Source organism: Bacillus sp. OV322, assembly GCF_900112495.1.
GTDB lineage: Bacteria > Bacillota > Bacilli > Bacillales > DSM-1321 > Peribacillus.
The window spans coordinates 230,687-288,357 of the sequence record NZ_FOMA01000003.1; the positions used below are offsets into that span (position 1 = coordinate 230,687).

At 41.8% G+C, this 57,671-nt stretch carries 60 protein-coding genes, 3 pseudogenes, 1 riboswitch and 1 other annotated feature (2 of these 65 running past the window's edge); of the genes and pseudogenes, 54 read left to right on the plus strand and 9 right to left on the minus strand.

What is annotated here, in order from left to right; genetic code table 11:
* Positions 1-335: the 3' portion of an NUDIX hydrolase gene (locus tag BM126_RS08900; protein ID WP_090989175.1), read on the plus strand. It extends 133 nt beyond the left edge of the window; only the last 335 of its 468 coding nucleotides appear in the window; its start codon lies beyond the left edge, outside the window; the stop codon is at positions 333-335.
* A gap of 18 nt (positions 336-353) precedes the next feature.
* On the opposite strand, the gene BM126_RS08905 is transcribed toward BM126_RS08900, so the two are convergent.
* Positions 354-926: a GNAT family N-acetyltransferase gene (locus BM126_RS08905; protein ID WP_090989176.1), complete on the minus strand. Its 573-nt coding sequence runs from the start codon at positions 924-926 to the stop codon at positions 354-356.
* A 265-nt stretch (positions 927-1,191) separates the two neighbouring features.
* On the opposite strand from BM126_RS08905, the gene BM126_RS08910 reads away from it, so the two are divergent.
* Positions 1,192-2,091: an SDR family oxidoreductase gene (locus BM126_RS08910; RefSeq protein WP_371261433.1), complete on the plus strand. Its 900-nt coding sequence runs from the start codon at positions 1,192-1,194 to the stop codon at positions 2,089-2,091.
* Here the strand turns inward: BM126_RS08910 and BM126_RS08915 are convergent.
* Positions 2,074-2,637 (minus strand): GNAT family N-acetyltransferase, encoded by a 564-nt coding sequence (locus tag BM126_RS08915; protein ID WP_090989178.1) that lies wholly within the window; start codon positions 2,635-2,637, stop codon positions 2,074-2,076. The genes BM126_RS08910 and BM126_RS08915 overlap by 18 nt on opposite strands.
* A 380-nt stretch (positions 2,638-3,017) precedes the next feature.
* Between BM126_RS08915 and BM126_RS08920 the strand changes: the two genes are divergently transcribed.
* The 14 genes and pseudogenes from BM126_RS08920 to BM126_RS08985 all read left to right on the plus strand — a co-directional run bounded on the left by BM126_RS08920 (position 3,018) and on the right by BM126_RS08985 (position 11,653).
* Positions 3,018-3,335: a hypothetical protein gene (locus BM126_RS08920; protein WP_090989179.1), complete on the plus strand. Its 318-nt coding sequence runs from the start codon at positions 3,018-3,020 to the stop codon at positions 3,333-3,335.
* A 172-nt stretch (positions 3,336-3,507) separates the two neighbouring features.
* Positions 3,508-4,326 (plus strand): hypothetical protein, encoded by an 819-nt coding sequence (locus BM126_RS08925; protein WP_090989180.1) that lies wholly within the window; start codon positions 3,508-3,510, stop codon positions 4,324-4,326.
* A 225-nt stretch (positions 4,327-4,551) separates the two neighbouring features.
* Complete coding sequence (locus BM126_RS08930) at positions 4,552-5,040, plus strand: GNAT family N-acetyltransferase (protein WP_090989181.1); 489 nt, start codon at positions 4,552-4,554, stop codon at positions 5,038-5,040.
* 400 nt (positions 5,041-5,440) lie between these two features.
* A pseudogene (locus BM126_RS08935) lies at positions 5,441-5,909 on the plus strand (transposase); the annotation flags it as partial.
* Between the two features lie 265 nt (positions 5,910-6,174).
* On the plus strand, positions 6,175-6,795 hold the full coding sequence (locus BM126_RS08940) for a hypothetical protein (RefSeq protein ID WP_090989182.1): 621 nt from the start codon (positions 6,175-6,177) through the stop codon (positions 6,793-6,795).
* 232 nt (positions 6,796-7,027) lie between these two features.
* Positions 7,028-7,192: a hypothetical protein gene (locus tag BM126_RS22800; RefSeq protein WP_256213034.1), complete on the plus strand. Its 165-nt coding sequence runs from the start codon at positions 7,028-7,030 to the stop codon at positions 7,190-7,192.
* Positions 7,193-7,452: 260 nt separating this feature from the next.
* Positions 7,453-8,523, plus strand: coding sequence for a competence type IV pilus ATPase ComGA (gene comGA, locus BM126_RS08950; protein WP_090989183.1), 1,071 nt, complete (start codon positions 7,453-7,455; stop codon positions 8,521-8,523).
* Positions 8,504-9,541 carry a competence type IV pilus assembly protein ComGB gene (comGB, locus tag BM126_RS08955; protein WP_090989184.1) on the plus strand — a complete coding sequence of 346 codons (1,038 nt, stop codon included), beginning with the start codon at positions 8,504-8,506 and terminating at the stop codon, positions 9,539-9,541. Before comGA ends, comGB begins: the two co-directional genes overlap by 20 nt.
* Before the next feature lie 12 nt (positions 9,542-9,553).
* Positions 9,554-9,862 carry a competence type IV pilus major pilin ComGC gene (comGC, locus tag BM126_RS08960; protein ID WP_090989185.1) on the plus strand — a complete coding sequence of 103 codons (309 nt, stop codon included), beginning with the start codon at positions 9,554-9,556 and terminating at the stop codon, positions 9,860-9,862.
* Positions 9,863-9,878: 16 nt separating this feature from the next.
* Positions 9,879-10,313: a competence type IV pilus minor pilin ComGD gene (gene comGD / locus BM126_RS08965; protein WP_141770050.1), complete on the plus strand. Its 435-nt coding sequence runs from the start codon at positions 9,879-9,881 to the stop codon at positions 10,311-10,313.
* Positions 10,300-10,635 (plus strand): hypothetical protein, encoded by a 336-nt coding sequence (locus BM126_RS08970; RefSeq protein ID WP_090989187.1) that lies wholly within the window; start codon positions 10,300-10,302, stop codon positions 10,633-10,635. Before comGD ends, BM126_RS08970 begins: the two co-directional genes overlap by 14 nt.
* A complete protein-coding gene (gene comGF / locus BM126_RS08975; protein ID WP_090989188.1) occupies positions 10,619-11,053 on the plus strand; it encodes a competence type IV pilus minor pilin ComGF in 435 nt (144 codons plus the stop codon). The genes BM126_RS08970 and comGF overlap by 17 nt, the downstream gene beginning before the upstream one ends.
* Complete coding sequence (comGG, locus tag BM126_RS08980) at positions 11,046-11,426, plus strand: competence type IV pilus minor pilin ComGG (protein WP_090989189.1); 381 nt, start codon at positions 11,046-11,048, stop codon at positions 11,424-11,426. The genes comGF and comGG overlap by 8 nt, the downstream gene beginning before the upstream one ends.
* 50 nt (positions 11,427-11,476) lie before the next feature.
* Entirely contained in the window at positions 11,477-11,653 is a 177-nt protein-coding gene (locus tag BM126_RS08985; protein ID WP_090989190.1) for a YqzE family protein, read from the plus strand.
* A gap of 80 nt (positions 11,654-11,733) precedes the next feature.
* Here BM126_RS08985 and BM126_RS08990 read toward each other — a convergent pair whose 3' ends face one another.
* Entirely contained in the window at positions 11,734-12,549 is an 816-nt protein-coding gene (locus BM126_RS08990) for a YqhG family protein (RefSeq protein ID WP_090989191.1), read from the minus strand.
* Positions 12,527-14,215 (minus strand): DEAD/DEAH box helicase, encoded by a 1,689-nt coding sequence (locus BM126_RS08995; RefSeq protein WP_090989192.1) that lies wholly within the window; start codon positions 14,213-14,215, stop codon positions 12,527-12,529. The genes BM126_RS08990 and BM126_RS08995 overlap by 23 nt, the downstream gene beginning before the upstream one ends.
* 274 nt (positions 14,216-14,489) lie before the next feature.
* Positions 14,490-14,578, plus strand: a riboswitch (glycine riboswitch).
* A 198-nt stretch (positions 14,579-14,776) separates the two neighbouring features.
* Between BM126_RS08995 and gcvT the strand changes: the two genes are divergently transcribed.
* The 6 genes and pseudogenes from gcvT to BM126_RS09020 all read left to right on the plus strand — a co-directional run bounded on the left by gcvT (position 14,777) and on the right by BM126_RS09020 (position 20,593).
* On the plus strand, positions 14,777-15,883 hold the full coding sequence (gcvT, locus tag BM126_RS09000) for a glycine cleavage system aminomethyltransferase GcvT (RefSeq protein ID WP_090989193.1): 1,107 nt from the start codon (positions 14,777-14,779) through the stop codon (positions 15,881-15,883).
* Positions 15,884-15,900: 17 nt separating this feature from the next.
* Entirely contained in the window at positions 15,901-17,247 is a 1,347-nt protein-coding gene (gene gcvPA / locus BM126_RS09005; protein ID WP_090989194.1) for an aminomethyl-transferring glycine dehydrogenase subunit GcvPA, read from the plus strand.
* Positions 17,240-18,700: an aminomethyl-transferring glycine dehydrogenase subunit GcvPB gene (gene gcvPB, locus BM126_RS09010; protein ID WP_090989195.1), complete on the plus strand. Its 1,461-nt coding sequence runs from the start codon at positions 17,240-17,242 to the stop codon at positions 18,698-18,700. The genes gcvPA and gcvPB overlap by 8 nt, the downstream gene beginning before the upstream one ends.
* 424 nt (positions 18,701-19,124) lie before the next feature.
* Positions 19,125-19,301 (plus strand): hypothetical protein, encoded by a 177-nt coding sequence (locus BM126_RS22285; RefSeq protein WP_177201370.1) that lies wholly within the window; start codon positions 19,125-19,127, stop codon positions 19,299-19,301.
* Between the two features lie 288 nt (positions 19,302-19,589).
* Positions 19,590-19,899: pseudogene (locus BM126_RS22805) on the plus strand (ADP-ribose pyrophosphatase).
* 139 nt (positions 19,900-20,038) lie between these two features.
* A pseudogene (locus BM126_RS09020) lies at positions 20,039-20,593 on the plus strand (GNAT family N-acetyltransferase).
* 313 nt (positions 20,594-20,906) lie between these two features.
* Here the strand turns inward: BM126_RS09020 and BM126_RS09025 are convergent.
* Complete coding sequence (locus BM126_RS09025) at positions 20,907-21,287, minus strand: rhodanese-like domain-containing protein (protein WP_071350306.1); 381 nt, start codon at positions 21,285-21,287, stop codon at positions 20,907-20,909.
* Positions 21,288-21,475: 188 nt separating this feature from the next.
* On the opposite strand from BM126_RS09025, the gene BM126_RS09030 reads away from it, so the two are divergent.
* The 3 genes from BM126_RS09030 (at position 21,476) to BM126_RS09040 (ending at position 25,935) form a co-directional block, all read left to right on the plus strand.
* Entirely contained in the window at positions 21,476-22,312 is an 837-nt protein-coding gene (locus BM126_RS09030) for a lipoate--protein ligase family protein (protein ID WP_090989196.1), read from the plus strand.
* Positions 22,313-22,732: 420 nt separating this feature from the next.
* The gene (locus BM126_RS09035) at positions 22,733-25,297 is read left to right on the plus strand and encodes a vitamin B12-dependent ribonucleotide reductase (protein ID WP_090989197.1); all 2,565 of its coding nucleotides are present in this window, start codon (positions 22,733-22,735) and stop codon (positions 25,295-25,297) included.
* A 212-nt stretch (positions 25,298-25,509) separates the two neighbouring features.
* Entirely contained in the window at positions 25,510-25,935 is a 426-nt protein-coding gene (locus BM126_RS09040) for a DUF2500 domain-containing protein (RefSeq protein WP_090989198.1), read from the plus strand.
* Positions 25,936-25,949: 14 nt separating this feature from the next.
* On the opposite strand, the gene BM126_RS09045 is transcribed toward BM126_RS09040, so the two are convergent.
* Positions 25,950-26,882, minus strand: a complete 933-nt coding sequence (locus tag BM126_RS09045) for a substrate-binding domain-containing protein (RefSeq protein ID WP_090989199.1) — start codon at positions 26,880-26,882, stop codon at positions 25,950-25,952.
* A gap of 141 nt (positions 26,883-27,023) precedes the next feature.
* On the opposite strand from BM126_RS09045, the gene modA reads away from it, so the two are divergent.
* On the plus strand, positions 27,024-27,833 hold the full coding sequence (gene modA / locus BM126_RS09050; RefSeq protein ID WP_090989200.1) for a molybdate ABC transporter substrate-binding protein: 810 nt from the start codon (positions 27,024-27,026) through the stop codon (positions 27,831-27,833).
* 382 nt (positions 27,834-28,215) lie between these two features.
* On the opposite strand, the gene ileS is transcribed toward modA, so the two are convergent.
* Entirely contained in the window at positions 28,216-31,311 is a 3,096-nt protein-coding gene (ileS, locus tag BM126_RS09055) for an isoleucine--tRNA ligase (protein WP_090989201.1), read from the minus strand.
* 56 nt (positions 31,312-31,367) lie between these two features.
* Positions 31,368-31,607: a binding site (T-box leader), on the minus strand.
* A gap of 533 nt (positions 31,608-32,140) precedes the next feature.
* Here ileS and BM126_RS09060 point away from each other — a divergent pair.
* The 3 genes from BM126_RS09060 (at position 32,141) to BM126_RS09070 (ending at position 35,619) form a co-directional block, all read left to right on the plus strand.
* The gene (locus BM126_RS09060) at positions 32,141-33,376 is read left to right on the plus strand and encodes an MFS transporter (RefSeq protein ID WP_090989202.1); all 1,236 of its coding nucleotides are present in this window, start codon (positions 32,141-32,143) and stop codon (positions 33,374-33,376) included.
* Positions 33,377-33,613: 237 nt separating this feature from the next.
* On the plus strand, positions 33,614-34,639 hold the full coding sequence (splB, locus tag BM126_RS09065) for a spore photoproduct lyase (protein WP_090989203.1): 1,026 nt from the start codon (positions 33,614-33,616) through the stop codon (positions 34,637-34,639).
* Positions 34,640-34,731: 92 nt separating this feature from the next.
* Positions 34,732-35,619: a patatin-like phospholipase family protein gene (locus BM126_RS09070; RefSeq protein ID WP_090989204.1), complete on the plus strand. Its 888-nt coding sequence runs from the start codon at positions 34,732-34,734 to the stop codon at positions 35,617-35,619.
* A 33-nt stretch (positions 35,620-35,652) separates the two neighbouring features.
* Here the strand turns inward: BM126_RS09070 and BM126_RS09075 are convergent, their stop codons facing one another.
* Positions 35,653-36,039, minus strand: coding sequence for an SA1362 family protein (locus tag BM126_RS09075; RefSeq protein WP_090989205.1), 387 nt, complete (start codon positions 36,037-36,039; stop codon positions 35,653-35,655).
* Positions 36,040-36,197: 158 nt separating this feature from the next.
* Entirely contained in the window at positions 36,198-37,157 is a 960-nt protein-coding gene (locus BM126_RS09080) for a DUF1385 domain-containing protein (protein ID WP_090989206.1), read from the minus strand.
* Positions 37,158-37,324: 167 nt separating this feature from the next.
* Between BM126_RS09080 and BM126_RS09085 the strand changes: the two genes are divergently transcribed.
* The 25 genes from BM126_RS09085 to recN all read left to right on the plus strand — a co-directional run.
* Positions 37,325-37,825 carry a YqhR family membrane protein gene (locus BM126_RS09085; protein WP_090989207.1) on the plus strand — a complete coding sequence of 167 codons (501 nt, stop codon included), beginning with the start codon at positions 37,325-37,327 and terminating at the stop codon, positions 37,823-37,825.
* Positions 37,826-38,015: 190 nt separating this feature from the next.
* Positions 38,016-38,462 carry a type II 3-dehydroquinate dehydratase gene (gene aroQ, locus BM126_RS09090; RefSeq protein WP_090989208.1) on the plus strand — a complete coding sequence of 149 codons (447 nt, stop codon included), beginning with the start codon at positions 38,016-38,018 and terminating at the stop codon, positions 38,460-38,462.
* A gap of 1 nt (position 38,463) precedes the next feature.
* Entirely contained in the window at positions 38,464-39,525 is a 1,062-nt protein-coding gene (locus BM126_RS09095) for a M24 family metallopeptidase (protein WP_090989209.1), read from the plus strand.
* Between the two features lie 19 nt (positions 39,526-39,544).
* Positions 39,545-40,102 carry an elongation factor P gene (gene efp, locus BM126_RS09100; protein WP_090989210.1) on the plus strand — a complete coding sequence of 186 codons (558 nt, stop codon included), beginning with the start codon at positions 39,545-39,547 and terminating at the stop codon, positions 40,100-40,102.
* Positions 40,103-40,455: 353 nt separating this feature from the next.
* On the plus strand, positions 40,456-40,626 hold the full coding sequence (locus BM126_RS22290) for a hypothetical protein (protein ID WP_177201371.1): 171 nt from the start codon (positions 40,456-40,458) through the stop codon (positions 40,624-40,626).
* 60 nt (positions 40,627-40,686) lie between these two features.
* A complete protein-coding gene (spoIIIAA, locus tag BM126_RS09105) occupies positions 40,687-41,631 on the plus strand; it encodes a stage III sporulation protein AA (protein WP_090989211.1) in 945 nt (314 codons plus the stop codon).
* Positions 41,607-42,122 carry a stage III sporulation protein SpoIIIAB gene (gene spoIIIAB / locus BM126_RS09110; protein ID WP_071352274.1) on the plus strand — a complete coding sequence of 172 codons (516 nt, stop codon included), beginning with the start codon at positions 41,607-41,609 and terminating at the stop codon, positions 42,120-42,122. The genes spoIIIAA and spoIIIAB overlap by 25 nt, the downstream gene beginning before the upstream one ends.
* 20 nt (positions 42,123-42,142) lie before the next feature.
* Entirely contained in the window at positions 42,143-42,346 is a 204-nt protein-coding gene (gene spoIIIAC / locus BM126_RS09115) for a stage III sporulation protein AC (protein ID WP_071352273.1), read from the plus strand.
* An 18-nt stretch (positions 42,347-42,364) separates the two neighbouring features.
* Complete coding sequence (gene spoIIIAD, locus BM126_RS09120) at positions 42,365-42,748, plus strand: stage III sporulation protein AD (protein WP_090989212.1); 384 nt, start codon at positions 42,365-42,367, stop codon at positions 42,746-42,748.
* A 26-nt stretch (positions 42,749-42,774) separates the two neighbouring features.
* Positions 42,775-43,968, plus strand: coding sequence for a stage III sporulation protein AE (spoIIIAE, locus tag BM126_RS09125; protein WP_090989213.1), 1,194 nt, complete (start codon positions 42,775-42,777; stop codon positions 43,966-43,968).
* 15 nt (positions 43,969-43,983) lie between these two features.
* Positions 43,984-44,604, plus strand: coding sequence for a stage III sporulation protein AF (spoIIIAF, locus tag BM126_RS09130; RefSeq protein WP_090989214.1), 621 nt, complete (start codon positions 43,984-43,986; stop codon positions 44,602-44,604).
* 1 nt (position 44,605) lies between these two features.
* Entirely contained in the window at positions 44,606-45,259 is a 654-nt protein-coding gene (gene spoIIIAG / locus BM126_RS09135; RefSeq protein WP_090989215.1) for a stage III sporulation protein AG, read from the plus strand.
* Between the two features lie 14 nt (positions 45,260-45,273).
* Positions 45,274-45,846: a SpoIIIAH-like family protein gene (locus tag BM126_RS09140; protein WP_071352268.1), complete on the plus strand. Its 573-nt coding sequence runs from the start codon at positions 45,274-45,276 to the stop codon at positions 45,844-45,846.
* A gap of 852 nt (positions 45,847-46,698) precedes the next feature.
* Positions 46,699-47,190 carry an acetyl-CoA carboxylase biotin carboxyl carrier protein gene (gene accB / locus BM126_RS09145; RefSeq protein ID WP_090989216.1) on the plus strand — a complete coding sequence of 164 codons (492 nt, stop codon included), beginning with the start codon at positions 46,699-46,701 and terminating at the stop codon, positions 47,188-47,190.
* Between the two features lie 16 nt (positions 47,191-47,206).
* Entirely contained in the window at positions 47,207-48,559 is a 1,353-nt protein-coding gene (gene accC / locus BM126_RS09150; RefSeq protein ID WP_090989217.1) for an acetyl-CoA carboxylase biotin carboxylase subunit, read from the plus strand.
* Between the two features lie 26 nt (positions 48,560-48,585).
* Complete coding sequence (locus BM126_RS09155; protein ID WP_090989218.1) at positions 48,586-48,996, plus strand: Asp23/Gls24 family envelope stress response protein; 411 nt, start codon at positions 48,586-48,588, stop codon at positions 48,994-48,996.
* A 357-nt stretch (positions 48,997-49,353) separates the two neighbouring features.
* The gene (nusB, locus tag BM126_RS09160; RefSeq protein ID WP_090989219.1) at positions 49,354-49,743 is read left to right on the plus strand and encodes a transcription antitermination factor NusB; all 390 of its coding nucleotides are present in this window, start codon (positions 49,354-49,356) and stop codon (positions 49,741-49,743) included.
* Positions 49,744-49,899: 156 nt separating this feature from the next.
* The gene (folD, locus tag BM126_RS09165; RefSeq protein ID WP_090989220.1) at positions 49,900-50,760 is read left to right on the plus strand and encodes a bifunctional methylenetetrahydrofolate dehydrogenase/methenyltetrahydrofolate cyclohydrolase FolD; all 861 of its coding nucleotides are present in this window, start codon (positions 49,900-49,902) and stop codon (positions 50,758-50,760) included.
* Between the two features lie 358 nt (positions 50,761-51,118).
* Positions 51,119-52,474 carry an exodeoxyribonuclease VII large subunit gene (gene xseA / locus BM126_RS09170; protein ID WP_090989221.1) on the plus strand — a complete coding sequence of 452 codons (1,356 nt, stop codon included), beginning with the start codon at positions 51,119-51,121 and terminating at the stop codon, positions 52,472-52,474.
* On the plus strand, positions 52,467-52,700 hold the full coding sequence (locus BM126_RS09175) for an exodeoxyribonuclease VII small subunit (RefSeq protein ID WP_071352260.1): 234 nt from the start codon (positions 52,467-52,469) through the stop codon (positions 52,698-52,700). Before xseA ends, BM126_RS09175 begins: the two co-directional genes overlap by 8 nt.
* Positions 52,701-53,591 carry a polyprenyl synthetase family protein gene (locus BM126_RS09180; protein ID WP_256213051.1) on the plus strand — a complete coding sequence of 297 codons (891 nt, stop codon included), beginning with the start codon at positions 52,701-52,703 and terminating at the stop codon, positions 53,589-53,591.
* A 544-nt stretch (positions 53,592-54,135) separates the two neighbouring features.
* Positions 54,136-56,025, plus strand: a complete 1,890-nt coding sequence (dxs, locus tag BM126_RS09185; protein ID WP_090989222.1) for a 1-deoxy-D-xylulose-5-phosphate synthase — start codon at positions 54,136-54,138, stop codon at positions 56,023-56,025.
* A 4-nt stretch (positions 56,026-56,029) separates the two neighbouring features.
* Positions 56,030-56,866, plus strand: a complete 837-nt coding sequence (locus BM126_RS09190; RefSeq protein ID WP_090989223.1) for a TlyA family RNA methyltransferase — start codon at positions 56,030-56,032, stop codon at positions 56,864-56,866.
* Between the two features lie 258 nt (positions 56,867-57,124).
* Positions 57,125-57,574, plus strand: a complete 450-nt coding sequence (gene ahrC, locus BM126_RS09195; protein WP_090989224.1) for a transcriptional regulator AhrC/ArgR — start codon at positions 57,125-57,127, stop codon at positions 57,572-57,574.
* Positions 57,575-57,598: 24 nt separating this feature from the next.
* Positions 57,599-57,671, plus strand: partial view of a DNA repair protein RecN gene (gene recN, locus BM126_RS09200; protein WP_090989225.1) — the beginning only. The gene runs 1,643 nt beyond the window's last position; only the first 73 of its 1,716 coding nucleotides appear in the window; it begins with the start codon at positions 57,599-57,601; its stop codon lies beyond the right edge, outside the window.

A 57,671-nucleotide genomic window follows, 5' to 3' on the forward strand; every position in this document is an offset into this window, starting at 1 on the left:
GAGAAGATATACTTCTTGCTGCATGCAGGGAAGCAAAAGAAGAAACCGGCTATGATATCAGGCTGACACACACGACAGGGGTATACAATTTTATCAGCCGTACAAATCATCAGGTGATACTACTTCATTTTGTCGGTGCCATTACCGGAGGTTCACTGAAGCTTGAAGAAGACGAAATTACAGACAGTAAATGGATTCCGCAAGCGGAGATTTTAGAAATGGAAAACGGCGAACTCCGTAATCCTGGTGTTATGAAACAAATTGCACGATCTTTAATAGATAAGGATTTATATCCTATAACTCTCTTCAAAGACCAATTAGTATCACTTTATTGAAGGCTGCCGTGCACCCCATTAGCTTAACAAACCTATTTCTATGAAGGAGTCTTTTATTGATTGATATTCCCTATCTAAAATACTCATAAATATATCTGTTTCATATTTACCCTCAATTAGGGCTCCTTCTCTTTCTACTCCTTCTTGTATAAAACCACACTTTTCATAACATTTGATTGCTCTCTTGTTATACTGGAGAACTCTCAAATCAACACGATGTAGTTGGAGTTCCTCAAATGCGTAACGGAGTACCAATTGTGTAATTTTTGTTCCTAATCCTTTGTTCCAAACAGTTGGGTCAAATAATCCAACAGCGTAACGTGCTCTATTATCTAATTTATTTACAGTTAACCGAGCCTGTCCTACAAAACGCCCTTCAAATTCTACACACCATTCTAGTTTATTGATTTTAATAGCATTAACAAATTTCTGAGCATCTTCCTTTGTTTTCGGTGATAAATTCCTTGTATCTCCACCATACATTCTTTCAAGTTCTTTATTTACTTCAATTTTTAAGTAATCAATTACATCACGCTCAATAGGTTGCCGTAACAACACTTTATCGCCTTTTATCATTGGTGCTTCATTCATTTACCGACACCCCTTCAACTTTCTTCTTCAACATTACTGCTCCGTTACTTGAAGAACACGCACTTCCATTATATGTTATTTTTGAGATGTATCAATCATCCATTGAAAAACAACGTTTTTTTTAAGCACAACTCCGAGCGTACTGCTAGGTTTATTGATATTTGAAAAAGGGAATCGTTGTACATACACATCTTCATTTAACGTTGTCTGCACTTATGCAGAACATATGAATGATGGAAATTCACTTAACTAAGGAGAGATACCTGTGTCAAATCCTGAAAATCCATTAAACCAGTATTATAACGAAGATTACCCAAAACAATATCAACAGCCGCCAGCCGTTCAGGGCGAGATGAACCCGCTTCCGGACTGCGGTGAAACAAGCTATAAAGGATCCGGCAAGCTATTGAACAGAAAGGCCCTCGTGACAGGCGGAGACTCTGGCATCGGACGCGCTGCAGCCATTGCATATGCACGTGAGGGAGCAGATGTTGCCATCAATTATCTTCCTGAAGAACAGGCAGATGCAGAAGAAGTGAAAAAGCTTATTGAAGCAGAAGGAAAAAAAGCCGTGCTGATTCCCGGCGATCTAAGTGATGAATCTTTTTGCAGAGAGCTTGTCGAAAAGGCGTATAAAGAATTAGACGGGCTTGATGTCCTGGCGCTTGTTGCCGGTAAGCAGCAAGCTGTTGAAGATATCGCGGAGCTGTCTACAGAGCAGCTGCGAAAAACATTTGAAGTCAATGTCTTTTCATTATTTTGGACGGTACAGGCAGCATTGCCGTATTTGCCAAAAGGTGCTTCCATAATCACCACAACCTCAGTACAGGGCTATAACCCTAGTCCTAACCTGCTGGACTATGCATCAACAAAATTCGCGATTACCGGATTTACCCGCGGATTGGCGAAACAGCTTGGATCAAAGGGCATTCGTGTTAACTCTGTTGCCCCGGGCCCAATCTGGACACCATTGCAAATTTCAGGAGGGCAGCCAAGCGACAAAATCCCTGCTTTCGGACAAAACACACCGCTCAAGCGTGCTGGCCAGCCAGTGGAATTAGCGGGTGTATATGTATTCCTTGCTTCAGAGGATTCAAGCTATGTGACAGCCCAAGTGTATGGTGTTACAGGCGGAATCGAACTGGCCTCAAAGCTGTTTTTTTAAGTTTTCATGGAATCTTCCCATTACAACAGTATGATAATACCTGCCGTCAGAAAGAATTTTATCATTTTTTAAGATGCCTTCCATTTCAAATCCAAGCTTGCGATAAAGGGAAATGGCCTTTTCATTAGTTTCCAGCACATTTAACGTCATTTTTTTAATCCCGTTCACGTCTGCCCAGCAAATCGATTCTTTCAATAAATTTTTCCCTATAGCATAGCCCCAATACTCTCTTAAAACACATACTCCGAATTCAACCTTATGAGAAAATCTCTTTAATTGATTTCCCTCGCATCTTGAAAAGCCGACTATCTTATCCTGCACCAGAGCAACAAGAAATAGATTTGTTTTACTTTCAGAATCTCTTTTAATAATTTGTTCAAAGCCTGGCGGATCAATGAATGCCTCACCTTTTTCTCTATCTAAGTTTTCTGTTTCACCATCAATCTGCAGCCTCAATTGAGACAAATCCACGGCATCTTTTTCACTTGCAGACCGGATTGTATAATTCATTCCATTCACGCAGAATTCTTGTTTGTTTATAATCATGATTATCTCCTTTTTCAACCTTGTTTCTAACAGGCTGTTTTCGAAAGCATTGCTGCTAGGGAATTAGGGGCTGATTTCCAGTTCAGGATGCTCGCTTTCCACTGAGCGGGCGGTGCTTCCACAGGAGTCTCGCACGTTACGCTCCAATCAGCCTCATTTAATAATGAGATCTCTCCCAGAACTCATTAAAAACAGCAATCTTTAAGAAAAGAGCCTTCTAATAAAAGAAGTTCCATAACGCTGTATCCATTTGGCTTCTGCCTTTTCCGATCCTCAACAAAGATATTCTCCATCTGCATCGTACTTTCCTGTTTGTGCTCATTGAATGAGTGCTGTATGGAAATACTATCCTTACACATAAAAAAATAAGGAGGGCTATCATGCCAAAAAAGAACGAAGCAGCTGACGGAACTGCGGAGGAAAAAGAAGCTTCCGGGTCAGGAAAAGAAAATACAAAGAATGCAGATAATACGAGCCGCCTATTGGGAGAGGTACTAACCTACCTTTCAGACGATGAAGTGGAGGAAATAGATATTGAATATCTCCTGGACCACACAGAGGGCCTCAGGGATTGGTGGGATCAGTACCGTGAAAACAACAGAAAGCAAATTGAAGAAGAAATTAAGAATTCTCTGAACAAGCTTCCTCTTAACGAACTGGAAAGCATCCGCGAAAAAATTAAAGGGAAAACAAACTGATGCCAAGTAAATAACATTTCTTAATGAATGCATTCTCTATGAGGGAATGCATTTTTTCGCTGTAAATAAATGGATAATCATGATAAAGTAGTACCATGGGAATATGAAAATAAGGTAATTTTTATACAGCGATTAAAGGGTGTTTCGAGTTATCAGAAATGGGGCCGGGGATTTGAAAAAAATAAAACTGTCTTCTATTATTTTGTTTCTGTTCACATTTTTTTTAACCATTCAAGGAGCCAGTGCTGCTGAATTCTATTTTCCGAAGGGAAAAGGTGAAGTGCCGGCAAAGGCTAAGGAATTTGCGGAGAATCATTTTAAAAAAATAGTTGTGGACACTATACAACAAGATAATCCATCTTACTATTACCTCACAGATAATACCGAAGATATCAGATTTGGTGATTTGCTCCCCACCTATTCGATGACGAGGGAGTTCAAAAAAAGTACAGATGATATAAAGGAAGCCCACAAGGGATTAATACAGGCCAATGAATGGATTTCCGTTGTTTATCAGGAAGGCAAACCTGTTAATGTGATTGGGACGTATAGAAATGAAGAAAATAAATATGAATTTTCTACTTTCGGATATGGAAAGAGTCTTGCGGAAAATCTTGTCGGATTAAAGCCAAGTCCTGACACGAAAATTTTTGATGAAATGCCGAGAAATGCCTGGTATCTGTATCAAAACGGCAAGGTAAGCGGGTTAAATGATTCAGCAAAAAAAATACTCCCTGCAGCTGTGAATGTCATACAATTCAGGAAAGATATCATCGAAAGATATAAAGATGCGAAGCCTATTTTAGATGCTAACGGAAATGACAGTTCTGTCGGAGGAGGCGGCGGGGGAGACACATCCAAAGACCTTGATAATGATAAGGCACTCAGCCCTGTTGTCTTGTACGGAAGCATAATCCTGCTCGCTGCACTGGCTGCCACCGCCTTTGTCATCATTCGAAAAAGACGTAACAAATCTTCAGATATAATATAGATACAGAAACTGATCATATTCACAAAGCTAACAGATTTACAAGTAACTAACCCGCACAACTTTTTAGTTATTGGCTCTGTTAATGTTAATGTTGATTTTTGATATAAAGGAAGGAAACCCCTTAGTAAAAGGTTTCCTTCATTTAATCTAACGTTATTTTTTATTGAATATTCGGTACTTCCCATTTTCTTCGACAAGCTATTGAAATTGAAAAGAGGTTTAACAATGACAGTTACACTAAGCTCAATTTCCAAAGATGAAAAGCATATTCTTCAGAATTTATACTCTCTTTATTTACACGACCTTTCAGAGTATACCGAGGATATAGATATATCAACAAATGGTTCATTTGAATTTGATTCATTAGAATTAATTTGGGAGAGAGAAGGGTTAACACCATATTTTCTTAAAATAGAAAAGTCGATTGTAGGGTTTTTATTGCTATTAGAAAGACCTTTTTTAAGAAAGGAATATGATTACAGTATTAATGATATTTTTATGTTGAGAAAATATAGAAGAAAAGGAATCGCAATTTCATTATTAAAGGACCTATTTAAACACAAAAAAGGTAGATACTTTGTGATTGAATTAGAGAAGAATGCTCCTGCTATTTTATTTTGGAGAAAAGTTTTTAGTGAGCTAAATATTAAATTCGAAGAAGAAAAGAAAATGGTAGATGGAGAGGATTGTTTAGTCCAATCTTTTCAAATTTAAACAAGATTCTTAAACTGAAGGGTGAATTTCTGTACGTGAAACAATGTACTTAAACTATAGGGTGCTTCGAATTATAGAGTTAACCAGTTTTTACTGGTTGCTCTTTTTTTATAGGATCTATTATTTCAGTAGCCAGGGTAGAACGTAAGGTGCGTGGGAATAAGATCTCGTGAACTAAACTGTTCGCCCCCTACTAGTAGAAAGATGTTTTGAGGCTGGTTGGGACAAGATCTCGCATAACAAGCGAAGCTATGGAACTACAGGGAGGCCATACACCAATTATTCAATGTCTGGAGGACAATCAATATCTTTATATCTTGGTCAATCCGATTATTCCAAATCAACCCATGAAACAAGCCTTAGGAAGGTAAAGACGGATGCCGTTGATGCTTATCATTTTATGTATATCTCTATGCTTCTTCAGTACCAAGAACACCTAGCCAGTATAGAGGCGGAGATAGATGTCTTGGCAGAAGAAATTAAAGAATGTAAGATAATCCAATCCATTCCCGGTATAGGAGGAAAGATCGCGCCAACGATCATTTCAGAAATCGGAGAAATTGACCGGTTTAATCACCCTAAGAAACATGTGGCTTACGCAGGAATAGATCCAAGTGTACATTCATCAGTTCACAGCTACTATAATTCATATTACTAAACGAGGTTCAAGCCGATTACGGCACGCTTTGTATATGGCCGTTTTATGCGGGATTAAAAGCTCCAGAAACAAGAAGCTAAAAGAGTATTATAATCGGAAACGAAATGAATGGAAGCCTTCAAAAGTAGCAATGATCGCTTGTGTAAACAAACTCTTACACTGGATTTATGCAATCCTAAAAAGGAATGAGGAGTTCCTAGACTTGGATTAATCCACAATTAAAAGCATCTTATGAAAAACCTTCCAATTAATGTTTGGAGGGTTTTTTGGCGTGTCTTCAAAAAGTATAACAGGGAAGAAAATATATTTTAATAAGAAGTTTTTGACTCATATTAGCTGGTTTAGTTGAAGAAGAAACATCAAAGGAATCAAAGAGAAAATATAAAGAATCCTAAACTAAATTAATTCATATAATCTATTTTCACTTTGTTTTACAGTATTTTTATGGTATTTTTGGTAAAAGGAGGGAAAACATTGTGAATGTTAAGAAATTTACTGTACTGGTTATTGCGATACTGTTTTTTACTACAACCATTTTTTTTCAGGAAATATCTGCCAATAGTTTAACTCAAAATGCTACTGAGGTAGTTCCGAACGGCTATAAGAATCGACTGGAAAGCTTACATATAGGTGGGTCTAATAAAATATCTAACAAAATATTCACAGAAATTAAAAAAAGAGAACTTCAAAATGAAATAACCAACCGTTCAGATGAATATAAAATTGTAAATGCAGGATTAACCTCTAATCCCACACATACTCTATATTTCAGTTTAAACGGAAATAATAACCATTTTTATATTCAAATTTTCAAAGGTCATCTTGACCTTCATAACAATCATAAGATAATTGAGAAACAGGAAAAATGGAGTTTAGTACCAGAGTCTCAATTGTCAAATAAACCACAACAGAAAAAATATATTATAGCTGTTTCGGAAATAACTTACAAAAATAACCCATACACAATCATTATCCAAAGTTATGATATTCAAACAGACTCCTATGCAACACCTTATACAAAAGCAGAGATTTTAAACTTTGCAAACGCCATACAATTAGATGCAATTATTAAAGTTATAACATCTCAGACATTGTGAAATATTGACTTAAACTATAGAGTACTTCGTATTATAGAGTTAACCAGTTTTTACTGGTTACTCTTTTTTTTATAGGACCCAGTAGGGTAGAACGTACGGGTGCGTGGGAGTTAGATCTCGTCAACTAAACTGTTCGCCCCCTAATTGTAGATGATGTTTGAGGCTGGTTGGGACAAATGATCTCGTATAACAAGCGAAGCTATGGAACTACAGGAAGGGATAGGGGTTACTGGTGAGTAAAAATAAGGGAGAGATATTAATGAATCCACTCATTGGCCTAGATGTAGCTAAAGGAGAAAGTGAGGTTCAAGCTTTTTTTGATAAAGACAAGCTGTTCGGGGAAAGTTTCAGTGTAAAACATACCAAGGAGGATTTAGATCGCTTATTTCTTTTTTGAGAGAATTTTGAGGAATATACTGGGGTTAGGCCAGCAGTCATTTTTGAATCTACAGGACATTACCATACACCAATTATTCAATGTCTTGTGGGAAGTCAGTATCTATACATCTTGGTCAATCCGATTATTTCCTATCAAGCTAAGAAAACAAGCCTTAGGAAGGTAGATTCAATACCATTTAAAATAAATTGAGAATAAAGAAGGAATACCAGGAATAATGCCGAAATATATAGTTATTCAAATAAGGAGGTGTAAAATGGTTGGAATCCATTGAAAAAACAGCAGATCATATATTATCAAGCGCTATCCGCTTGTCTGCTTCTGATATCCACATTCTTCCCCGCAAGGAAGGGCCGCTCGTCCAGTTCCGCATAGATAACAAGCTGTATCCCCAGGAAGTACTCACCCAGGATGAATCTGACAGGCTCATATCCCATTTTAAGTTTCTTGCATCGATGGATATCGGCGAAAAAAGAAGGCCGCAGAGCGGTGCCATCACCATGACTTTGGACAAAAAAACGGTCGGTCTCAGGCTGTCGACACTTCCCGCATCTTATTCAGAAAGCCTTGTGATCCGTTTGATCCCGCAGCATGCAATCCTTCCTCTTGAACGTTTATCGCTCTTTGGCAGCACTGCCAATAAACTCATCGCTCTCCTTAAACACTCCCATGGCATGATCATCTTTACCGGCCCAACTGGAAGCGGCAAAACGACCACCCTTTACTCCCTGCTCCACCACGCAAAAGAAATCATCAACCGAAATGTCATCACACTTGAAGATCCCATAGAAAATGAATCTGAAAAAGTGCTGCAGGTGCAGATTAATGAAAAAGCCGGCATTACGTATTCAGTCGGGCTTAAGGCTGCATTGAGGCATGACCCGGACATCATTATGGTCGGGGAAATCCGGGATGCGGAAACAGCCAAAATCGCTGTAAGAGCAGCGCTGACAGGACATCTTATATTAACCACCATGCATACACGTGATGCAGAAGGAGCGGTATACCGCCTGATGGAATTTGGCGTAAACTGGCTTGAAATACAGCAGACACTGATTGCTGTAACTGCACAGCGGCTATTAGAGCTAAAATGCCCTTTTTGCAAAGAGGTGTGTACAGAAGAATGCGAGGACAAAAAAAGAAGCAAGCGGGCAAGCGTGTATGAATTGCTGTACGGAAAAGAGCTTACCCGTGTGCTGCAGACAGCGAAGGGCGAAAAAGGAAAAATAAAGTATCGTACACTGAAGGACGAAATCAGCAAGGCAGTGGCCATGGGCTATGTAAAGCGAGAGGAATTTGACCGGCTGGTGCATGAAGATGAAGCGAAGTAAATGGAATATGAAGGAACAGGCACTGTTATTATCCAGGCTCGGCGATCTGCTGGAAAATGGATATCCGCTCTCGCAGGCGCTCCACTTCCTGAAACTCCAGGAAACGAAGAAAAAGACGGCAGACTTAGAAAACGCCCTTTTAAGTCTGCGGGACGGAAACCCGCTTCATTCTGTGTTAAGCGAGCTTCGCTTTCATCCCCAATTAATCAGCTACATATTTTATGCGGAACACTATGGACAGCTGGCAAAGGCGCTTAAAGATGCAGGATCCTACTGGCAGAAACGGGCTCAGGATATGGAGAAAATCAAGAATTTGCTTTTTTATCCGATTTTCCTGCTCGTGTTTGCAGGCAATGTTTTTTATGTGCTTCAGAAGGTCCTGATCCCCAAATTCCAAGTTCTCTTTCAATCGATGGACGCCAAAGAAAATGTATTTATGAATCTGGTTCTCAGCTTTACAAAAATCCTCAAGGAAGTTCCATGGATACTTGGCATCCTTTTATTTTGCATCCTGCTTTTAAGGCAGTTCTGGTTCAGGAAGCTTTGCCCCTTGAAACAGAGGAGCCTCCTGCTTCGCATCCCCATTGCCGGTTCTTTCATCCGGTTATTCGAAACCCACTTTTTTGCCAGCCAATTCAGCGGTTTGCTGTCTGGCGGGCTCTCCATTAATGAAAGCATCACATTATTTTCAAGAAATCAGCAGCAGCCGTTCTACAATAAGCTATGCACCAGGATACGCGAAGAATTGACGGAAGGAAAATCCCTCGAGAAAATCATAGGGGAGATGCCTTACTTTGAGAAGCATCTTGGCATTATTACAGCGAACGGGCAAAAGCATGGACGGCTGGATCAGGAGCTGTTTCATTACAGTTCCTATCTGCTGAAGAAAATAGAAGAAAGGATGGCCATGATTGTAAGGATCATACAGCCTTTGCTGTTTTCTATTATCGGATTACTGGTTGTTTCCATTTATCTGGCAGTACTCATGCCGATGTTTTCATTGCTTGACGGAATTTAAGGAGGAAAAACGATGAATGAAAAAGGTTTTACCCTTATTGAAATGCTCATTGTATTATTAGTGATTTCCATTTTGCTGATTATAACGGTCCCGAATATCACCAAGCATCAATCAACCATTCAGACAAAGGGATGCGAAGCCTTTTCGAAAATGGTGCAGGCTCAGGTTGAGGCCTATCAGATTGACCATAATAAGCTTCCGGCTGGAGTTGCGGAGTTAAAAACAGAAGGCTACCTGAAGGAAACCTCCTGCCCGAATGGATCGGCCGTCACTATTGATACGAGCGGACAGGTAAGTGTTTCGGATAATGGCGGAAAATGATATTTGCCTAAAGAAAATGAAATATGAAGGGGGCTACACGCTCGCTGAAATGCTGATCGTTTTAAGCATCTTCATCTTAATCTACTCTGTCTCCTGGGGGCTTTATCCAAGGTTTATGGACCATCAGGAAACAAGGCAATTTCTTACTGATTTAAATGATGATATATTGTATGCCCAGCAATACGCCATCAGCCACCAGGCATATACCAGTTTTGCGATAGATTCGGCTCTTTCAAAATATCAGATATATACCATGGAAGACGGAATTGTAAAAAGCAGGGAGATTCCGCATGACATTGATTTTGTGAAGGGGACCATGAACTTAATTATTTATTTCACCTCAAACGGCAACGTATCCATAGCAGGTGCCTGGTTTATTTTTACCCCTGATGACACATACAAATTGACCCTTAACATTGGCAAAGGGAGGTTCCGAATTGAAAAACTCTAGCGGCTACATTTATCTGGAAATGCTCGCTTCTTTTTTTCTATGCGTCTTCCTGGCAGTGTCTATCTTCCCGATAATAAGCAAAATCCGGCATGACCGGAGTGATCTTTTCATGAAGACAGAAGCTTATCATCTGCTTTATGAGCAGCTTGATGCGTATATGGATGGAGAGGGACAGGCATCAGGCAGTCTTAAAAGCAGAGGGCACAGCTATATATTAACCTGGAGGGAATCTGCGGTGTCCCAGGGGATGATGGAAGGGTGCATAACATATAAAAAAGCAAACGGGCGGGAAGAAACATTTTGTGATGCTGCGAAAAGATGACGGATTTACCATGGCAGAGATGCTGGCATCTCTTGTTGTGCTGCTGTCCATTTCGTCTCTTGTTCTGCAGATGGCTGCCTTTCTTCATACCAGCCTTGGATCTAGGAGCAGCATCAACCCCAGAGAATGGGAAATTTGCATCCACCAGATAAAAAGGGAAGTCAGACAGTCAACAAGCCAGGAGGCATCCGGTGACACGGTGTATTTAGTCGTCGGCAGCGATGTGGTAACCATCGAGAAATACCAGGATAAGTTAAGGAGGAAACTGAACGGGGCAGGCTATGAGGTTCTTTTGCAGAACATAAAAAGTTTTTATGCAAAAAAAGAGGGGAAGTCGATTGTTTTGACAGTGACAGACAAGGAAGGGGCTTCCTTTTCAAGAATTCTGAGGCCCTATATAACGAGCCGGAATGAATAATCAAAAAGGCATGGTTTTTCCAATCATGATGGTGGTTGCTGCAGCGTTCATTTCAGCAGCACTATTTGCCATCGACCGGTATGTGCCTGATAAGAAGTTTCACAAAGAGACAGAAGAAAAGCTTGTGAATGACCATTTACTGAAGCTTGCAGCCAAGGATCTTTCTATCATGCTGCCCAAGGATATTACAGGGAAAATCAGCACAGGAATTTTCTTTTATCAAAATGGGGACGTGTATTATCAGGTGAAAAAACAGAGTCCGCAAATCGTTCAGGCTACGCTTTTTGCCACTACAAAGTCCGGCCGCAAAAGTGAATCCGTTTTTATTTTTAATCTATCTTCGGCCAAAATCACTGAATGGAGGGAGCGGTAGTTGTAATAAAAAGCTTGCGATCTGTGCATACTTGCTAATGGGTGATAAAGATGTCAGCGAATGATTATATTAAATTTTTAACTCAGCAGTTTGTGATGTATACAAATGTGCCAAAAAATCAGCGCAAAGAGCAAAGGCAGATGAAAAAGGAAAATAAGCAGCCCTTTATGAGCACCTGGTTTGGCATTGTGCCTTTTGCTTTAAAAATGCTGATTAAAAGGAAGTAAACATGCCCTTTCCTGCCGAAAGGGTATTTTTTATTGAAAAAACCGGATAACAGGCGACGATCCCTGCTAACCGGTATTTTTTATGCATGATTTTTTTGCCTGTAAAAGGAATCCGTTAAATAAAATAATCCGCCATTTACAATGGAGATGTCGATTTTCGGTTCATATTGAGCCCGAAGCGCTTCTTTTTCTGTATAATAGCTTTCATTTTTTTCTTCCATATCCTCATAGAAATGCTCTAGAAGCTGAAGATCTGCGTTCCAGCGGTTTATCGCTTCTTCTGCCCAGGAATGGTCATCACCTTCTACATAGTTTTTCCGGATGAAGGTATCCAGGCGCGACAGCCCGCTTTTATGCTTGATAAGCGGCGAAAGTGTAAAAGAAAAATCCGGAATTTTGGGTGTCATTTTTAAGGAGAGGATTTTATCATGAAATTCATCCAGCACTTCTCCTGAGATTAAATTGAGGGCAACCGATAAGAAGACATCCTTCTTCCTGTCGCACTGATAAGAAACCTTCACATTCAAATTCAGCCATGGAAACAGGGAGTGTTTGGCAGTTCCCTGCTGCTGGATGTCTTCATAAAGCCTGATGAATCCTGCAAGCTCCTTTGTAGAAGCAAAAATCTGGTGAAGACGCGGTGAACCGAAGTGTATCACTTCGCCTTTAAGATCTTCTGGTGCTTGAGCTGAATCCGTGATTAATGTCAGCTTCTGAGGGTTGGGCTCGCCGCCGGTTTTTTCAAGATAGTGCCAATAGAAAGGACGGTTCATCAGCGCTTTATCCATTTCCACCGTAAGCTGGACAACCAGATGGGAGCTGTGGTCCTCAAGAATTTCACACTGGTTCGACTGGAAGTACTTTTTTAGAAACTCATGGATTTCCTGCTGCTGCAAAGTGATCACCATCCTTCATTTCCTGCGCAAATTTAATAAGCGACGAAAGATTTTCCATTTTAATTTTCATTTCGCCTTCTGTCCGGGATTCCCCGACAACGTCTACCAGATATTCCTCTATGTTTCCGATATCTAATTTTGTCAGGATATCATCGAGCTCGCCGATTACCTTTTCAAATAAATTGATTTTTTCATACAAAAGCTTCAGGATATGTTCTTCGACTGTATCCTGGGTGGCAAAGTTATAAATTCTTACATCTTCTTTTTGTCCGAGCCTATGAATACGGCCGATTCTTTGTTCAAGCCGCATCGGGTTCCACGGGAGGTCAAAATTGATCAGATGATGGCAAAATTGAAGGTTGATACCTTCGCCGCCTGCTTCTGTTGCAATCAAAACCTGTGTCCGGTTTTGGAAGAGCTCTCGCATCCAATCCTTTTTACCTCTTTTGAAGCCCCCCCTGAAGGGAACGGAATTGATGCCATGCTGCTGCAGATACCACTGAAGATAAAGCTGTGTTGCACGGTATTCAGTGAAAATGATCACTTTATCATTAATTTTCTGTATCAGCTCCAGGGCCTTCTCAGCCTTGGAGTTCCGTTCTGTTTCATTCACCAGTGTGAATAAATGATCAAGCCTTGCTGAAAATTCCTCCGGAGGATTTTCATATTTGCCTTTCATTTTCTTTAATGTATAAAAAACAGCTTCCCGGCTGCTGCACGCTTCTCTTTGCAGTGTGAGCGACGAAAAGGCACTTCCAGTTTTTTCTCCTGAGTCCGGCTTGAAATTCGTCACTCCATCATATAGGGCACGCTCTGTAGGCGACAGCTCGATGATGATGGTTTCCACAATCCTTTTTGTCCACTCGATGCCGGTATCGGCCCGGCGGTTTCGAATCATGACGGTATTTACCAGTTCTTTCAGATGTTCATCATCATTCAGACTTCTGCCTTTGCCTTTATATTTCTCGGCGAACAGTGCGGCATTGCCCAGGTGGCCCGGCTTCAGCAGGGAAACAAGATGAAAGATTTCCTCGGGTTTATTCTGAATCGGTGTTGCCGTCAGAAGCAGGCAAAACTTCTTCTTTAAATTCTGTGCAAACTCATAGTTTTTAGTTTTATTGTTCTTGAGTTTATGTGCTTCATCAATAATGATCATATCGTATTCCTGCTGAAAGATGATGTCGCGGTGCGGATCACGCTTTGCCGTATCGATCGAAGACACCACACAATCACAGGCTTCCCACACATAGCTTTTTTTCTGGGCGACTGCAGGAATGTGGAACTTGGTATTCAATTCAAAGGCCCATTGGCTGACAAGGGAAGCGGGTACAAGAATCAGGACTTTTTTGACCAGGCCGCGAATCATATATTCCTTTAATATAAGCCCTGCTTCAATCGTCTTTCCAAGACCTACCTCATCGGCAAGGATCGCTTTTCCATTCATTTCTTCCACTACCTGTTTTGCTGCCTCAAGCTGATGGGGAAGAGGGACTAATTGCGGCAGATGCTTTGGCGCCTGTAGACCTTCAAAATCCGGGACAACCAGCCGCCTTTCGATATCTGCGGCCAGTTTATATAACTCCCAGTTAGCCCATGGCCCGTCTTTCTCAATCTTTTCTAAGAACTCTTCTCCCCAGTCTTGATCGAAGCTTATTTCAATCTTCATGGTCTTGCCCCCTAAACAGAATGAATAATATTATATCTATAAAATCGAGCTAAACACGAACATTAGAAGGTTGAAAAATAAAAATAGTAAGTTGTTTGCGTTTTCAAGATAAAAGTTATTGCGGAAAAAACATTCTTAGTGGTAGGATGGGAATAGAATTTGAGTTTTACAAATTTTCATACTGGCAGAAAACGTGTAAAATGCAGCCGCTGATATAATATTGGCTGATTGGTTTTCTAATAGTATGTACAATGGGTCTTTAAAATATAAGCGGATGAAGGCATGGGGAGAGACTGCATGGTGCAGCGCCGAAGGAGCAAGCTTAACAGCGAATCTCTCAGGCAAAAGAACTCTTGCTGGACGCAGCTCTGGAGAGAGTCCGCGTTACGGGACCACCAAAGGGGAAAGCCTACTAAAGGTAAACTTTCAGGTTTCAGGACAGAGAATTATGCCCAAAGAGGGCAGCTCTGTCCTTTTTTATGCCCTTTTTCTATGAAAGCTGAAACGTTGTATGAGCCGCAAAAGAAAGATTTTTAATCTTATTTTTAAGGAGGCAGCATTTTGACAGAATTAAAAAGAACACCATTATTCGAAGTGTACCGTGAGAGCGGGGGCAAAACGATTGATTTTGGCGGATGGGAATTGCCTGTCCAGTTTTCCGGAATAAAGGAAGAGCATGAAACTGTCCGGACAAGGGCGGGGCTATTCGATGTTTCACATATGGGTGAATTTGAAGTGAAGGGACCCGGAAGCATCGAATTTCTTCAGAAGATGCTGACAAATGATATCCTGAAACTGCAGCCCGGCGGAGCCCAATATACGGCCATGTGCTATGAAAATGGCGGAACTGTTGATGATTTGATCGTATATAAAAAATCGGATGAAGAATATCTTTTGGTAGTCAATGCTGCTAATATCGATAAAGATTTTGATTGGCTTCAGGCCAGCTTAATAGAGAATGTTGAATTGACAAATGTTTCTTCCCAGTATGCCCAGCTTGCACTTCAGGGCCCGGCAGCGGAAGCCGTGCTTCAAAAATTATCTAAAAATACTGATTTGAGTGAAATAGGGTTTTTTAAATTCAAGGAAGATGTTGATTTGAACGGAGTCACAGCGCTCGTTTCAAGAACGGGCTATACAGGCGAGGACGGATTTGAAATTTACTGTGAAAGTGCATCCGGTCCAGCACTTTGGCGGGAAATCCTTGCTGCAGGCAAGGAGGAAGGCATCCTTCCTATTGGCCTTGGAGCCCGGGATACGCTTCGGTTTGAAGCCAATCTTGCTCTTTATGGACAGGAGCTTACGGCTGATATCACTCCAATTGAAGCGGGAATCGGCTTTGCTGTCAAAACCGATAAAGAGGCAGATTTCTACGGGAAATCTGTTTTAAAGAAGCAAAAAGAAGAAGGAGCCCCAAGAAGAAGCGCTGGAATTGAAATGATAGACAGAGGGATTCCGCGCCATGGCTACCCTGTATTTTCCGGGGGAGAGCAAATTGGTGAGATCACTACAGGCACCCAGTCTCCGACACTGAAGAAAAATGTGGGACTTGCCCTATTAAAAAGGGAGTTCACTGAAATTGGCACAGAAGTGGAAGTTGAAATCAGGTCAAAAAGATTAAAAGCTAAAGTCATAGCGACACCTTTTTATAAAAAACCGAGAAAATAGAGGGGAATGAATATTACATGACGCATCGCTATCTGCCGATGACAGAGCAAGACAAAAAAGAAATGCTGGCTGAAATCGGTGTTTCAGCCGTTGATGAGCTTTTCAGCGACATACCGGAAAAAGTCCGTTTCCAGGGTGAATATAACATCAAACCGGCAAAAGCCGAATCATCTCTCATTAAAGAGCTTACAAGAATGGCTTCGAAAAATGCCGACACAAAAAGCTATGCTTCATTTCTAGGTGCAGGTGTTTATGATCATTATGCTCCTATTATCGTTGATCATGTTATTTCACGTTCAGAGTTTTATACAGCATATACACCATACCAGCCGGAAATCTCTCAGGGAGAGCTGCAGGCCATTTTTGAGTTCCAGACTATGATTTGTGAACTGACTGGAATGGATGTTGCTAATTCCTCCATGTACGATGGCGGTACGGCTCTTGCCGAAGCGGCGATGTTAAGCACGGGGCATACGAAAAGAAAGAAAATCCTTCTTTCCAGTGCTGTGCACCCTGAATCAAGGGAAGTCGTCAAATCATATGCAAAAGGCCAGAATGTGGAGGTCATTGAAATTCCTTTCAGTGACGGAATTACCGACCTTGAGGCATTAAAAGAGCAGATGGCGGATGATATTGCAGGAGTTATCGTCCAGTATCCGAATTTCTTCGGCCGTATTGAACCGCTGAAAGAAATAGAAGAAATTGTTCATTCTGTGAAATCCATGTTTATTGTTTCATCGAATCCGCTTGCACTCGGGGCATTGACGCCTCCAGGCAAATTCGGGGCCGATATCGTAGCCGGCGATGCCCAGCCATTCGGAATCCCTCAGGCTTTTGGCGGTCCACACTGCGGCTATTTTGCCGTAACGAATAAATTAATGCGGAAGGTTCCAGGGCGTCTTGTCGGCCAGACAGTGGACGAAGACGGAAAACGCGGATTTGTGCTTACCCTGCAAGCGAGAGAACAGCATATCAGGAGGGACAAGGCAACATCCAACATTTGCTCGAACCAGGCCTTGAATGCCCTTGCTGCCTCAGTAGCCATGACAGCACTTGGCAAAAAAGGCGCGAAGGAAATTGCCGTGCAAAATATCCAAAAAGCCTTTTATGCGAAGAAAGCACTAAAGGAGAAAGGCCTGGAAGTTATCTTTGATGGCCCGTCCTTCAATGAATTTGTCGTTAAACTTCCTGCATCTTTTGAAGATATCAATCAAAAATTATTTAAAAAAGGCATTATCGGCGGTTTCGACTTGGGCCGGATCTATCCTGATCTAAAAGATCACATGCTTGTTGCGGTCACAGAATTAAGGACGAAAGAGGAAATTGACGCTTTTGCCAAAGAACTGGGGGATAGCCATGAATAACCAAGATCAGCCGTTAATTTTTGAATTAAGTAAACCAGGAAGAATTGGCTATAGCCTGCCTGAAATGGATATTGAAGAAGCAAAGCTTGAAGACTTGCTTCCTGAAGGATATCTAAGGGAAGAAGAAGCAGAGCTTCCTGAAGTTTCAGAGCTGGACATCATGCGCCATTATACAGCTCTGTCCCACCGGAACCATGGTGTTGATTCAGGTTTTTATCCGCTCGGTTCATGTACAATGAAGTATAATCCGAAAATCAATGAACAGGCAGCCCGCATCTCAGGCTTTGCCCATATCCATCCGCTTCAGGATGAAGGAACCGTCCAGGGAGCGCTTGAATTGATGTATGACCTGCAGGAACATCTTATTGAAATCACTGGCATGGATCAGGTAACCCTGCAGCCTGCTGCTGGTGCTCACGGGGAATGGACAGGATTAATGATGATCCGCGCTTTCCATGAGGCAAATGGAGACCATGGGCGCACTAAGGTAATCGTCCCGGATTCTGCGCATGGTACAAACCCTGCTTCAGCAACAGTAGCCGGCTTTGAGACGGTTACTGTAAAATCCGATGAAAATGGACTGGTTGATCTTGAGGATTTAAGAAGGGTCACTGGTCCTGATACAGCAGCATTGATGCTCACCAATCCAAATACACTGGGCTTGTTTGAAGAAAATATTCTTGAAATGGCTGCAGTCATCCATGAAGCAGGAGGAAAGCTGTATTATGACGGAGCCAACTTGAATGCGGTACTGTCTAAGGCACGCCCTGGCGACATGGGATTTGATGTGGTGCATTTAAATTTGCACAAAACATTTACAGGCCCGCATGGAGGCGGCGGACCAGGCTCAGGCCCGGTCGGTGTGAAAAGCGACCTCATCCCATTCCTGCCAAAACCGCTTGTGGTAAAGAAAGACGGAGCGTACGGCTTTGATCATGACCGCCCGCAGTCGATTGGCCGTGTTAAGCCTTATTACGGAAACTTTGGAATCAATGTCAGGGCATATACGTATATCCGTTCCATGGGGCCTGATGGACTCAAGGCTGTCACAGAAAATGCGGTCATTAATGCGAATTATATGATGCGCAGGCTGGCACCGTATTATGACCTGCCGTTTGACAGGCATTGCAAGCATGAATTTGTCATCAGCGGAAGACGCCAGAAAAAGCTCGGTGTACGGACGCTTGATATTGCAAAAAGGCTGCTTGATTTTGGATACCATCCGCCAACCATTTACTTCCCGTTGAATGTGGAAGAATGCATGATGATTGAACCGACGGAAACAGAATCGAAGGAAACCCTTGATGCATTTATCGATGCGATGATCCAGATAGCTAAGGAAACAGAAGAAAACCCTGAAATTGTGCAGGAAGCGCCGCATACAACCGTCATTAAACGGCTGGATGAAACACTTGCTGCCAGAAAGCCGGTCCTCAGGTATTTAAAGCAATAATAGAGGTAAAGGCTGACTTGCCTTAAACAGATTAATGATGCCTTCCTGCTGAGTATCCAGTTTAGTTTATACTAAACTGGATATTTATGTTAAAATTGATAAACGGATTGTGAAGTTATATACAGCGAACACCTCGTTATAAAAAGGCTGTTTCGTAAACTTTGCAGCTTTGGAACAAGGGGTTGATTTCCGCTCCAGGATGCTCGCTTTCCGCGGGGCGGGCGGTGAGCCTCCTCTGCTGCGCCTGCGGGGTATCACCTTCCCGCTAATCCCGCAGGAGTCTCGCACCTTACGCTCCAATCAACTTCTTTTAATAATGAGATCGCCTCGCAGAACTCATTAAGAGACAACAATCTTTAAGAAAAGAGACTATAAAAAAGAGGTGGAGCTTGCAGTAAGCTGAAAAAAATGAGGGGGTTCATGTATGGGATTTTGGTATTTCCTTATATTATTTTCAGGACTATTTTTAGTCATGAACGGTCTGCTTGGGAAAAAGAGATTAAGTTTAGTGCTTATAGGATTGTTATGTATTTCGTTTTCAGTATTTATGTTTATCCCGGGAAGTGATGAAATCATTTCTGAATTATTCCATTTGAATTAAGGACTGTAGTGTCTTGATTTTACATAACCACCTATCAAATGCCGTTTTTCTTCAAGCATGATAATTGAACCGCCGGAAACAGAATCCAAGGAAACCCTTGTAGATCTAACTGCAAACAATCCGTACTTAATCCATATTTTTGGAATAAGTACGGATTTTTCATGATTGGAGAAACAATGGTTACAAGGTGATTGTCAGAAAGCCGTTTGTTCTCAAAGAATCGGGCCTGTGATATTTTCTAAATTATTAACGAAGTTTGCTAAAAAGCAAAAGAAATGGGGAACTAAGTTGGTACAAAGCACACAAAATATTTACTCGCCTCCTAAACATATAGTTTCAGCAGCGACTATTATATTGAATGACCAAGAAGAAATTCTATTATTTTGTGGAATATACCAGAATGTGAACTCTTCCATATGCAATACGCTGTTTTTTTTCTAAGCCGGTTGGAGGCAAATTAACGACGTCAGCAGAAAGTTTGGAAGTAGGGTATTATCCTATCGAGCAAGCACTGGAAATGGTCACTTGGAAGAATTTTAGACAAAGAATTGAATCCTGTCTGAATGAAGACGCACACCCTTTCTATATTGAGTTTTAACGAGATTATATTTTATTATAGCAGTTCAGTTATTGGAGAAACAGGTTAAGTAACATATCAAGTTTAAGACCAAATCACTAACTGATTTGTTCCTAAACTTTTTTTGTAGAAAAATGTTACTTGCTAGGAGGGTGGACTATTGATTTATAGTAAAACGGAAAAAATAATAGACACAAATAGGCTGCGTCTTCGTCTATTTCATGAAACGGATGCACAAGAAGTTGCTAAACTATGTAATAATTACAATCTTTATAAAAACACTTTATATTTGCCGTATCCGTATTCAATAGAAGACGCTCTCTCTTGGATAAAAAATCATCTTGGTAATTTTAATAATGATAAGTATTTTGAATTTGCAGATAAAACTAGGGGAGTGTTATACGGAGCAATAGCATTGTCAAATCATTAAAAGTCTGATAATGGTGAGCTTGCCTATTGGATTGGAGAAGAACATTGGGGAAATGGATATGCTACGGAGGCGGCTAAAGCTATACTTGAATTTGCATTTATGGAAAAGGGATACAATAAAGTGTTTTCACGCTACTTTCATTCAAATCCGGCTTCAGGCAGAGTTATTGAGAAATTAGGTATGAAGAAGGAAGGGAGCCTAAGAGAACACGTTAAAAAGGACGAAGAATATATAGACCTTGTTTATTGTGGAATACTCAAATACGAAGCAAATTCTTTTAATTAGGCACTTTAATTAAAGATTGTTGTTTTTAATGTGATGTGTGAGGCGTTTGTATGGTTAAGTCAGGTTGATTGGAGCGTAAGGTGCGAGACTCCTGCGGGATGAGCAGAACAGGTGAGACCCCAGCAGGCACAGCAGCCGAGGAGGCTCACCGCCTGCCCCGCGGAAAGCGAGCATCCTGGAGCGGAAATCAACCACCTTGTTTCATAGCAGCAATCCTTTAAAGGTTTTCTCTGGAAACAAAAAAAGAATCCATTGCTGATGGATTCCTGTTTCGTTCATATTTATAGAAGTGCTGAATGTTCAGCAGGCGTTATTAATTGTTTGACTTGATTTTTCCGCTCCATTGCTTGAAGCCGCCTTTTAAATGATACAGCTCTTTGTAGCCTTTTTTGTGAAGCAGCTGTGCAGCCCTTGCGCTTCTTAGGCCGCTCTGGCAATAGAGATATACCGGCTTGTCCGGGCGAAGCTCTTTAAGGCGGGGCTTCATTTGGGTAAGCGGAATATTTCTGGCACCAAGTATATGCCCATTATCATATTCGCTTGTTTCGCGGACATCGATCAGCTGTGCCTTTCGGTATCCGGCTACGAATTCATCCTGGCTGAGCGTCTTTACAATGCGGCGCTGATTGAACCAGTTGAATGCTGAATAAACAATAACGGCAGCAGCGATGACGATTAATATGTATAATCCCATGAAAAATTCTCCTTTCTGACTAATTCCAACTTGCAGACACCACTTATTATATAATTACGGCGCAGGATAATCAAAAGATTTTTCCAGTGTTTATCATTATCCTGCTATAAAGCTATTTCCTTTTTATTAAGTGCCAATTTTGTTAAACTACAATTGGATAGAATAATAAGCAGTGAAGAGGGTTATATATGAATAAGGAAACTTGGGCCTTTATTGATTCCGGGAATTGCTCCCCATCCTTTAATATGGCCATGGATGAAGCACTATTAAACTGGCACAGTGCTGGGAAGATACCGCCGATTATCCGGTTTTATGGCTGGGATCCTGCCACTCTTTCCATCGGATATTTCCAAAAAGCAGAAAAAGAAATTAATCTTGAAGAAGTCAAAAAGCAGGGGCTTGGCTTTGTAAGACGGCCTACTGGAGGCCGCGCTGTCCTGCATGAACACGAACTTACATATAGCGTCATCGTGAATGAAGAATATCCGGATATGCCTAAAAATGTAACAGAGGCTTACCGGGTAATATCAGAAGGAATACTTAAAGGGTTTATAAATTTAGGGCTGGATGCGTATTTCGCAGTCCCCAGAACAGAAAAAGAAAAGAACGCCCTTAAGGAGCCGCGTTCGTCGGTATGTTTTGATGCACCAAGCTGGTATGAGCTTGTGGTGGAGGGCAGGAAAGTGGCCGGCAGCGCACAAACGCGCCAAAAAGGCGTGATTCTGCAGCATGGATCCATTTTATTGGATCTTGAAGATGAGAAACTGTTCAGCTTATTTAACTTTTCAAGTGACAGGCTCAAGGAAAGAATGATGAAGAGCTTTAAAAGCAAGGCGGTTGCCATTAACGATATTGCGGGACGGACTATTTCCCTTGAAGAAGCAAAAACGGCTTTTGAAAAGGGTTTCGCTGAGGGACTCGGCATCAATCTGCGGCCATATCAGCTATCAGAGGAACAGCTTGCAGAAGTGAATGAAATTGCCAAAAGCAAATATGAAAGCGATGACTGGAATTTTATGAGATAACTTAAAGCGGCATTGGCCGCTTTTTTTATTTGTCTTATTTTCCTCCAGCCAGGAAGTAAACCCGAAAAAAATTATTTATTTTTTTTGAGGGATTTTAAAAATCATTGATAATAAAGGCTTTTTTAGCTTAATAAAAAAGCAACTCCTGAAATGTTCGAAATACCTTCAAAAACTAACAAAAATCGATATTTTTCTTCCTTTTTCTTTTACTTGGAGGTTTTATGGAGTTTGACAAAAAGAAATTATCTCTAACTAAATTCAATATATAGTAGTTAATTTGTTAATTCGAACACTATATATTGATTTCGGTGTTTTAATATGATAAATTGAGGGTACTTTTTAATTCGAATGGCAAAAGCAGCACTACATATAGATTCGAACAGTTAAAGTCAGAAATGGATACACAAAGGAGAGGGAATCATGTCTGTAATAATGAACCAAACGAGGAAAATAAATGTGGACAGGCTGAATAAGGATATTTCTTTATTTCCGCAGGTTCATCCTGTAACGCCTGAAATGAATACGGCCCATAAAGGAGTGTCAAGGCTTGTCATGCTTGACCGCTATGCCTTTAAGGATACAGAGAAAATCACATTGGCCATCGGGGATTTTGTTGTATTGACAATCAAGGAAGATCCGAAATTTCCGGCAAGAGGGCTCGGCTATATTACAGACATCGATTGGGAAAACAAAAAGGCGAAGGTCTCGGTTGAAGATGAGTACCGCGGTTCGCTTGACACCCAGGAGGAAGTGGAGACTGGCATCGTAAACCGTCCGCTTGATGTTATTGAAAAACCTCTCGAAGTTTTTTATGAGCAAATTGCGAAAAGAAATGCGACAGGCCTTGTTTCTGTAGAAGCTTCGGAAGATAAGCAGAAGGAATGGTTTGAAAAATATTATCAGGAATTGTCGAGCATGAACTTTGTTCCGGCTGGAAGGGTGCTATATGGTGCGGGCGCCAATACAGATGTAACCTATTTCAACTGCTATGTTATGCCTTTTATCCAGGATTCCCGTGAAGGCATCTCTGAGCATAGAAAGCAGGTCATGGAAATCATGAGCCGCGGCGGCGGTGTGGGAACGAATGGTTCGACGCTTCGTCCTCGCAATGCTCTTGCAAAGGGCGTGAACGGAAAATCATCTGGCTCCGTCTCATGGCTGGATGATATTGCAAAGCTGACACATCTTGTTGAGCAGGGAGGAAGCAGGCGCGGCGCACAAATGATTATGCTTGCTGACTGGCATCCTGATATTATTGAGTTCATCATTTCTAAGATGCAAAACCCGCGTATCCTCAGATATCTAATGGAAAATACAGAGGACGAGACGATCAGGAAATATGCAAATGAAAAGCTGAAGTTCACTCCGCTTAGCGAGCAGGAAGAATCCATGTACCAGGGGATCATCAATTATAAGCATATTCCCGGATTGGGCGGATTTAATGATAAAATCATCAGGGAAGCGGAAGAAAAGATCAGGACTGGCGGCAATTACAGCGTGCATAACCAGGAATTCCTTACTGGCGCAAATATTTCAGTCTGCCTGACAAAGGAATTTATGGAAGCTGTTGAAAACGACGGAGTCTATGAACTGAGATTCCCGGATACAGAAGGTTACAGCCCGGAAGAAATGGAAATTTACAACCGGGAATGGCATGAAGTCGGTGATGTCCGCGAATGGGAAAAACGCGGCAGGAAGGTTCGTGTATACAGAAAAATCCAGGCAAAAGAGCTTTGGAACCTGATCAATATATGTGCGACTTATTCGGCTGAACCAGGCATTTTCTTTATCGACAATGCAAATGACATGACGAATGCAAAGAGCTATGGCCAGCAGGTTGTAGCAACCAATCCGTGCGGCGAACAGCCTCTTGCTCCTTATTCTGTATGTAACCTGGCTGCAGTTAACCTTGCTGAAATGGCGGATAAGGAAAATAAAACCGTCAATTTCGAAAAGCTGAAGCAGACAGTTGAAATTGGGGTCAGGATGCAGGATAACGTAATTGATGCCACTCCATACTTCCTGGCAGAAAATAAAAAGCAGGCACTTGGAGAGCGCAGGGTTGGCCTTGGCGTTATGGGTCTGCATGATTTATTGATTTACTGTGAAACAGAATACGGTTCCGAAGAAGGCAATGTGCTGATTGACAAAGTGTTTGAAACAATTGCTGTATCAGCTTACAGGGCGTCAATCGAGCTGGCGAAGGAAAAAGGAAGTTTCCCGTTCCTGACTGGTTCGACTGAAGCAGAGACTTTAGAGTTAAGAAATGCTTTTATCCAGTCAGGATTCATGAAAAAAATGCCTGAGGATATCCGTGAAGACATTATCAAATACGGAATCCGCAATTCTCACTTGCTGACAGTGGCGCCAACAGGAAGCACCGGAACAATGGTGGGCGTTTCAACAGGCCTTGAACCTTATTTTTCATTCACCTATTTCCGCAGCGGCCGCTTAGGCAAGTTTATTGAGGTTAAAGCGGATATTGTCCAGGAATATCTTGCAGCGCATCCAGAGGCAGACGCCGGCAACTTGCCGAAATGGTTTATTTCGGCCATGGAACTTGCACCTGAAGCACATGCAGACGTACAGTGCATCATCCAGCGCTGGATTGACAGTTCCATCAGCAAAACCGTCAATGCTCCTAAAGGCTACAATGTAGAGCAGGTTCAGAAGGTATACGAACGCTTGTATAACGGCGGTGCCAAAGGCGGAACTGTATATGTTGATGGAAGCCGCGACAGCCAGGTATTGACACTTAAAGCCGAAGAAAATACATTTGATGAAGAACAATATGAAGAACCTGTTTCACAGGAAAAGAAAAAAATAGTCTTAGTGGATACCATCAATGAGCTTCGTTCCACAAATATGACAATCGGCTCCGAAGTAGGAAACACCTGCCCGGTCTGCCGAAAAGGTGAAGTCCAGGAAATGGGCGGCTGCAACACCTGCACAAATTGCGGCGCCCAATTAAAATGCGGTTTGTAAAAATTATGCATCCCTGTTTTTGTGCAGCTTTGAAATAAAGCTGCGATGGTTATAAAAAGGTTGTGAATAAATACCCCTTTGGATAATATTGTCTAAAGGGGTGTTTTTTTATATCTAAAAACAAGTGCACCTAGAATCGATAAATGGATGAAAGAAGATCGTGGATCTGGAATTGGCTCAAGCATAAATGGATTTATAAGGAGGAATAAATAATGTTTGATACTGGTGAAGGCGGGGATTGGCTTTTCACGGCTGTCCCGATATTTATAGGTAGTATTGCTGTTATCGTTTTCATCATAATAATTGCCGGTTTATTCATGGGACTTAGGCAATGGAAGAAGAATGAGGAATCCCCTCGCCTATCTGTTCCGGCAGTCGTAAAAATTAAACGGACAAATGTCAGTACAGATACTCATCATCATGATCAAAATACCCCCTTTCATAGCTCCTCAACAAGTTACTTTATTACATTTGAATTCGAGAGTGGCGACCGGTCAGAATTTCATGTTTCAGGCAAAGAGTATGGTATCCTTGCAGAAGGAGATACCGGCACATTAACCTTTCAAGGAACAAGATATATTAATTATAGTAGGGAAAAGCAGATTGAACACGCTAAAAAAGAAGGCTTCTACAATTAAGAAGCCTTCTTTTACTATGTTTCGTATATTATTTTCCCTGTCTGTGAGGTATCGTAATCTCCTAAAGATTTTACTTCCGACTGAAATTGCATAGAGGATAGAATTGCTTTTACAGAGCGTATTAGTCCTTCGGTTTTAGGGGTTTTTAATATGACTAAGTCATATTGTTCTGTAATTAACGGGATAAAATCAATTCCAGCGATTTTGGCAGCTTTTTCAATTCCCACACCTGCATCTGCCATTCCAGAAGAAACCGCTGAAGCAACACTTAGGTGGCTGGTTTCTTCATGTTCATATCCTTTTATGTTACTGAAGGGGATTTTGTTGATTCTGAGCTGTTCATCAAGAAGAATCCTTGCCCCTGATCCTTTCTCTCTATTAATAATTTTCACATCATCCCGGTTAAGATCGACCCATGAAGTGAGACTTAAAGGGTTTCCTTTTTTTACGTACAAACCGGCTTTTCTTGAAAGTAGATTAATTAAAATAAAAGGGGTACTAACCAGGATTTTTTTTATATAAGGCAGGTTATATTCTCCTGTGTCACCATCAAACAGATGCAAGCTAACAATGTCACCTTCTCCGTTGTACATAGAGATCAGGCTGTTCAGACTCCCGGTAAAGGACCTAAATGACTTAAAGGATGAATTTTTCTCAATATGTTTACCCAGCATATCTAATACTAGGTCTTGTCCGCTTATAACAATATTATGGTAATCCTTTGTTCCATCCTGGCGGAGATCATTTACAGGGTTTTTATGAGAAGGCTCCTGAATGGTTTTATGATTGTTAATATAATTATCCAAGTCTTTTGCATCAATCCTCATCTGTCTTCCCACACGAAACACAGGCATTTCACCTTTTTTGACAAGGTCATATAGGGTTAATTTTGATACTTTCAAGAACTGTGAAACCTCTTCAATGGTATAGGAAAGCTCCTTTGACATAAAATCCCCTCCACTTTTATTTTAACTTAATGTTGTTTGGAAAAGTAAATTCTCTATTGAAAATGGGATTCGAAATCATTTCCTGTTCAAACTAATTATAACTAATTATAATTAGTTATAATTAGTGAAAGGGAGAGTGTGATGAAAAAATTAAATTTTTTATTCTTAACGATGATGCTGGCTTTATTAGCCTTATCCGGTTGTTCAACAAAAGAACAATCCAACAAAACAGAAGAAAAGAAACAAGCAGGTTCTGAAAAGAAAGTAGAATTAACCATTTCAGCAGCGGCAAGTTTGCAGGATGCCTTAACGGATATTAAAGCGGATTATGAAAAGAAGCACCCAAATGTCACTATAAATTATAACTTTGGGGCTTCAGGAGCTTTACAGCAGCAAATTTCTCAGGGAGCACCTGTTGATTTGTTCTTTTCTGCTGCTGAGGACAAGTTTCAGAAGTTAGTTCTAGAAGGACTGATTGAAGAGAAAAATGGAAAAAATTTAGTAGGTAATGATCTTGTCTTGGTTGTACCAAAAAATTCAACTAAAGGAATTAAAACATTTGAAGATCTTACCAAGGCTGATAAAATCGCACTTGGAACTCCTGAGTCTGTTCCAGCCGGGCAATATGGTAAGCAGACGTTGGATAAATTAAATGTCTGGAAGTCTATTGAAGGAAAAGTCGTATTTGGAAAAGATGTTCGACAAGTGCTTACATATGTGGAGACGAACAATGTTGACGCAGGAATTGTCTATAAAACAGATGCATTAACTTCTAAAAAGGTTAAAATTGCAGCCACTGCAATGGATAACACCCATGATCCAATCATATATCCAGCAGGTGTAATTAAGAATAGTACCCACTCAAAAGAAACCCAACTATTCTATGATTATCTTCAAAATGAGCAATCAATGAAGACGTTAGAAAAGTATGGATTTAAAAAATTACAATAGTCATAAATGGAAAATAGCTTTTGGACTCTATCGGGATATCCATTGAGATTGCCTTTGTATCATTATCTAAGGCGTGTTATTTGGAAAGGTAATGGCTAATAAGAAATGAAAAGGGATTTACAGGAGCAATATTAAGTTTTGCAAGAGCTTTGGGTGAGTTTGGAGCCGAGCCACATTAATGTTCGCTGGCAAGCTGCACGATTTTTTCGGGAAGCTGTATGATTTTTTTAGAAAGTCGCATGATTTCTTCAACAATCTGCACGATTTCTTAGGGCATCCGTATGATTCCTTCGAAAAGCTGCAAGATTCTTCTTAAAAACGGTCAAAAAGCACTTCCCGCAGCTTTCAAAATAAGACTGCAGGAGTGCTTTCTTTAGAAAAATTAATATTCCAATGAGACTCTTGCTATCTCATCGCCAAATCTTACTTCAATTTGCTGTTTAGAGTTGTTCAGTTTTTCATAGCTTATGTTGTGAACAAGGATATTTTCTTTAATTAGTTCCTCAAAACGCTGAATTTTTTCTTTTACATCATCGATTGCTGAAATGTTGATTGCGATATATTCTTCGACTGGCAGATCTAATTTTTTTCGGGTATCCTGTATGGCTCGTATTAATTCCCTAACCTGACCTTCTTCTGCAAGCTGTGGAGTAAGCGTTACATCCAATATTGCTTTTACATGCTCATCACCAGCCATCACAAAACCAGAAGCAACTTGATATTCGATATGAATGTGCTCTTTCTCCAGTGTTACCGTTTGTCCTTTTAGATTAATTTGCAGATGTCCCTTATCTAATAAGGATTTTTTTTCGGCATCTGGTATCTGATCCACATATTCCTTTACCATGTTAACCAATTTGCCGAATGAAGCACCAGCAGTTTTGAAATTCAGTTTAAAGATGGTGGATTGGTATTGTGATAAATCATCTGTATAAACAACATCTTTGACATTTAACTCGTCTTTAATAATGCCTGAATAGGGGGTTAAAGCATGCTTTCCCTGATTATGCCACACAATTAATTGCTGAAGTGGCTGCTTCACCTTCAAGTTTTTAGCATTACGGATACTGCGGCCAAGTTCCACTATTTTCAAGATCATTTTCATGTCTGTCTCTAACTCGTGATTAATCATTGAATCATCAGCTTGTGGATAGTCCTGCAAGTGAACACTAGTTTGATTTAATTTTAAATGGATATCCTCAGAAGCATATGGTGAAAAAGGTGCTAACAAGCGGCATATTGCGGTAAGTGTTTCAAATAGTGTTGAATAAGCTGCTTGTTTATCATCTGAAAGTCCAGATGCCCAAAAACGATTTCTTGAACGGCGCACATACCAATTGCTTAATTCATCTACTAAGGATGCAATTTCCCGAGTTGCTTGAGTAAATTGATAACGATCCATGCAGCTATTAACAAGTTTAACTGTACTGTTCAGGCGGGAAAGAATCCATTCGTCTAATATTGTTTTCTTTCCCGTTTGCTGTCCATCATACACAAAGCCATCTATTTTAGCGTACATAGCATAAAATTTATAGGTATTATCTAACGTATCAATCAATTTTGATTTTGTATCTTGCACAATTTTCTTTGAAAAGCGTTTTGGATTCCATGGTGAACTATCGGCTAAGAAGGCAAAGCGAAGTGCGTCTGCGCCAAATTCCTCTATAAGTTCAACAGGATCTAAAGCATTTCCTTTGCTCTTCGACATTTTTTGTCCATTTTCATCGAGTACATGGCCAAGCGACAGGACGTTTTTATAAGGTGCTTTTCCTGTGAACAGGGCAGAGACAGCGAGCAGGCTATAGAAAAATCCTCTCGTCTGGTCAATTCCCTCAATTACGACATCTGCAGGGAATTGAGATTCGAATTTTTCTCTGTTTCCGAATGGATAGTGATACTGTGCGAATGGCATCGATCCGCTATCAAACCAAACATCAATAACTTCAGGCGTCCGCTGCATGGCACCATTACATTTCGGACAGATGCACTGTACCTCATCAATATATGGTTTGTGCAGCTCGATATCATCAGGCAGTGGAGCCGCCGCTAATCTTTGTAATTCTTTGATACTGCCCGGAGCTTCTTCATGATGACAAACAGAACATACCCAAACATTTAGAGGTGTGCCCCAGTATCGGTTCCTGCTTATATTCCAATCCATAAGATTTTCAAGAAAATGTCCAAAGCGTCCGTCTTTAATATGCTCAGGATACCAATTAACAGTTGCGTTGTTCGCAAGCATTGTATCCTTTAAAGCGGACATCTTAATAAACCAGCTATCCGTTGCATAGTAGAGTAAAGGAGAATCACACCTCCAGCAATGCGGGTAGCTATGTTCATATTTTTCCTTGTGAAAAAGTATACCTCGATCAGAAAGCATTTTAATAATATCCACGTCACAATCTTTCACAAATCTTCCGGTTAGATCTGTCACATCGGCAGTATATCGGCCTTGTTGATCGACTACATTGATAAAGGATATCCCATTCTGCTGAACCGTTTTATAATCGTCTTCACCGTAAGCCGGGGCAATATGGACAATGCCTGTTCCGCTATCATCTGTAACATAATCTGCTAATACTATATAATGTCCTTTTTCAATCGTCACATAATCGAACGGCGGGGCATAATTGATTCCTTCGAATTCAAGGCCCTTATGCTCACTTAAAATCGTCACTTGATCGCCAAGAACTTTTCCTGCCATAGATTTTGCAACAATATAAATCACATTTTCTTTTTGAACACGAACGTATGTGATTTCTGGATTCACAGCAAGTGCAGCATTGGCAGGCAGCGTCCACGGCGTTGTTGTCCAGCCTAAGAAATATTCATTATCTGCATCAAGACGTTTAAATTTTACGGTAGCCGATAGATCTTTTACATCTTTGTAGCCCTGTGCTACTTCATGGGAGCTTAAAGTGGTTTGGCAGCTAGGGCAATATGGGGAAACGCGATGTCCTTTATACAGTAATCCGTCTTTTTGAACCTTACTTAAAATATTCCAAACGCTCTCTATATAATCATTGCTTAACGTCAGATACGGACTGTCCATATCTACCCAATAACCTAATTCTTCGGTAAAGGAACGCCATTTTTTCTCGTAGATAAATACACTTTCCTTGCATTTATTAATAAAACGCTCCACTCCATAGCGTTCAATGTCTTGTTTCCCTGAAATATCGAGTTGTTTCTCAACGCCAAGCTCGACAGGAAGACCATGTGTATCCCAGCCTGCCTTTCTTGCAACGAAGAAACCCTGCATGGTCTTGTAGCGTGCTACAACATCTTTAATTGTCCGTCCAAAGGCATGGCCGACATGGGGAAGACCATTTGCAGTTGGCGGTCCTTCATAAAAAACAAAAGGTATCTTTCCTTCTCTTAACTGAACAGATTGTTTAAATGTATTTTCTTCTGTCCAATAATTACGGATGCGTTCCTCACGCTGTACAACCGTTTCCTTAGCTTCATCAGCCTTCATGAATATCGCTCCTATACAGAATAAAATATAAAAAAATACAAAAAACCCCGTCCCAAGTAAGGGACGGGGTTAACCGCGTTACCACCCTAATTCTATTGATTCCGGTCAATAGCACTTAGCAACGTACAATCATACGTGTTCCTTGTAACGGCAGACTCCCGGCTGGACTTACTTTAAAGTTCGGTCCAGCTTCTCAGAGAGGATATTCACGTATCACTTGAACACTGACTTGCACCAAAATGTCAGCTCTCTGCGGATCAAGTTGAAACGCTACTCTTTCTCATCAACGAATTTGTATGCTTTTATTGGAATATATTGTAACAGGCGTAGTTTGAACTGTCAAATTATTTCCTTAACTTTTTATGGAAAGGAAAGATGCAGTCATTTGGAATGGCTGAAATTTTGTTTTGTTTGCTTATAAAAATATATGATCTTCATAACCAGATTGACCGTTGTTTCATGTTATTTATTTTGGATAAACTTTAGGATTTTCATTCATTTAATGATAGGGGCTTTTATAAGGGACGTATCCTAAGACTGTTTTCGTAATCTTTCCTGTTTTATAAGAAGGCGGCGAGTGTCTGCTCCAGGATGAGGGGTGAGTCTCAAACAACTTCGCCTGGAGCCGCTAAACCAGCAGGAGGCTCCTTAGGCTCCAGAAAACAAAGGTTTCGCGTACAGAACAGCAATCGTTAAGAAACGTTTCAGCGAAGGTGAAATACATTCAGTGACTTTAAAAAAGATTTACGGATTTTTACAGATAGCATTTCCGCTTAAAATAACCATCATTAGGACACCATACAGGTATTAACTTAAATGAGGTGTCTATATGGAAAATAAGGAGTGCAAGGATAGCAAAGTTTCGGTATGGTGCATCATAAGCATGGCCTCGATACCGCTTGTCATGACTCTTGGGAATTCCATGCTTATTCCAGTGCTGCCGATATTTGAAAAAAAGGTGGGAATCACTTCTTTTCAGTCCAGTATGGTCATTACCAGCTATTCCATCGCTTCCATCTTTCTGATTCCTGTAGCAGGATATTTATCTGACCGGTATGGGAGGAAGCTTGTAATTCTGCCTAGTCTTATCCTCGCACTTATTGGCGGACTAATAGCAGGATATGCTTCGTGGAAAATGGAAAATCCATATACCTGGATTATCATTGGCCGGGTTTTACAGGGAATCGGAGCTTCTGGCGCATCACCGATCATCCTGCCGCTGGTAGGGGATTTGTATAAAGACGATGACGAAAAAACGAGTTCCTGCCTGGGAATCATTGAAACCTCCAATACATTCGGAAAGGTTTTAAGTCCAATATTAGGTTCTTTATTTGCAGCGTTTTTATGGTTTTTGCCGTTTTTTTCAATTTCATTTTTTAGTTTGATTTCCATCATCCTTGTATTTTTCTTTATCAAGGTTCCAAAAGAAAAGGATAAACCCAAAGAATTCAAGGAGTTTCTTCATAATACGAAAAAAACGTTTAAAGATGAAGGAAGATGGCTTTATACAATATTTCTTGTCGGCATTTTTGTCATGCTGATTTTGTTCGGAGTGCTGTTTTTTCTTTCCGACAATTTGGAAAAAATTCACGATCTGCATGGGGTAAAAAAAGGCTTTGTCCTTGCCATACCGCTTTTTTTACTGTGTTTATCATCATATATTGCAGGAAGAAACATCAAAGGAAGTCTGCCGGCGATGAAAAAAATCATGATAATCTGTCTGATTGCCATGTCTATCAGCGTGGTTTTTGTTGGCTTTACAGTAGAAAAGCTTTTCATCTTGTTAGCTGTCACCAGTGTGGTGGGAATCGCAATTGGCGCATTGCTGCCTACACTTGATGCCATGATCACAGAAAACATTGAGAAAGAGGAAAGAGGAACCATTTCTTCATTTTACAGTTCCGCACGATTTATCGGTGTCGCTGCAGGTCCTCCTGTCATGTCTTTGGTCATGGGACACTTTCTTAATATTAGCTATATCACCGCAGGAATAATAGGGATCGTTCTGGTTCTCATTGTATTGAAATTCATCAAAACCGATACTTCCAAAAAAGCAGCTGCGTAAAAAACGATATCAGCCGGCCAGTCCACAATGGCCGGTTTTTTTATGCCCATATATATCTGCCCTGCGGCTTTGGCTTTAACTATACAGTCATCAATAAACCTATAGGTGCCTCTCGTGAATGATCCGTGTGTTTTTACCAGCAGAAATGCGTGATTAGATATAAAAGAAGAGCCAAACTATTCATATACAGGGCAGCAGCAAGTAAGCTGCAAACATAGTACAGGAGGAAATAGAAAAATGAAGCCATTTATCCCGCAGCTTGTATACATTGAACCGAGGGCGCTCGAGTACCCTTTAGGGAAGGAACTGCTCAAGAAATTTCAGGATATGAACATTGAAATACGGGAAACAACCTCACATAACCAAATAAGGAATTTGCCGGGAGATACTGATTTTAAAAAATACCGGACAGCAAAGTCGACGCTGGTTGTAGGAGTCCGCAAGACATTAAAATTTGATACATCAAAGCCTTCCGCAGAATATGCCATTCCGCTTGCGACGGGCTGCATGGGCCATTGCCATTATTGCTATTTGCAGACAACGCTTGGAAGCAAACCTTATATCAGGACATATGTGAATCTGGATGAAATCTTTGATGCAGCACAAGGATATATGGATGAAAGGCAAAATGAGATCACAAGGTTCGAGGCTGCCTGCACCTCCGATATCGTTGGCCTTGACCATCTCACCCACTCCCTAAAAAAGACGATTGAGTTTATTGGGGAAACAGAGTATGGCCGCCTTCGGTTTGTTACGAAATTCCATCATGTCGACCATCTGCTCGACGCGAAGCATAATGGGAAAACCCGCTTTCGCTTCAGTATTAACTCTAAGTACGTAATAAAAAATTTTGAGCCTGGAACATCAAGTTTCGATGAAAGAATTGAAGCGGCCAGAAAGGTGGCTGGAGCCGGATATCCGCTTGGTTTCATCGTGGCCCCCATCTATATGCATGAAGATTGGAAGGAAGGATACCGGGAGCTTTTTGAACGTCTAAGCGCAGAGCTTGCCGGAGTGGATATTCCAGACCTTACCTTTGAATTGATTCAGCATCGATTCACAGGGCCGGCAAAAAAAGTCATTGAAAAAAACTATCCAAAATCAAAGCTTGAAATGGACGAATCCAAACGCAAATACAAATGGGGACGTTATGGCATCGGAAAATATGTATATCAAAAGGAGGAAGCTTCAGATCTTGAGGCTACGATCCGCGGTTATGTCAGCGAATACTTTCCTCAATCAGTGGTCCAGTATTTTACCTGATCCGGAAAAATGAAGAGTCACGGTATAATTCAGTAATAAAGACAGCCCTCCCTGATTAGTATGTATCAAGACCGGAATTAGGGAGGGCTTCTATGATTATTGATGGCGTTTTTTCCGGCGGAGGCATAAAAGGTTTTGCTATGGTAGGGGCAATTCAGGTGATTGAAGAGCACGGCTTTGTCTTTGGCAGAACAGCAGGGACAAGTGCAGGGGCCATTATTGCAGCATTTACCTCTGCAGGCTATACAGGGCATCAAATTCAAGAGCTCCTTAATGAAATAGATGTGAGTAAATTGCTGGATCCAAGAAGGTTCTGGGTTCCGATTCCATTCACAAGGTGGCTTATGCTCTACTGGAAGCTGGGTTTGTACAAAGGCGATGCCTTGGAAAGGTGGGTTGCCCTGAAGCTTGCTGAAAAGGGTGTCGTCACATTCAAGGATCTGCCAAGGCAATCACTCAGGGTCATCGCTTCAGATATTACAAACGGCAAGCTGGTTGTCATTCCGGACGATCTGGGGGCTTATGGAATTGATCCCATTTCATTTCCTGTAGCCAAAGCAGTCAGGATGAGCTGCAGCATTCCTTATTTTTTTGAACCTGTACGGCTGAAATCACAAGTAAAGACAGGAAATGTCTTCGTTGATGGAGGAGTTTTAAGCAATTTTCCGATGTGGCTTTTTGATTCGGAGAATGTGAAAAAAACGAGGCCGGTCCTCGGAATAAAATTAAGCGGCGACAATGATATGAAAAAACCGGAGGAAGTTGACAATGCCATTGAACTTTTTGGCGCTTTATTTAAAACGATGAAGGATGCGCATGATTCACGGTATATTTCAAGAAAGCATGTGCAAAACATTTTGTTTATTCCCATGAAAGGAATTTCAGCAACCGACTTCCTGCTCACTGAAGAAAGCAAAACTGAGCTGATTGCACGGGGAAGAAACTATGCGGGTATGTTTGTAAAAAAATGGACCTATTGAATCAGCATGCGGGCAAAAAAAGAAACCGGACTATTAAAACAAAGCCCGGTTTCTTTTTTTATTTTTTTTGCCCTCAATAACGGTCAAATGCGCTTCGGATTTTTTTCTTGCACGCTTTTTGGCGGAAGATTTAGCTAATGAGAAGCTCGCTATATTATCTCCTTTATCCTTAGGCAGAGAATTTTTGCTTTTCAGTCTTTTCTTTGATTTCCGTGCGGCCTTTATGAATGCCCGCTGCTCTTTTTTCTCAAGTTTCCCCTTTGTTAATCGCTTATAAATGAGATAGACTGCACCAGCTACTGCAGCCCAGATCAAAAAAGTTTTGATCAATCCCAATGGATCTCCGGCTAATTTACTGAACAATCCAATAAAACCAAGGGCGATAATCCCGTAGACAACATAGGAAAATGAACGATTCAACAAAGACACCTCCTTAAGAGCATCATGAGCAATTTTGCGTCATTTTAAACATATATTCCAAAAACATTTTATTCATCATTTCAGCCAGGCGGCAAGGAAGAACCGGCCGGCCTGACTGAAGTGGAAAATGTGCCGGCTTGTAATCTTATATCTGTTTTTTACACAATATCCTCTGTTTCTAAACCTTCTTCTGTGCTTTTTTCAAGACGCAGAAGCTCGTTAAAGGAAGCAAGTGCCACTTCAACCTGGTCGTCTGAAGGCTCTTTTGTGGTTAATAGCTGCAGCCAAAGCCCGGGATAGCCAAGGAAACGGAGAACAGGAATATCACGTACCTTATTTGTTATCTGCAAAACCTCAAAAGCAATTCCGAGGACGACAGGAATCAGGAGGACGCGGTCCAGTACGCGCAGCCAAAGCGGATCAATCGGCACAAACATATAAACAAAAACACCTACGATGACTGTAAACAGGATAAAACTGCTTCCGCACCGGTAATGCAGGCGTGAAGAAGCCTGAACGTTTTCTACAGTAAGTGGCATGCCGCTTTCAAAGCAGTTGATGACCTTATGTTCCGCCCCGTGATATTGGAATACCCTCTTAACAAGCGGTGTCAGTGAGACAAAATAGATATAAACCAAAAGCAGAATCAGCTTAAACAGCCCTTCTATTAAAATCTGTGAAATTTTCGTGTGGAATACAGGTTCTGTGAATTTGGCCAGAAAGACTGGGATAAGCGTGAACAAAAGCTTTCCGAACAAAAAGGATAATACGCCTATTGCAGCAACACCCAGCCATAATGATAACTTGGAAGATTCTTTTTTAGCCTTCTTTTCCTCCAAGATTTTTTCATCATCTTTTGGGTCTGTTTCATATTTTTCAGATGAAAAATTTAAATGTTTGGATCCATTTGCACTTGAATCGATAATCGCAACTATTCCGCGAAGGAATGGAATCCTTTTGAGTTTTTTTATAACAGGTTTGCTTTCGCGCGGCAATCTGTAGAATTCAATTGATGAGTCTTTCCTGCGGACTGCCGTAACGGTGTGGTGTTTGCCGCCGAACATAACACCCTCCACCACAGCCTGCCCGCCATAAACAGGTTTTTGGACCTCGGTCATTTTTGCACCAGCCTACAATTATTTTTTAGCAATGCCAACATGGGCATCTTCTATAATCATACAAAAAAAATGAAAAAACTTCTATTAAATATGAAGGTGATTGCCTGCAAAAAAAATAAAATAGGACAATTCCTGAAAGGGCATACTATTTGCGGAGGTGTTTTTTTATGTCAAGTGAATGGCAGAAAAGAGATGAAGAATCAGCATCGCAAATGGTCAATGTATTAATAATAGGGTTTTGGGGAGGAATTCTCTGGAGCTTTATCGGAATTGTGGCATGCTTCTTTAATTTTATGAAGCTCAGCCCGAAATTCATTCTGACATCCTGGTCGGGCGCCCACTGGATAGAGGGCTGGCTTGGAACCGTCATCACCCTTCTTATATACAGCATACTGTCTATGGCTGCCGCTCTGCTTTATTATGCCTTGCTCAAGAAATATCAAAATATGATGGCGGGCATCATTTATGGTGCCGTGCTTTGGATATTGCTGTTTTTTATTTTAAAGCCTGTCTTTTCAGGCCTGCCTTCCATGGAACAGCTGAAGGGAAATACAGGCATTACCAGTTTTTGCATTTTTATTTTATATGGAGTTTTCATCGGGTCTTCCATATCTTATGAATATCAGGAGAAACAAAAGAAAAACGTTCCGGATATGAAAACAACTTGATTTCATTCACTTCAAAAAAGTAGTAAGACAATTTGGAATTATGGTAGAATGGTCATGATGTATGCTATAAGCTATGAAAAATACGCACCTTTGTTTCTGTCATGCTTTAGGGGAAGGGCAGAGAGATGCATGCACAACAATAACCGCTGAAGGATGTACAGGCCGACAGCAATGAAGGCAGGTACCGCATATGAAGAAAATTCTGCTTATCAACGGGCCGAATCTAAACAGGCTCGGAAAAAGAGAACCGGCCCATTATGGAACGGCGACGCTCGATGATCTGGAAACAGAATTGAAAAAAAGCGCACAATCAATGGATACTGAGCTTGTGTGCTTTCAAAGCAATCATGAAGGGGAAATCATTGATAAGATTCATTGGGCCGAAGACCAGAATATGGACGGAATCATTATGAACCCGGGAGCTTTCACGCACTACAGCTATGCAATACGTGATGCTGTAGCCGGAATCGATGTTCCATTGATTGAAGTGCATATTTCAAACATCCATGCCAGGGAAAGTTTCCGGCATGTTTCGGTCATAGCCCCTGCCGCTGCCGGACAGATTGCCGGTCTTGGTGTGCACGGGTATGAGCTGGCGCTTCAGGCTTTGTTAAAGATAATAAAAGGGAGAGTATAAGATGGAGAAATTACAGCGTTTCCGCCAAGCATTAGAGAACGTGCAGGCTGATGGATTTTTAATTACTAGTACATACAATCGCCGGCATATGACGAATTTCACTGGTTCTGCAGGAGTTGTCCTGATTTCACAGTCAGAAGCGAAGTTCATTACAGACTTCCGTTATACAGAACAAGCAGGCAAGCAGGCACAGGGATACGACATTGTGCAGCATAAAGGAACGATTCCTGAAGAAGTGGCCAAGCAAGCAAAAGACATGGGAATCAAAAAGCTGGGCTTTGAACAGGAGCATTTGACTTTTTCTTCTTTTAAAAGCTATGAAAATGCTTTTGATGGAGAGCTTATTCCTGTATCAGGCCTTGTTGAGAAATTACGCTTGATAAAGACTCCTTCAGAGATTAAGATATTAAAGGAAGCTGCTGATATTGCAGATGCAGCATTTACACATATTGTAGATTTTATCCGCCCGGGCATAACCGAGCTTGATGTTTCAAATGAGCTTGAATTCTTTATGAGAAAGCAAGGAGCTACATCTTCTTCCTTCGATATCATTGTAGCCTCCGGCAAGCGTTCTGCTCTGCCGCATGGAGTAGCGACGGATAAAGTCATTGAAACCGGCGACTTTGTAACTTTGGATTACGGCGCATATTTCAATGGCTATGTTTCGGACATCACACGGACACTTGCTGTCGGACAGCCAAGTGACGAGCTGAAGAAGATTTATAATATTGTACTGGAGGCACAGCTGCGGGCTATGGCAGGCATCAAGCCAGGCATGACAGGCAAGGAAGCTGATGCTTTGACACGCAACCTTATTGATGAAAAAGGATACGGGGAATACTTCGGCCATTCGACAGGACATGGAATTGGCCTTGAAGTCCATGAAGGGCCAGCCCTTTCCCTTAAGTCTGATATCATACTGGAACCGGGGATGGCGGTCACTGTTGAACCGGGTATTTATTTGCCTGGAATTGGCGGTGTTCGCATAGAGGATGATACAATTGTTACAAAAGAGGGCAATGAAGCTCTTACTCATTCATCGAAAGAGTTAATTATTCTGTAAAACATGTAGGAGGAAAAAAATGATTTCTGTAAATGATTTTCGCACAGGCTTAACGATTGAAGTAGACAATGGAATTTGGCAGGTAATTGAGTTCCAGCATGTTAAACCGGGAAAAGGTGCAGCATTTGTCCGCTCCAAACTTAGAAATCTCCGTACGGGAGCTATTCAGGAAAAAACTTTCCGTGCAGGTGAAAAAGTAGCGAAAGCTCATATCGAAAACCGTAAAATGCAGTATTTATATGCAAGCGGCGATAACCATGTTTTCATGGACAACGAAACATACGATCAAATCGAACTTCCTGCAAGCTCAATTGAACGCGAGCTTAAGTTCCTTAAAGAAAATATGGATGTTCACATCATGACATTCCAAAGTGAGACTCTTGGAGTTGAGCTTCCGAACACAGTTGAGCTTGAAGTGACTGAAACTGAACCAGGAATCAAAGGCGACACAGCTTCAGGCGGCACTAAGCCTGCTACACTTGAAACAGGCCTTACTGTCCAGGTTCCTTTCTTCATTAACCAAGGAGACAAACTGATTATCAATACAACTGAAAGTTCATACGTATCACGCGCATAATTCCCCATCCCTTTTTGGTATGCGGGAAGCAGCAAAAGCCGGAGACCCAGTCTCCGGCTTTTTTGCGTCTGTAGGCGTTTCTGCGGGATGCAGAACATTTAGCCTTCGATCCTCGAAAGATGATTTGTCCCCGGAAGGCAAAGAGCGCCTTCAGAGGCCAAAACCCTTTTTGCTTAGGCCCCCAGGACAGGGGTCACAAAGACGTTGCCGCAGGACGCGGCGCTCTTAGTCTTTGATCCTCCTTACAAGGCGCTTGCGCTTTTTATGTAATCCAGCTTCAGCGCCTAGCCTCTCGAGGTCATAAGTCACGAAAGAAGAGAAGGCAAAGAACGCCTTCTATTCTTTCGCGCCTTATGCTGGTCGAGGCTGACCAGGCGCTTCAGCATTTTTATGTAATCCAGCTTCAGCGCCTAGACCGCTGTGCAAAAGATGTTTTGTCCTCCGAAGGCAAAGAACGCCTTCAGAGGCCAAAACCCTATTTGCTTCACGGGCTGACCAAGGCGCTTACGCTTTTTTGTGCATAAAGTTTTTGTACAGGCATACATTTTAATAAATGATTGAGGCCTTACAGGAGGTTCCGTGAAATGGAGACGATTCTTGCAGTTCTGCCAAAAAGTATCAGTAATGAATTTGAAAAAATCCCGACACATGAAGCACAACGAGCAGAGGAGCTGCGGATACGGGTTGGCCGTCCGCTGGAAGTCATTATTGGGGGAAGGCCGACTTTTCTGCCTTATCTGGTGTCGGCTGCAGATGCTGAACAATTGCTTGGCCATTTGAGCCGTTTTTCCATGTACACCCTGGAAGAAGAGCTGAAGCGGGGATATGTAACAATTGCCGGCGGCCACAGGGTAGGGCTTGCCGGAAAGGTGATATTGGAAAACGGCATGGTAAAAGCAATAAGGGAGGTTGCATCCTTCAATATTCGGATAGCAAAACAAAAAATCGGATCAGCCGATAAACTCCTGCCATTTCTTTATGACAGGGAATGGCATCACACGATGATTATAGGAGCTCCGCAAACTGGAAAAACGACGCTATTAAGAGATATTGCCCGCATGATTTCATCAGGCAGTGCTAAGGATAGCTTATTGCCGAAGAAAGTCGGGATTGTGGATGAACGTTCAGAAATTGCAGGCTGTGTTAATGGTGTGCCGCAGCTGCAATTCGGGCCTAGGGTCGATATACTGGACAGCTGCCCCAAAGCGGAGGGAATGATGATGCTGATCCGCTCCATGTCACCTGATGTGCTGGTGGCAGACGAAATTGGCCGAGCGGAAGACACATCCGCTGTATTGGAAGCTGTAAATGCAGGCATTAAATTAATGATAACCACTCATGGACGCTCACTTGCAGAGGTCAAAAGACGCCCTCATATAGGAAAGATTCTTGAACAGGATATTTTCACAAGATATATTCTGCTGAGCATACAGGACGGAGAAAGATTCTGTCAGGTTCTCGACTCATCAGGAAACATGATTCATTCAGGGAAGAGTGTGATGGCATGCTTAAAATCATCGGAGCTGTAATCATTCTATTGGCTACCACGTGGGCTGGATTCGAAGCAGCCAGGCATTTCAGCCAGAGGACCAAGCAGCTTAGACAGATTAAGATGGCCCTGCAGTCGCTTGAAGCTGAAATTATGTATAGCCATACTCCTCTAAGTGAAGCATCGATTAGGCTGTCAAAGCAGATCGGCTCGCCTTTTTCCGGTTTTTTTGAAGCGTTTTCGAAACGGCTTGCTGCAGGTGAAACTACCGTGAAGCTAGCCTGGGATGAATGCCTTCGTGAAGCATGGAAATCTCTTTCACTTAAACAGGGGGAGTTTGAAATTTTATCTCAATTTGGAGGAACGCTTGGCCGCCATGACAGAGAGCAGCAGCAAAAACAGATAAAGCTTGCCATGGCGCACTTGGACCGGGAAGAACGCGATGCGGCCGAGAAACAGGGGAAATATGAAAAAATGATGAAAAGCCTCGGCTTTTTAACCGGTCTTTTGCTAATAATCATGCTTTTGTAGGCATACAGGAGGAATTTTAAATGGGCATTGATGTGGATATCATCTTTAAAATTGCCGGAGTTGGAATCGTAGTAGCATTTTTGCATACCATCCTCGACCAGGTCGGGAAAAAGGAATATGCCCAATGGGTGACACTGTTTGGCTTCATATACATTTTATTTATGGTGGCGACGATTATTGAGGGCCTTTTCCAAAAAATCAAATCAGTCTTTCTCTTTCAATAGGGGTGATCAGCCATTGAAATCCTAAAAATTGTCGGAATTGCCCTTGTGGCTACTTTCCTGGCATTGATTATTAAAGAGCAAAAGCCCAATTTCGCTTTCCTTCTTGTTGTATTTACAGGGTGCGTCATCTTTTTGTTCTTAGCTGATAAAATATATGAAATTATAACCATGCTTGAAAAAATTGCTGTCAATGCCCATGTGAATATGATTTACCTGGAAACCATCCTGAAAATTATCGGGATAGCTTATATAGCAGAATTTGCGTCACAAATCACAAAAGATGCGGGACAAGGTTCCCTTGCTTCAAAAATTGAACTTAGCGGAAAAATTCTAATTTTAGCAATGGCCATACCAATATTGACAGTCATCATTGAAACCATCATTAAGCTGCTGCCAAGCTAGCAAGCCAGGCGGGATGAGGTGAGGATATGAAGCAAATGATCCGCTATATACCATTCTTTCTTTTATTGTTTCTTTTTTTGCAGCCTGATGATGCCCGGGCTTCCGGGAATGAACAGGCAGAGCCTGTCATATCTCAGGACATGGTACAAGCCCAGCTCGACCGCATCGGAGTGGATGATCTGAAGAAGTATTGGGATGACATCATTACACAATATGGGGGATTTTTGCCGGAAAGCCAAAAAGGCAGCTTCATGGATTTCGTAAGCGGGGACAAGCACTTTTCCTTATCGGAATGGGCCAAAGGCTTCGCGGCGTTTATCTTCCATGAATTGCTTGTAAACGGAAAACTGCTGGGCTCACTGATTTTATTGACGGTTTTCAGCATGTTTCTGCAGTCGCTGCAAAACGCCTTTGAAAAGAGCTCAATCAGTAAAGTGGCATATTCGATTGTTTTTATGGTTTTAATCATTCTGGCTCTTAACAGCTTTCATGTAGCAATACAATATGTCCAGGAAACTATATCAGCCATGACCTCGTTTCTAATGGCGCTGATTCCTCTGCTTCTTGCACTGATAGCAACATCGGGAGGGCTCGTTTCAGCCGCCTTCTTTCATCCGGTTTTACTATTTTTAATGAATACAAGCGGAATATTGATCCAATATATCGTCCTTCCGCTGCTGTTTTTAGCTGCAATCTTAAGTATCGTGAGCACACTTACAGAGCACTACAAAGTCACCCAGCTCGCCCAGCTTCTGAGAAATTGGGCCATTGCTATTTTAGGTGCATTCATGACTGTTTTTCTTGGGGTCATATCTGTACAGGGAGCATCATCGGCGGTTGCAGACGGCATCACGATCCGGACGGCAAAATTTGTTACAGGCAACTTTATTCCAGTAATAGGAAGAATGTTTACTGATGCAACGGATACTGTCATAAATGCATCTGTACTGCTGAAAAACACGGTCGGAGTATCTGGGGTCATTATACTCTTGCTGATTACGGCTTTTCCGGCCTTGAAAATACTGACAATATCCTTTATCTATAAGCTGGCGGCAAGTCTTCTACAGCCGCTTGGCGGGGGTCCGGTGATCTCATGTCTGGACATTATTTCAAAAAGCATGATTTACATTTTTGCTGCACTTGCTCTTGTATCGCTGATGTTTTTTTTAAGCATAACAGTCATTATCGCTGCAGGTAACATCACCCTGATGGTCAGGTAGGGAGGAGAAAAACGGATGAGCTTTTTAACAGGATGGGTAACCAATATTATCTTGTTTGTTTTGCTGGCGACGGTCATAGATATGCTTCTTCCTAATTCATCTATGCAGAAATATGCCAAAATGGTCATCGGCCTTCTGCTGATCGCAGTCATTCTTGCTCCGATCCTTAATCTCTTTCACACTGACTTGAATACATTGATATCAAAAGCCACGGAGTCCTTTACACATGGAGATGAAAAAAAATTAAAAAATTTAACGGAAATGAAGAAAAAAGAAATACAAGCTGAACAGAATGCATATATTTTACAACAAACGGCTGTCCAATTGAAGGCGAAAGCAAAAGAGGAGCTGATGAAAAAATATAAAATGGAAATTGCTTACATCGATATCAAAGTGAAAAATGAGGAACAGCCTAAAATACCTGAAGACCTTCAGAAAATTACGCTGTCATTGAGTAAAGCTTCAGCCAGCAGCAAAAACAAATCAATCGAAACGGTAGCGAAGGTGGAAATTAATACGGAAAAAAATCTTCCTGCAAAAACAGCTGATTTGGAAAAAATCAAGAAGTTCCTGTCATCCCAGTGGTCTGTAGACAAAAAGGTCATTGAAATTACAGGGGAAAGGGGGGACTTATAAATTGAAGGATGATAAAGGCCCACTTTACTGGCTGAGTAAATTAGTAAGAAAGGATGGAGATAAGAACGGAAAAAAACCGCAAATGTATGTGTATGTCCTTATTGTCATCCTGTTCGGAGCCGGCATCATGATGATTTCAAACCTAATGTCCCAAAGACAGTCAGGAGACAGTGCCAGCACAGCTGTTTTTAGTAACCAGTCTGAAAAAACGGACGTTGCTGCCTTCGGAAGGAAAGATGACAGCGGCAGTAAGACAACGAAGAATTATGAAAAAAATCTCCAAAATGAATTAAAGGATGCACTTGAATCCATTGCTGGCGTTGAGGATGTAAAAGTGATTGTCTATGCTGATTCTTCGGAAAGAAAAGTGTTTGAAAGAAATAAGACGACCCAGAAACAGGTGACAGATGAAACAGATAAAGAAGGCGGAAAACGGACAGTTGAAGACACATCAGTGGATGATCAGCTTGTGATTATAAAAGGCGGGGAAAAAGAAGGCCCCATTGTTTCTGAAACACAAAAGCCAAAAATCTCTGGAGTCCTTGTTGTTGCAAAGGGTGCAGAAAACATGCAGGTGAAAAAGTGGATCATTGAAGCTGTTACCCGCTCCCTGGACGTTCCGAGCTATCGAGTTTCAGTAATGCCTAAAAAATAAGGAGGAATATAATCATGTTGCTAAAAAAACAAACGGTGTGGCTGTTAACGATGTTAAGTCTTGTGGTGGTTTTATCGGTGTATTATCTGACTTCTCCTGGGAAAACACAATCCGATATGGCGGCGGTCGAGCAAAAAGGGGACAAACAGACTGTTGAAAAAGACAAGGCAAAAGCACCTGTGGCTAAAAAGAGCACAAAATCCGGTTCAGCTGCGGTATCAATTGCTTCTGGCGATGATGATTTTGAAGCGATGAGAATGGAAATGGAAGATGAGCGCTCACAGCTGAGAGATCAAAATACAACAATCATGGGCAATACAGAATTATCTGCTGAAGAAAGAAACAAAGCATATGAAGCAAATAAAGAAATCGGAGATGAAAAAGTAAAAGAAGGAATCCTTGAGAAACTTATTTCCGGCACAATGAATTATGATGATGCACTTGTCAGAATTGATGGCAAAGATGTGAATGTTACAGTTAAAGCTGACAAGCTAAGCCAAAAAGAAGCCAATGAAATCATCCGCACAGTCGAGAAAGAAGTGGGTGACGCACAGAACGTAGCCGTAGAGTTTCAGCCTAAGAAATAATTCAGGCACAGTAACACAAAGGCATGCAGCGAGCATGCTTTTTTGTGTTTTGCCAGCCAATCTTCCCCGCTTGTTCCATTTTAAAGTTAAGGCTCTATTCTTAAAGATTGTTGTTTTTTAATTGTTCTGTGAAGCGGTCCTGTTGTTAATCCGGGTTGATTGGAGTGTAAGGTGCGAGACTCCTGTGGGATTAGCGGGAAGGTGAGACCCCGCAAGCATTGCTTGTGAGGCTCACCGCCCGCCCCACGGAATGCGAGCATCCTGGAGCGGAAATCAACCCCTTGTTCAGGTAGCAGCAAAGTTTACGAAAACAGCCAAAGTTTTAAAAAAAGTAAGCGTTTTCCGAGGGATTCACAAATTTTTTTTTTTAGCTGTAAAATAGGGAAGGGCGGAACGCGCATATCACTCAGCATTGCCGGCAGTATGATCAGAGAGTTCATGGATCAGGCGCATAATCCCGATGATTCATGCTGATTTCCCTGCTGTAAATATCTTAAGGAGGAACTGATCATTGAAATATGGTAAGATATTATCGTATGATGTTAGCATCTGGTCATAAAATATATGCATGTTTTCCTTAAATGAATGTAATGCGGAACATTGAAGTAATCTAAGCGGGAGGAATTGCCGCCAAAGCCAGATAAGTCCGGCTAGCCATCAGACTTGAGAGAACACGCCTGATGGATCTATCAATTTATATGATTCAGCAGCATAATCTCTGATATAATGGATGTGAAACCGCCGGTCAGGCCCGGATGGTGATCATAGCTGCAAGAGACTTTGCTGAATGCAGATTTTGTGACTCTCCCAAAAAAACTTTGGGCTTAACTAAACAAGACAAGGGGTGCCAGGATGTTAAAGGTACAGGAACTTAGAGAGCTAATCAAATTAGTAGATCAATCAAGCATAAATGAATTTGTTTATGAACAAGAAGGAATTAAAGTTAAATTAAAGAAAACAAACCAGGAGCAGCCTGTTTCTGTTGTATATCAGGCTCCTGCACAGCCAGCTCCAGCTGCTATGCAAGCGGCCAAGCCCGTTATTGAAGCTACTGGTGAAAGTGCTGCACCGCAGGCCTCAGAGAGCCAGCCGGCCAGCCAGGAAAACCTACATAAAGTTACATCGCCAATGGTTGGCACGTTTTATGCTTCTCCATCTCCGGATAAAGGCGCATACGTGCAAACAGGCTCTAAAGTCAAAAAGGATTCTATTGTCTGCATCGTAGAAGCAATGAAATTATTTAACGAGATTGAAGCAGAAGTAGACGGAGAAATTGTTGAAATTCTAGTGAAGGATGGCCAGCTTGTAGAGTACGGCCAGCCATTATTTTTAGTAAAGCCTTAATGAGGAGCTGTTTCACATGATTAAAAAGGTACTGATTGCAAACCGGGGGGAAATTGCCGTCCGCGTCATACGTGCATGCAAAGAAATGGGCATCGAAACAGTTGCCGTATATTCCGAGGCTGACAAAGAAGCTCTTCACGTTCAATTGGCTGATGAAGCTTATTGCATTGGTCCCACTGCTTCTAAGGACAGCTATTTGAATACAACGAATATCATCAGCGCAGCAAAGCTGACAGGCTCTGATGCCATCCACCCTGGTTATGGGTTTTTGTCTGAAAATGCAAATTTCGCAGATTTATGCAGGGAATGCAGCCTGATATTCATCGGCCCAAGCCCTGAAGCCATCTCCAAGATGGGTACAAAGGATGTAGCAAGAGAAACAATGCGTGAAGCAGGAGTGCCGATTGTGCCGGGATCCCGCGGAATCATTGAAAATACAGGCCAGGCCATCGAATTGGCAGAAAAAATGGGTTACCCGGTAATCATAAAAGCGACTGCAGGCGGAGGCGGAAAAGGCATCCGGGTTGCACGCAGCGAAGAAGAACTGGTGAATGGCATTAATATTACCCAGCAGGAAGCTGCGACCGCTTTCGGCAATCCTGGTGTGTATATTGAAAAATATATTGAAGATTTCCGTCATGTCGAGATTCAGGTTATGGCAGATTCTTTTGGCAATGCGATTCATCTTGGAGAGAGGGATTGCTCGATCCAGAGAAGGCTTCAAAAGCTGCTTGAAGAAACACCTTCACCTGCACTTGACAGCGAAATCCGCCAACAAATGGGCGAGGCAGCCGTGAAAGCGGCCCTTGCGGTTGATTATACAGGTGCGGGCACCGTTGAATTCATCTATGACTATAAAAACCGTTCTTTTTACTTCATGGAGATGAACACAAGAATCCAGGTAGAGCATCCTGTTACGGAAATGGTGACAGGGGTTGACCTGATTAAAGAACAAATCCGTGTTGCATCCGGACAGAAGCTTTCGCTTTCACAAGAAGACGTAACCTTTAATGGATGGGCTATAGAATGCAGGATCAATGCTGAAAATCCTGAGAAGAATTTCATGCCTTCAGCAGGGAAGATCCAAATGTACCTGCCTCCAGGCGGCTACGGCGTACGCGTCGATTCAGCGGCATATCCAGGATACTCCATACCGCCGTATTATGATTCAATGATTGCGAAACTGATTGTGCACGCGCCGACAAGGGAAGAAGCAATTGAAAAGATGAAGCGTGCCCTGAGCGAGTTCGCGGTTGAAGGTATTCATACAACGATTCCTTTCCATATTAAACTTCTCAGTCATGAGCAATTTGTGTCCGGAGAATTTAATACTAAATTTCTTGAATTATATGATGTAATGGATTCATAATGAAAACTAGATGGGAGGCCTGTTGAATGAGCGAAGAAATTCAAATGCTTGAAATGAATGAACACAGCAACGGACTTGGAAAAGTGGAGATTGCCCCTGACGTTATTGAGGTTATCGCAGGGATAGCGGCTGGAGAAGTAGAGGGAGTCGCATCTATGCGCGGCAACTTTGCATCAGGCGTTGTCGAAAAACTTGGCAAGAAGAACCACGGAAAAGGCGTAAAGGTGGACATAGCCGGCGAGGGCATCAAGCTTGATTTATACTGTGTGATGAAATTTGGAGTTTCCATTCCAAAGGTAGCTCAGGAAGTACAGGATAATATCAGGGAAGCGCTGCTGAATATGACGGCATTGGATGCGGATGAAATCAACATACATGTTGTGGGCATTCAATTCGAAAATGCCAAGCCTGAAGCAGAATATGAGCAGGAAATGTAATTGATTAAAACAAAAACCCGGCCATTGCCGGGTTTTTGTTTGGAAGTGTGCCGGTTTGCAGCATTCTGATGAAAATTCTTTTCTATGATCCTTCTTTATGCTGTTTAAACGGCCTTATATTTAGGCATACAAATAGGTAGATAAAAAGAAATTCTTGTTTTAAGGTTTCTCTGAAGCACGATTTCTGTTACAGTGTAAAATAGTGATTTATTTACTGGAGAATGATAATTCCTCCATTTTTCGGTTGGATGAAAGACGGACTATCATTAAATCTTAATGTTGTGGGTAAATATTTAATAAATGTTCGTCTTTTTGATGATTTTCATATATAATAGTAGATATTAAAGGAGCAAAACCATGAAAAGAAGATTAGCCCGTGAAAAAGCACTGCAGGCAGTTTACCAAATTGAAATCAGCAAATCTGAAATTGGAGATGCCATGGAAAGTGTTTTAGATGGCAGTAAAACAGATGAGTATTTCGAAGCCTTAGTGAAGGGTACTGTTGAAAACAAAGAAAAAATCGATGAAATCCTGCGTAAAAACCTTGAAAACTGGACAATCGAAAGACTGGCCAACATCGACCGCAATCTGCTGCGCATTGCTGTTTATGAAATGGTGTACAGTGATGATGTACCAGTTAATGTGGCTATGGATGAAGCTATTGAAATTGCAAAGAAATTCGGTGATGACCAATCCGGCCGTTTTATCAATGCGGTTCTTTCCAAAGTGAAAGACAAGCTGGAATAGAAATCAGGGCTATCTCTGCATATAGCTTTGGCAGTGCTTGTCAGACAATAAAACTGCCAGGGCATTGCCTTGCCTTCGGTTTGGAAAGGCAGCCTGGTTTCTTTTTGGATCATTCGGTTTCTTTGCAGTAAATACTGACTGGAAGGATGATCTGACATGACAGCTCAATTAATTAACGGAAAAGAAATTGCTCAATCAGTGCGAAACGGTATTAGCGAGGAAGTAAAACAGCTTCGTGAAAAAGGAATCATTCCTGGCCTGGCCGTTATTTTGGTAGGAGATAATCAAGCCTCAAGAACATATGTGAAAAACAAGCAAAAAGCGTGCCAGGAGCTGGGAATCCATTCTGTTCTGATAGAACTCCCTGATACTCTTACACAGGCGGAACTTTCCGGGAAAATACAAGAATTAAACGAAGACAGCAGCATCCACGGGATTTTGGTTCAGCTGCCGCTGCCGCCGCATATCCGGGAAAAAGAAATTATTGAAACCATTTCTCCTGAAAAAGATGCAGACGGATTTCACCCTATCAATATTGGCAGGATGATGACAGGACAAGATGCTTTTCTGCCATGCACCCCGCATGGAATAATGGTCATGCTTGAGCATATTGGCTATGAAATCGAAGGCAAACATGCGGTGATCGTCGGCCGCAGCAATATTGTCGGCAAACCGGCTGGACAGCTTTTCCTCAATAAAAATGCTACTGTTACATATTGCCACTCCAAAACAAAAAATCTTCCTTTTTATACAAGGCAGGCGGATATACTGGTTGCAGCAGTTGGAATCAGGGATACCATTACCGCTGATCATGTCAAAGAAGGCGTTGTTGTCATTGATGTCGGCATGAATAGAAATGATGAGGGCAAGCTATGCGGAGACGTTTCCTTCGAAGAAGTCAGCCGCAAAGCCTCTTATATTACACCTGTTCCGAAGGGTGTCGGGCCTATGACAATTGCCATGCTGCTCAAAAATACAGTGAAAGCTGCAAAGAAAATCCATAAAGTGTCTCTTTGATAAAAAGCTCTTTTCTTAGAGACTTCTGTTTTTTGATAAGTTCTGTGAGGAGATGCACTTGTTAAACCAGGCTGATTGAACGAGGAAATCAGCCATCTTGTTCTCATAGCAGAAAGTTTGCGGAAACAGCTCAATAAAAAGAAGCAGTTTATTCTCACGTACATGCAAAATGTATCAAAAAAACACCTATTACTGTCCAAATCCTTAGAAGAAGCTGCCCTATTGCTTTATAATAAATAGAGGGCAGCTTTTTTGTATGCTTCCATTTAGGATAGGAATTTTTCTTTAATACATATATAATGGTGTCTGACTCCAGTGTCTGCTTCATCAAGATAGCGAGCTTTGAAGGAGAGAAACGATGGAAAATGAAAAATACTTAAGTGTGTGGGCATTGACGAAATATATCAGGCGGAAATTCGATGCCGATCCGCATCTTCAGAACGTTTACATAAAAGGAGAAATCTCGAACTTTAAGCGCCATTCAAGCGGCCATATGTACTTTACATTAAAGGATGAAAAAGCACGGCTTTTGGCTGTTATGTTTTCTGCAAACAGCGCGCATCTTAAATTTCAGCCGGAAAATGGCATGAAGGTGCTGGCGAGGGGAGATGTGTCTGTTTACGAACAAAGCGGCCAGTATCAGGTATATGTGAAATCCTTGTCGCCGGATGGAGTCGGAGACCTTTATTTAGCTTATGAACAGCTTAAGAAAAAGCTTGAAAATGAAGGGTTATTTTCACAAAGCCATAAAAAGGCCATTCCCAGATATCCTGTCACGGTCGGAGTGATCACTTCGCCTACAGGAGCAGCATTACGCGATATTCTGACAACAATTAAAAGAAGATACCCTATTGCGAAGGTGATCATTTATCCTGCCCTTGTGCAGGGAACCAATGCTGCAGCCTCCATTGCCAAGGCCATTACGATCGCCAATGCAAGAGCAGAGGCGGATGTCCTCATTGCAGGAAGGGGCGGGGGATCTATTGAGGAATTATGGGCATTCAATGAGGAAGTAGTGGCACAGTCCATTTATGATTCTGATATTCCCATCATTTCTGCAGTAGGACATGAAACGGATTTTACAATCGCAGATTTTGTCGCGGACCTCAGGGCCCCGACACCGACGGGAGCGGCCGAGCTGGCTGTGCCTCATTATAATGAAATCCTTGAAAAAATAATGAACCGGAAAATACGGCTGACACGCTTTATCCATGAAAGAATGAACCTTGAAAACAGCAAATTGGCACGCCTTGAAAAATCATATGCATTCCGCTATCCAAGAAAAATGTATCAGCAAAAAACAGAACAGCTTGATCGGGCAACGGAGCGGCTCCAGCGGGGGAGCAGCAGATATTTTGTCAAAAAAAGTGAGCAGCTCGATAACATTCATGCAGTCCTAAAAAAACAGCATCCAGAACAGCAGCTTACTGAAATGAGAGGAAAGCTGGAACAGCGGCTAAAAGATCTTAACCGCCGGATGGAAGGAGTTTTAAGGGAAAGTACTCAAAACTTTATCCGAATGACCGCTACCTTGTCGGCTCTAAGTCCTCTTAAAATTATGGAGAGAGGATATGGTCTCGTTTTTGACAATAAAGAAACCCTGGTTAAAAGTACGGCGCAGGTAAAAAAAGGCGAACGGATTGAAGTGCAGATTAAAGATGGAACGCTTGAATGCGAAATAAAAGAAATAAAGGAGAGAAACGGCGATGAGTGAAAAGAAAGAAATGAGCTTTGAAGAAGCAATGGATAATCTTGAAGAAATTGTCGAACAGCTTGAAGAAGGAGATGTGCCGCTGGAACAGGCCATTTCCATTTATAAAAAAGGTATGGACCTGTCGAGACTATGCCATCAAAAGCTGAAAGCGGTAGAAGATCAGATGGCCCAGATCCTTCAGGAGGACGGAGAGCTTGCAGGCTTCTCAGTTCAAGAGGAGGAGTAAATATTGAGTACATTCCAGGAATTTTCTAAGCAGTATAAAGACATCACTGAAAAACAGCTTATCGAATATGTAAGCCGGCTTCATTCGCCTGCTGTTTTAAAGGAAGCCATGGCATATTCCTTGAACGCCGGCGGCAAAAGAATCCGCCCATTGCTGATCTACGCCGTTTTGTCTTCCTTCGGCAAGGATCCGGCTGCAGGTATACCTGCAGCATGCGCAATTGAAATGATTCACACTTATTCATTGATACATGATGATCTGCCGAGCATGGATGACGATGATTTAAGAAGAGGGAAGCCAACCAATCACAAGGTTTATGGTGAAGCAAATGCCATCCTTGCGGGCGATGCCTTGCTGAGTCTCAGTTTCCAGCTGATTGCTGAAGATGATCATCCAAGTGTTACACCAGAGATGAAACTTGAGCTTATATCACAAATGAGCAAGGCTTCAGGTGCAGAAGGCATGGTCGGAGGACAAATAGCTGACCTTGAAGGTGAAAATAAAGAGCTTAGCTTAACTGAGCTGGAGTATATTCATGAACATAAAACAGGTAAAATATTAGCATACAGTGTCCTCGCCGGTGCAGTTTTATCAGGTGCAGGAGAAACCCAAAGAAAGCATCTTGAACGTTTTTCCTTTCATCTCGGCCTTGCCTTCCAAATTCAGGATGATATTCTTGATATTGAAGGCTCAGAAGAGAAAATCGGAAAACCGGTTGGAAGCGATTTGGATAACCATAAAAGCACCTATCCATCTCTTTTAACCTTACAGGGAGCGAAGAAAAAGCTTTCTGAACATATTGGCGCAGCACATGAAGAACTTCGGAATGCAGGTTTTGAATCCGGTTTGCTTCACGACATCACGGATATGATCGGAAACCGGGACCATTAATGTTGCTGTCATTGAATGAATTTGTTAAGAAATCGTTAATATGGTATACTCTACTTGCGATTTCAAGCAGAAAATTGTCGTAAAATGAAGTCCGGATTTCTTATACCCTGCACTTGCTGGGAAAATGGAATGATGGTCAATAAAACTGCTGCTGTGCAATGAAAAAATCCGCAGCAATAGATCTCTTAAGTTAATAATGCTAAGCCTGTTCTGGCTGCAGTTTGCCTTATTGAAGCGGAGGGGCCGGCCGGTGCATATATGTTTAAGCCGCTGATTCACCCAGGTGTCGGCGGTTTTTTACAATACCGTCCGGACCCCGGAGCATGAACAGGCAAGTACCTTGCCATATAAATGAATGTTAGTAAGAGCAGATTTAGCCCGTAAAAGAAGGGCCATAGTTATTAGCCGCACCGCCGTTAACCTGGCGGCTGTTCTCAAGAAAAATAAAATGACTTTTTCTAGCAAAAGCAACCAGTCGCAATAACATGGCTGTGCGGCTATTATGCTTTTACAACTAGGAAATTAGGAAAGTGAGTGATCCAATTTGGATCTTCAGTCTATAAAAGACCCTTCATTTTTGAAAAAAATGAATAATGAAGAATTAGAAGCCCTGAGTGCAGATGTAAGGAAGTTTTTAGTAGAAAAATTATCCATCACCGGCGGTCATATCGGCCCTAATCTTGGAGTGGTTGAGCTGACAATAGCCCTTCATAAGGAATTTAACAGCCCCAAAGACAAAATTCTTTGGGACGTCGGCCATCAATCGTATGTTCATAAAATCCTGACTGGCCGTGCAGGGGAATTCGATACACTGAAAAAATTTAAAGGTCTATGCGGATTCCCGAAAATGGCGGAAAGCGAGCATGATGTCTGGGAAACAGGACACAGCTCCACTTCCCTTTCAGGAGCAATGGGAATGGCTGCGGCCCGTGATCTGAAAAAGGAAAATAACTATGTTCTTCCTGTAATAGGAGACGGTGCACTGACTGGCGGAATGGCTCTCGAAGCACTGAATCATATCGGTTCGGCAAAAACAGATATGATTGTCATCCTTAATGATAATGAAATGTCGATAGCCCCGAATGTCGGAGCATTGCATACTGTTCTTGGAAAGCTCAGGACTGCAGGCAAATATAATTGGGTCAAGGATGAGCTTGAATACCTGCTAAAAAGAATCCCTGCTGTAGGCGGAAAAGTAGCTGCAACAGCTGAAAGAATTAAGGATAGCCTTAAATATCTGCTTGTTTCCGGCATTTTCTTTGAAGAGCTGGGCTTTACCTATTTAGGCCCTGTTGATGGACATAACTATGAGGAACTGTTTGAAAACTTCAGATATGCCAAAAAAACCAAGGGTCCTGTTTTGCTGCATGTAATTACCAAAAAAGGTAAAGGATACTCGCCTGCTGAAACCGATAAAATCGGAACATGGCATGGCACAGGCCCTTATAAGGTAGAAACAGGCGCATTTGTCAAAACGCCCGCATCTGCACCGGCATGGAGCTCCCTTGTCAGCGAAACCGTGAGAAGGCTTGCCCGCGAGGATGAAAGAATCGTTGCCATTACCCCTGCTATGCCTGTTGGCTCAAAGCTTGAAGGATTTGCAAGCGAATTTCCGGAGCGCATGTATGATGTGGGAATAGCCGAACAGCATGCGGCTACATTTGCTGCTGGCATGGCCACACAAAATATGAAGCCGTTTTTGGCGATTTATTCAACTTTCCTTCAGCGTGCATATGATCAGCTGGTACATGATATTTGCCGCCAAAATCTGAATGTATTCATTGGGATTGACCGTGCAGGACTTGTCGGCGCAGATGGGGAAACCCACCAGGGCGTATTTGATATCGCCTTTATGAGACATATTCCGAACATGGTCTTGATGATGCCTAAAGATGAAAATGAAGGGCAGCATATGGTAAATACAGCGATAAAGTATGATGATGGCCCGATCGCCATGCGTTTCCCAAGAGGAAATGGCTGGGGAGTGCCGATGGATGAAGATCTGAAGCAAATTCCGATTGGAACATGGGATGTATTAAAAGAAGGCACTGATGCTGTTATTCTGACTTTTGGAACCACGATTCCAATGGCTCTTGAAGCTGCTGAGATTCTTCAGAAGCAAGGATATTCCATTAAAGTGGTGAATGCAAGATTCATCAAGCCGCTGGATGAAAAAATGCTGCATGAATTATTCAGTGCAAAGCTTCCTGTTCTTACTATTGAAGAAGCTGTTCTGCAAGGCGGTTTCGGAAGCTCCGTGCTTGAATTTGCGCATAATCACGGATACCAGAATATTATCGACCGTATGGGAATTCCTGATCATTTCATTGAGCATGGAAGTGTTGAACGCCTCCTTGAAGAAATCGGCATGACCACAGAAGATACTGTAGCCAGATTAAAATCAATAACACCTAAAAAGCAAAAAAGGGCTTGAGTAAATGAAGGCAAAGAAAGAAAGACTTGATGTACTGCTAGTGGAACAGGGACTTGCGGAAACGCGTGAAAAAGCAAAGCGTTCCATTATGGCAGGACTTGTTTATGCAAATGAAGAACGATTGGACAAACCAGGCGAAAAAGTACCGTCTGACATCGTTTTGACCATAAAGGGAAAGGTGATGCCCTATGTTTCAAGAGGCGGCCTTAAACTGGAAAAAGCGCTGAAAAACTTTGATTTGACTGCTGAGGGGAAAGTGCTCCTTGATATTGGCTCATCAACCGGAGGATTCACGGATTGCGCCCTGCAAAACGGGGCAAAAATGTCTTACGCTCTTGATGTAGGATATAATCAGCTGGCATGGAAGCTGCGGCAGGATGAGCGTGTAAAAGTAATGGAAAGGACCAATTTCCGTTACGTGACCCCGGCTGATCTGGACGGGCCTATGCCGGATTTTGCGAGTATAGACGTTTCCTTTATTTCTTTAACCCTTATACTGCCGGTGCTGAAAACACTGCTCGTACCCCGAAGCAATGTTGTAGCGCTGGTTAAACCGCAGTTTGAGGCAGGGAAAGACCAGGTAGGCAAAAAAGGTATTGTCCGCGAGCCTAAGATCCATAGAGAGGTACTGAGCAAAATCATAACTTTTGCCCAGAAACAGGGCTATGACATCAAAAACGCTTCGTTCTCCCCGATTACTGGCGGAGACGGCAATATCGAGTTCTTGCTACATTTGCAATGGGAAGGCTCTAAACAAAAAGGAGAAATCCTGCTTGACCAGAGTGTAGAAGCCATTGTTGAGGAAGCCCATAAGGAACTGAAAAATCCGAACAGGGAATAAAATACTTTCGGCACTAATCCCAAGGCGATGTGCACTCGTCTTGGGATTTTTTTGTCAGGCGCCCAAAAAACGAGAAATAAATGTACAATTTACTGTAAATCCGCTAACATTGATTTTATATGGCTACAATAGAGATAAATAAACATGGGCAGCAGGGGAGAAAAGGCTGAGGGGGCTTTTTTTAAAGCCTGTCTGACATGTTAGGAACTAAGCTTTCCGTTTGTGGAAAGCTAAATACTCGTGAGGTGCTTCTTTTTGATGAATAAAGGTCAGCGACATATTAAGATTAGAGAAATTATTGCCAACAATGATATAGATACACAGGATGAGTTAGTGGATGAACTTAAGAGTGCTGGTTTTAATGTAACTCAGGCAACAGTTTCCAGGGATATTAAAGAGCTTCATTTAGTAAAGGTACCTTTAATGGATGGAAGATATAAATACAGCCTTCCTGCAGACCAGAGATTCAATCCGCTTCAGAAGCTAAGGCGAATGCTGATTGACGCATTTGTAAGGATAGACTCTGCAGGCAATCTGCTGGTAATGAAAACATTGCCGGGAAATGCCCAGGCAATAGGTGCCCTGATGGATAATCTGGACTGGGAAGAAATTTTGGGAACGATTTGCGGGGATGATACGTGCTTGATCATATGCAGGACTCCTGAAGATGCCGAAGTGATTTCCAACAAATTTTTGGACATGCTCTAAAATACCAGGTGAGGTGATCTAGGATTGTTAACTGAATTATCCATAAGGAATTTTGCAATTATAGAGGCTCTGTCGATTTCATTTGAAAAGGGCCTGA

Excerpts from the sequence above, each read along its gene's own strand:
- BM126_RS08905 (WP_090989176.1), bottom strand. The coding sequence starts at position 926 with ATGAATGAAGCACCAATGATAAAAGGCGATAAAGTGTTGTTACGGCAA.
- BM126_RS08915 (WP_090989178.1), bottom strand. The coding sequence starts at position 2,637 with ATGATTATAAACAAACAAGAATTCTGCGTGAATGGAATGAATTATACA.
- BM126_RS08920 (WP_090989179.1), top strand. The coding sequence starts at position 3,018 with ATGCCAAAAAAGAACGAAGCAGCTGACGGAACTGCGGAGGAAAAAGAA.
- BM126_RS08930 (WP_090989181.1), top strand. The coding sequence starts at position 4,552 with ATGACAGTTACACTAAGCTCAATTTCCAAAGATGAAAAGCATATTCTT.
- comGB (WP_090989184.1), top strand. The coding sequence starts at position 8,504 with ATGAAGATGAAGCGAAGTAAATGGAATATGAAGGAACAGGCACTGTTA.
- comGC (WP_090989185.1), top strand. The coding sequence starts at position 9,554 with ATGAATGAAAAAGGTTTTACCCTTATTGAAATGCTCATTGTATTATTA.
- comGD (WP_141770050.1), top strand. The coding sequence starts at position 9,879 with ATGAAATATGAAGGGGGCTACACGCTCGCTGAAATGCTGATCGTTTTA.
- comGF (WP_090989188.1), top strand. The coding sequence starts at position 10,619 with ATGCTGCGAAAAGATGACGGATTTACCATGGCAGAGATGCTGGCATCT.
- comGG (WP_090989189.1), top strand. The coding sequence starts at position 11,046 with ATGAATAATCAAAAAGGCATGGTTTTTCCAATCATGATGGTGGTTGCT.
- BM126_RS08985 (WP_090989190.1), top strand. The coding sequence starts at position 11,477 with ATGTCAGCGAATGATTATATTAAATTTTTAACTCAGCAGTTTGTGATG.
- BM126_RS08995 (WP_090989192.1), bottom strand. The coding sequence starts at position 14,215 with ATGAAGATTGAAATAAGCTTCGATCAAGACTGGGGAGAAGAGTTCTTA.
- gcvPA (WP_090989194.1), top strand. The coding sequence starts at position 15,901 with ATGACGCATCGCTATCTGCCGATGACAGAGCAAGACAAAAAAGAAATG.
- gcvPB (WP_090989195.1), top strand. The coding sequence starts at position 17,240 with ATGAATAACCAAGATCAGCCGTTAATTTTTGAATTAAGTAAACCAGGA.
- BM126_RS22285 (WP_177201370.1), top strand. The coding sequence starts at position 19,125 with ATGGGATTTTGGTATTTCCTTATATTATTTTCAGGACTATTTTTAGTC.
- BM126_RS09025 (WP_071350306.1), bottom strand. The coding sequence starts at position 21,287 with ATGGGATTATACATATTAATCGTCATCGCTGCTGCCGTTATTGTTTAT.
- BM126_RS09030 (WP_090989196.1), top strand. The coding sequence starts at position 21,476 with ATGAATAAGGAAACTTGGGCCTTTATTGATTCCGGGAATTGCTCCCCA.
- BM126_RS09035 (WP_090989197.1), top strand. The coding sequence starts at position 22,733 with ATGTCTGTAATAATGAACCAAACGAGGAAAATAAATGTGGACAGGCTG.
- BM126_RS09040 (WP_090989198.1), top strand. The coding sequence starts at position 25,510 with ATGTTTGATACTGGTGAAGGCGGGGATTGGCTTTTCACGGCTGTCCCG.
- BM126_RS09045 (WP_090989199.1), bottom strand. The coding sequence starts at position 26,882 with ATGTCAAAGGAGCTTTCCTATACCATTGAAGAGGTTTCACAGTTCTTG.
- modA (WP_090989200.1), top strand. The coding sequence starts at position 27,024 with ATGAAAAAATTAAATTTTTTATTCTTAACGATGATGCTGGCTTTATTA.
- ileS (WP_090989201.1), bottom strand. The coding sequence starts at position 31,311 with ATGAAGGCTGATGAAGCTAAGGAAACGGTTGTACAGCGTGAGGAACGC.
- BM126_RS09060 (WP_090989202.1), top strand. The coding sequence starts at position 32,141 with ATGGAAAATAAGGAGTGCAAGGATAGCAAAGTTTCGGTATGGTGCATC.
- splB (WP_090989203.1), top strand. The coding sequence starts at position 33,614 with ATGAAGCCATTTATCCCGCAGCTTGTATACATTGAACCGAGGGCGCTC.
- BM126_RS09070 (WP_090989204.1), top strand. The coding sequence starts at position 34,732 with ATGATTATTGATGGCGTTTTTTCCGGCGGAGGCATAAAAGGTTTTGCT.
- BM126_RS09080 (WP_090989206.1), bottom strand. The coding sequence starts at position 37,157 with ATGACCGAGGTCCAAAAACCTGTTTATGGCGGGCAGGCTGTGGTGGAG.
- BM126_RS09085 (WP_090989207.1), top strand. The coding sequence starts at position 37,325 with ATGTCAAGTGAATGGCAGAAAAGAGATGAAGAATCAGCATCGCAAATG.
- aroQ (WP_090989208.1), top strand. The coding sequence starts at position 38,016 with ATGAAGAAAATTCTGCTTATCAACGGGCCGAATCTAAACAGGCTCGGA.
- BM126_RS09095 (WP_090989209.1), top strand. The coding sequence starts at position 38,464 with ATGGAGAAATTACAGCGTTTCCGCCAAGCATTAGAGAACGTGCAGGCT.
- efp (WP_090989210.1), top strand. The coding sequence starts at position 39,545 with ATGATTTCTGTAAATGATTTTCGCACAGGCTTAACGATTGAAGTAGAC.
- BM126_RS22290 (WP_177201371.1), top strand. The coding sequence starts at position 40,456 with ATGCTGGTCGAGGCTGACCAGGCGCTTCAGCATTTTTATGTAATCCAG.
- spoIIIAA (WP_090989211.1), top strand. The coding sequence starts at position 40,687 with ATGGAGACGATTCTTGCAGTTCTGCCAAAAAGTATCAGTAATGAATTT.
- spoIIIAB (WP_071352274.1), top strand. The coding sequence starts at position 41,607 with ATGCTTAAAATCATCGGAGCTGTAATCATTCTATTGGCTACCACGTGG.
- spoIIIAC (WP_071352273.1), top strand. The coding sequence starts at position 42,143 with ATGGGCATTGATGTGGATATCATCTTTAAAATTGCCGGAGTTGGAATC.
- spoIIIAE (WP_090989213.1), top strand. The coding sequence starts at position 42,775 with ATGAAGCAAATGATCCGCTATATACCATTCTTTCTTTTATTGTTTCTT.
- spoIIIAF (WP_090989214.1), top strand. The coding sequence starts at position 43,984 with ATGAGCTTTTTAACAGGATGGGTAACCAATATTATCTTGTTTGTTTTG.
- BM126_RS09140 (WP_071352268.1), top strand. The coding sequence starts at position 45,274 with ATGTTGCTAAAAAAACAAACGGTGTGGCTGTTAACGATGTTAAGTCTT.
- accB (WP_090989216.1), top strand. The coding sequence starts at position 46,699 with ATGTTAAAGGTACAGGAACTTAGAGAGCTAATCAAATTAGTAGATCAA.
- accC (WP_090989217.1), top strand. The coding sequence starts at position 47,207 with ATGATTAAAAAGGTACTGATTGCAAACCGGGGGGAAATTGCCGTCCGC.
- BM126_RS09155 (WP_090989218.1), top strand. The coding sequence starts at position 48,586 with ATGAGCGAAGAAATTCAAATGCTTGAAATGAATGAACACAGCAACGGA.
- nusB (WP_090989219.1), top strand. The coding sequence starts at position 49,354 with ATGAAAAGAAGATTAGCCCGTGAAAAAGCACTGCAGGCAGTTTACCAA.
- folD (WP_090989220.1), top strand. The coding sequence starts at position 49,900 with ATGACAGCTCAATTAATTAACGGAAAAGAAATTGCTCAATCAGTGCGA.
- xseA (WP_090989221.1), top strand. The coding sequence starts at position 51,119 with ATGGAAAATGAAAAATACTTAAGTGTGTGGGCATTGACGAAATATATC.
- BM126_RS09175 (WP_071352260.1), top strand. The coding sequence starts at position 52,467 with ATGAGTGAAAAGAAAGAAATGAGCTTTGAAGAAGCAATGGATAATCTT.
- BM126_RS09190 (WP_090989223.1), top strand. The coding sequence starts at position 56,030 with ATGAAGGCAAAGAAAGAAAGACTTGATGTACTGCTAGTGGAACAGGGA.
- ahrC (WP_090989224.1), top strand. The coding sequence starts at position 57,125 with ATGAATAAAGGTCAGCGACATATTAAGATTAGAGAAATTATTGCCAAC.